The sequence below is a fragment of the Pseudactinotalea sp. Z1739 genome (assembly GCF_049725055.1).
Taxonomy (GTDB): domain Bacteria; phylum Actinomycetota; class Actinomycetes; order Actinomycetales; family Beutenbergiaceae; genus CALKWS01.
Genome location: NZ_JBMPQA010000011.1, coordinates 1 through 57,671 on the forward strand (window position 1 = coordinate 1; position 57,671 = coordinate 57,671).

General features: G+C 69.8%; 43 protein-coding genes (1 of these 43 running past the window's edge). 21 read left to right on the top strand and 22 right to left on the bottom strand.

The features are described from left to right. Nucleotides 1-19 precede the first annotated feature (19 nt). Together ACO0LV_RS14015 and ACO0LV_RS14020 are read right to left on the bottom strand one after the other, a co-directional pair. The gene (locus tag ACO0LV_RS14015; protein ID WP_424788534.1) at nucleotides 20-1,651 is read right to left on the bottom strand and encodes an IS1634 family transposase; all 1,632 of its coding nucleotides are present in this window, start codon (nucleotides 1,649-1,651) and stop codon (nucleotides 20-22) included. 355 nt (nucleotides 1,652-2,006) lie between these two features. After that, nucleotides 2,007-2,849, bottom strand: a complete 843-nt coding sequence (locus ACO0LV_RS14020) for a MerR family transcriptional regulator (protein WP_424788535.1) — start codon at nucleotides 2,847-2,849, stop codon at nucleotides 2,007-2,009. 161 nt (nucleotides 2,850-3,010) lie between these two features. Between ACO0LV_RS14020 and ACO0LV_RS14025 the strand changes: the two genes are divergently transcribed. Next, nucleotides 3,011-3,559, top strand: a complete 549-nt coding sequence (locus tag ACO0LV_RS14025; protein WP_424788536.1) for a DoxX family protein — start codon at nucleotides 3,011-3,013, stop codon at nucleotides 3,557-3,559. 74 nt (nucleotides 3,560-3,633) lie between these two features. Here ACO0LV_RS14025 and ACO0LV_RS14030 read toward each other — a convergent pair whose 3' ends face one another. Then, complete coding sequence (locus ACO0LV_RS14030; protein WP_424788537.1) at nucleotides 3,634-4,881, bottom strand: glycerate kinase; 1,248 nt, start codon at nucleotides 4,879-4,881, stop codon at nucleotides 3,634-3,636. Nucleotides 4,882-4,980: 99 nt separating this feature from the next. Between ACO0LV_RS14030 and ACO0LV_RS14035 the strand changes: the two genes are divergently transcribed. Next, complete coding sequence (locus ACO0LV_RS14035) at nucleotides 4,981-6,174, top strand: Gfo/Idh/MocA family protein (RefSeq protein ID WP_424788538.1); 1,194 nt, start codon at nucleotides 4,981-4,983, stop codon at nucleotides 6,172-6,174. 159 nt (nucleotides 6,175-6,333) lie between these two features. Next, nucleotides 6,334-6,984, top strand: a complete 651-nt coding sequence (locus tag ACO0LV_RS14040) for a response regulator (RefSeq protein WP_424788539.1) — start codon at nucleotides 6,334-6,336, stop codon at nucleotides 6,982-6,984. Between the two features lie 19 nt (nucleotides 6,985-7,003). On the opposite strand, the gene gatB is transcribed toward ACO0LV_RS14040, so the two are convergent. From gatB to gatC, 3 genes are read right to left on the bottom strand one after another with little or no spacing between them, the layout of a single operon-like run. Continuing rightward, on the bottom strand, nucleotides 7,004-8,518 hold the full coding sequence (gatB, locus tag ACO0LV_RS14045; protein ID WP_424788540.1) for an Asp-tRNA(Asn)/Glu-tRNA(Gln) amidotransferase subunit GatB: 1,515 nt from the start codon (nucleotides 8,516-8,518) through the stop codon (nucleotides 7,004-7,006). Further along, nucleotides 8,515-10,032 carry an Asp-tRNA(Asn)/Glu-tRNA(Gln) amidotransferase subunit GatA gene (gatA, locus tag ACO0LV_RS14050; RefSeq protein WP_424788541.1) on the bottom strand — a complete coding sequence of 506 codons (1,518 nt, stop codon included), beginning with the start codon at nucleotides 10,030-10,032 and terminating at the stop codon, nucleotides 8,515-8,517. Before gatA ends, gatB begins: the two co-directional genes overlap by 4 nt. Beyond that, nucleotides 10,029-10,328 (bottom strand): Asp-tRNA(Asn)/Glu-tRNA(Gln) amidotransferase subunit GatC, encoded by a 300-nt coding sequence (gene gatC / locus ACO0LV_RS14055; protein WP_424788542.1) that lies wholly within the window; start codon nucleotides 10,326-10,328, stop codon nucleotides 10,029-10,031. Before gatC ends, gatA begins: the two co-directional genes overlap by 4 nt. Before the next feature lie 56 nt (nucleotides 10,329-10,384). Here gatC and ACO0LV_RS14060 point away from each other — a divergent pair, with 56 nt between their 5' ends. The 5 genes from ACO0LV_RS14060 to ACO0LV_RS14080 all read left to right on the top strand — a co-directional run bounded on the left by ACO0LV_RS14060 (nucleotide 10,385) and on the right by ACO0LV_RS14080 (nucleotide 17,180). After that, on the top strand, nucleotides 10,385-10,921 hold the full coding sequence (locus ACO0LV_RS14060) for a hypothetical protein (RefSeq protein WP_424788543.1): 537 nt from the start codon (nucleotides 10,385-10,387) through the stop codon (nucleotides 10,919-10,921). 74 nt (nucleotides 10,922-10,995) lie between these two features. Beyond that, nucleotides 10,996-11,979: an RNA polymerase subunit sigma-70 gene (locus ACO0LV_RS14065; protein ID WP_424788544.1), complete on the top strand. Its 984-nt coding sequence runs from the start codon at nucleotides 10,996-10,998 to the stop codon at nucleotides 11,977-11,979. Nucleotides 11,980-12,194: 215 nt separating this feature from the next. Continuing rightward, nucleotides 12,195-12,917, top strand: a complete 723-nt coding sequence (locus ACO0LV_RS14070; protein WP_424788545.1) for a maleylpyruvate isomerase family mycothiol-dependent enzyme — start codon at nucleotides 12,195-12,197, stop codon at nucleotides 12,915-12,917. Next, nucleotides 12,914-13,333 carry a VOC family protein gene (locus ACO0LV_RS14075; RefSeq protein WP_424788546.1) on the top strand — a complete coding sequence of 140 codons (420 nt, stop codon included), beginning with the start codon at nucleotides 12,914-12,916 and terminating at the stop codon, nucleotides 13,331-13,333. The genes ACO0LV_RS14070 and ACO0LV_RS14075 overlap by 4 nt, the downstream gene beginning before the upstream one ends. 277 nt (nucleotides 13,334-13,610) lie before the next feature. Beyond that, complete coding sequence (locus tag ACO0LV_RS14080; protein WP_424788547.1) at nucleotides 13,611-17,180, top strand: hydantoinase B/oxoprolinase family protein; 3,570 nt, start codon at nucleotides 13,611-13,613, stop codon at nucleotides 17,178-17,180. Nucleotides 17,181-17,266: 86 nt separating this feature from the next. On the opposite strand, the gene ACO0LV_RS14085 is transcribed toward ACO0LV_RS14080, so the two are convergent. Further along, entirely contained in the window at nucleotides 17,267-17,704 is a 438-nt protein-coding gene (locus tag ACO0LV_RS14085) for a pilus assembly protein CpaE (RefSeq protein WP_424788548.1), read from the bottom strand. 53 nt (nucleotides 17,705-17,757) lie between these two features. Beyond that, the gene (ligA, locus tag ACO0LV_RS14090) at nucleotides 17,758-19,926 is read right to left on the bottom strand and encodes an NAD-dependent DNA ligase LigA (protein WP_424788549.1); all 2,169 of its coding nucleotides are present in this window, start codon (nucleotides 19,924-19,926) and stop codon (nucleotides 17,758-17,760) included. A gap of 55 nt (nucleotides 19,927-19,981) precedes the next feature. Between ligA and ACO0LV_RS14095 the strand changes: the two genes are divergently transcribed. Continuing rightward, nucleotides 19,982-20,416, top strand: coding sequence for a hypothetical protein (locus tag ACO0LV_RS14095; protein ID WP_424788550.1), 435 nt, complete (start codon nucleotides 19,982-19,984; stop codon nucleotides 20,414-20,416). Nucleotides 20,417-20,423: 7 nt separating this feature from the next. Further along, nucleotides 20,424-21,026, top strand: coding sequence for a hypothetical protein (locus tag ACO0LV_RS14100; protein WP_424788551.1), 603 nt, complete (start codon nucleotides 20,424-20,426; stop codon nucleotides 21,024-21,026). A gap of 15 nt (nucleotides 21,027-21,041) precedes the next feature. On the opposite strand, the gene mnmA is transcribed toward ACO0LV_RS14100, so the two are convergent. Then, nucleotides 21,042-22,172 carry a tRNA 2-thiouridine(34) synthase MnmA gene (gene mnmA / locus ACO0LV_RS14105; RefSeq protein WP_424788552.1) on the bottom strand — a complete coding sequence of 377 codons (1,131 nt, stop codon included), beginning with the start codon at nucleotides 22,170-22,172 and terminating at the stop codon, nucleotides 21,042-21,044. Further along, nucleotides 22,172-23,371: a cysteine desulfurase family protein gene (locus ACO0LV_RS14110; RefSeq protein WP_424788553.1), complete on the bottom strand. Its 1,200-nt coding sequence runs from the start codon at nucleotides 23,369-23,371 to the stop codon at nucleotides 22,172-22,174. The genes mnmA and ACO0LV_RS14110 overlap by 1 nt, the downstream gene beginning before the upstream one ends. A 121-nt stretch (nucleotides 23,372-23,492) precedes the next feature. Between ACO0LV_RS14110 and ACO0LV_RS14115 the strand changes: the two genes are divergently transcribed. The 4 genes from ACO0LV_RS14115 (at nucleotide 23,493) to trpS (ending at nucleotide 29,775) form a co-directional block, all read left to right on the top strand. After that, the gene (locus ACO0LV_RS14115; RefSeq protein WP_424788554.1) at nucleotides 23,493-25,325 is read left to right on the top strand and encodes a PQQ-binding-like beta-propeller repeat protein; all 1,833 of its coding nucleotides are present in this window, start codon (nucleotides 23,493-23,495) and stop codon (nucleotides 25,323-25,325) included. Between the two features lie 88 nt (nucleotides 25,326-25,413). Further along, the gene (locus ACO0LV_RS14120) at nucleotides 25,414-26,418 is read left to right on the top strand and encodes a DUF2804 domain-containing protein (protein ID WP_424788555.1); all 1,005 of its coding nucleotides are present in this window, start codon (nucleotides 25,414-25,416) and stop codon (nucleotides 26,416-26,418) included. An 8-nt stretch (nucleotides 26,419-26,426) separates the two neighbouring features. Further along, complete coding sequence (gene glgX / locus ACO0LV_RS14125; protein ID WP_424788556.1) at nucleotides 26,427-28,613, top strand: glycogen debranching protein GlgX; 2,187 nt, start codon at nucleotides 26,427-26,429, stop codon at nucleotides 28,611-28,613. 61 nt (nucleotides 28,614-28,674) lie between these two features. Further along, nucleotides 28,675-29,775, top strand: a complete 1,101-nt coding sequence (gene trpS / locus ACO0LV_RS14130) for a tryptophan--tRNA ligase (protein WP_424788670.1) — start codon at nucleotides 28,675-28,677, stop codon at nucleotides 29,773-29,775. Between the two features lie 32 nt (nucleotides 29,776-29,807). Here the strand turns inward: trpS and ACO0LV_RS14135 are convergent, their stop codons facing one another. Continuing rightward, nucleotides 29,808-32,339, bottom strand: a complete 2,532-nt coding sequence (locus tag ACO0LV_RS14135) for a polysaccharide lyase family 8 super-sandwich domain-containing protein (RefSeq protein ID WP_424788557.1) — start codon at nucleotides 32,337-32,339, stop codon at nucleotides 29,808-29,810. 135 nt (nucleotides 32,340-32,474) lie between these two features. After that, a complete protein-coding gene (glgP, locus tag ACO0LV_RS14140) occupies nucleotides 32,475-35,063 on the bottom strand; it encodes an alpha-glucan family phosphorylase (RefSeq protein ID WP_424788558.1) in 2,589 nt (862 codons plus the stop codon). Nucleotides 35,064-35,228: 165 nt separating this feature from the next. On the opposite strand from glgP, the gene ACO0LV_RS14145 reads away from it, so the two are divergent. The 4 genes from ACO0LV_RS14145 (at nucleotide 35,229) to ACO0LV_RS14160 (ending at nucleotide 45,919) form a co-directional block, all read left to right on the top strand. Continuing rightward, nucleotides 35,229-37,244 carry an alpha-1,4-glucan--maltose-1-phosphate maltosyltransferase gene (locus ACO0LV_RS14145; protein ID WP_424788559.1) on the top strand — a complete coding sequence of 672 codons (2,016 nt, stop codon included), beginning with the start codon at nucleotides 35,229-35,231 and terminating at the stop codon, nucleotides 37,242-37,244. Beyond that, nucleotides 37,241-39,313, top strand: coding sequence for a maltose alpha-D-glucosyltransferase (gene treS, locus ACO0LV_RS14150; protein WP_424788560.1), 2,073 nt, complete (start codon nucleotides 37,241-37,243; stop codon nucleotides 39,311-39,313). Before ACO0LV_RS14145 ends, treS begins: the two co-directional genes overlap by 4 nt. After that, entirely contained in the window at nucleotides 39,310-43,674 is a 4,365-nt protein-coding gene (gene glgB / locus ACO0LV_RS14155; RefSeq protein ID WP_424788561.1) for a 1,4-alpha-glucan branching protein GlgB, read from the top strand. Before treS ends, glgB begins: the two co-directional genes overlap by 4 nt. A 73-nt stretch (nucleotides 43,675-43,747) precedes the next feature. Then, entirely contained in the window at nucleotides 43,748-45,919 is a 2,172-nt protein-coding gene (locus ACO0LV_RS14160; RefSeq protein WP_424788562.1) for a DUF222 domain-containing protein, read from the top strand. Nucleotides 45,920-45,975: 56 nt separating this feature from the next. Here the strand turns inward: ACO0LV_RS14160 and ACO0LV_RS14165 are convergent, their stop codons facing one another. Genes ACO0LV_RS14165 through ACO0LV_RS14175 form a run of 3 tightly spaced genes read right to left on the bottom strand, consistent with a single transcriptional unit; the run spans nucleotide 45,976 to nucleotide 49,524 of the window. Then, on the bottom strand, nucleotides 45,976-46,905 hold the full coding sequence (locus ACO0LV_RS14165) for a tetratricopeptide repeat protein (RefSeq protein ID WP_424788563.1): 930 nt from the start codon (nucleotides 46,903-46,905) through the stop codon (nucleotides 45,976-45,978). A gap of 28 nt (nucleotides 46,906-46,933) precedes the next feature. After that, entirely contained in the window at nucleotides 46,934-47,941 is a 1,008-nt protein-coding gene (locus ACO0LV_RS14170) for a hypothetical protein (RefSeq protein ID WP_424788564.1), read from the bottom strand. Further along, entirely contained in the window at nucleotides 47,938-49,524 is a 1,587-nt protein-coding gene (locus ACO0LV_RS14175) for a hypothetical protein (protein ID WP_424788565.1), read from the bottom strand. Before ACO0LV_RS14175 ends, ACO0LV_RS14170 begins: the two co-directional genes overlap by 4 nt. A 248-nt stretch (nucleotides 49,525-49,772) precedes the next feature. On the opposite strand from ACO0LV_RS14175, the gene ACO0LV_RS14180 reads away from it, so the two are divergent. Continuing rightward, nucleotides 49,773-51,506 (top strand): DivIVA domain-containing protein, encoded by a 1,734-nt coding sequence (locus ACO0LV_RS14180; protein ID WP_424788566.1) that lies wholly within the window; start codon nucleotides 49,773-49,775, stop codon nucleotides 51,504-51,506. A 42-nt stretch (nucleotides 51,507-51,548) separates the two neighbouring features. On the opposite strand, the gene ACO0LV_RS14185 is transcribed toward ACO0LV_RS14180, so the two are convergent. Further along, on the bottom strand, nucleotides 51,549-52,040 hold the full coding sequence (locus tag ACO0LV_RS14185) for an N-acetyltransferase family protein (protein WP_424788567.1): 492 nt from the start codon (nucleotides 52,038-52,040) through the stop codon (nucleotides 51,549-51,551). Nucleotides 52,041-52,060: 20 nt separating this feature from the next. Here ACO0LV_RS14185 and ACO0LV_RS14190 point away from each other — a divergent pair, with 20 nt between their 5' ends. Next, nucleotides 52,061-52,486, top strand: a complete 426-nt coding sequence (locus tag ACO0LV_RS14190; protein WP_424788568.1) for a hypothetical protein — start codon at nucleotides 52,061-52,063, stop codon at nucleotides 52,484-52,486. A gap of 38 nt (nucleotides 52,487-52,524) precedes the next feature. Here the strand turns inward: ACO0LV_RS14190 and ACO0LV_RS14195 are convergent, their stop codons facing one another. Continuing rightward, nucleotides 52,525-53,340 (bottom strand): alpha/beta fold hydrolase, encoded by an 816-nt coding sequence (locus ACO0LV_RS14195; RefSeq protein ID WP_424788569.1) that lies wholly within the window; start codon nucleotides 53,338-53,340, stop codon nucleotides 52,525-52,527. Nucleotides 53,341-53,494: 154 nt separating this feature from the next. On the opposite strand from ACO0LV_RS14195, the gene ACO0LV_RS14200 reads away from it, so the two are divergent. Next, nucleotides 53,495-54,970, top strand: a complete 1,476-nt coding sequence (locus tag ACO0LV_RS14200; protein WP_424788570.1) for a glutamate-cysteine ligase family protein — start codon at nucleotides 53,495-53,497, stop codon at nucleotides 54,968-54,970. Between the two features lie 43 nt (nucleotides 54,971-55,013). Here ACO0LV_RS14200 and ACO0LV_RS14205 read toward each other — a convergent pair whose 3' ends face one another. The 5 genes from ACO0LV_RS14205 to atpD form a co-directional block, all read right to left on the bottom strand. Beyond that, nucleotides 55,014-55,310, bottom strand: a complete 297-nt coding sequence (locus ACO0LV_RS14205; protein WP_424788571.1) for a hypothetical protein — start codon at nucleotides 55,308-55,310, stop codon at nucleotides 55,014-55,016. Nucleotides 55,311-55,431: 121 nt separating this feature from the next. Further along, nucleotides 55,432-56,127, bottom strand: a complete 696-nt coding sequence (nucS, locus tag ACO0LV_RS14210) for an endonuclease NucS (RefSeq protein ID WP_424788572.1) — start codon at nucleotides 56,125-56,127, stop codon at nucleotides 55,432-55,434. Nucleotides 56,128-56,144: 17 nt separating this feature from the next. After that, nucleotides 56,145-56,555 (bottom strand): DUF2550 family protein, encoded by a 411-nt coding sequence (locus ACO0LV_RS14215; protein WP_424788573.1) that lies wholly within the window; start codon nucleotides 56,553-56,555, stop codon nucleotides 56,145-56,147. 21 nt (nucleotides 56,556-56,576) lie between these two features. Beyond that, complete coding sequence (locus ACO0LV_RS14220) at nucleotides 56,577-56,873, bottom strand: F0F1 ATP synthase subunit epsilon (protein ID WP_424788574.1); 297 nt, start codon at nucleotides 56,871-56,873, stop codon at nucleotides 56,577-56,579. Between the two features lie 37 nt (nucleotides 56,874-56,910). Further along, on the bottom strand, nucleotides 56,911-57,671 hold the 3' portion of the coding sequence (gene atpD / locus ACO0LV_RS14225; RefSeq protein ID WP_424788575.1) for a F0F1 ATP synthase subunit beta. Its footprint extends 709 nt past the window's final position; the window shows 761 of its 1,470 coding nt (coding positions 710-1,470); its start codon lies off the right edge, out of view; it ends in the stop codon at nucleotides 56,911-56,913.

Below are 57,671 nucleotides of genomic sequence, written 5' to 3' on the forward strand. Positions count from 1 at the left end.
CCCGAGTTGCACATTTGCCTTAGTGTCCCGGTTTTTCGGTGATCTGGTTGATGATTTCGGCGGTTTCCGGGGGGATGTAAGCGGGGAGTTTGTGGGTCTGTCCGCCGGCGCGGATGAGCGCGGCGCGGATTGGGCGCAGAGTGGTGATGATCTTCTTCAGCGATAGCCCGGTGGCGGCTTGCATGTAGCGGGCCAGGGCCAGGGCGGTGAAGACGATGGTCAGGTGGGCCTCGATCGAATCGCGGGTTCGGTGGAAGATCGGCCTGGCGCGCAGGTCGCTTTTGCTCATCCGGAAGGAGGCCTCGACCTGCCATAGGTCGTGGTAACTGGCGATGACCTCACCGGCAGGCATCATGGTGGCGGGGATGTTGGTCTGATAGCCCTTCAGCCCGACCAGACGCCTGGCGCGGTCCAAGGCGGCGACATCGAGTTCCCGGCCGGCTTTGGTGGTGGTAATGAATCGGGCGTTCTTCGGGCGGACTTCACCGTTGATGATCGCCAGCGCCCGGTTCTCTTGGGTGGTGATGGTCTTGGTATCCCGGGTGGCGCGTCTACGTGAGTACTGCCAGATCGCCCGCCAGGCCTTGGGATGTTTCACCGGGTCCCACACCGGTTCGGCCTTCTTGGCGGTGTCGTGTTTCCTGGGCCCGCCGCTGCGGGGAGTGATCGTATCGATCACCTGCCCGTCATCGAAGGCATCCCCGTGCCAGTGGAAGTGGCGGGCCAGGTCTCCGGGGGCCTTGGTGGTCCGGGAGCCGACGATGAACCGCATCTTCGCCTCATCCAACGCCTCCAGGTTGGCCTGGGACAGCATCCCGGCATCGGCCACGATGACCATGTCCTCGATGTTGTGCCGGTCCTGGAACTGCTCGATGATGGGCAACAGGGTGTGGGTCTCGGCGTGATTTCCTTCAAAGCAGCCGATCTCCAGCGGGAACCCGCCCCGGTCGACCAGCAATCCGACCACGATCTGGGGATCGATCCGACGTTCCTTCGAGTAGCCGACTTTGCGCAAGTCGTCCTCGTGCTCGGCCTCGAAATACAGCGTGGTGACGTCGTAGAGAATTAGGGAAATATCACCGTGGCTGGTCGCGTGGGCGAAGCACTTCTGGGCAATCTGGGACCGGTAGTCCTCGGCGTTGATCCGCTTCAAACACGCGCCGATCGTGTTGCGGTGCGGGGCATCAACGCCCAGTTCCTCCAGGATCCCGATGGTGGCCAACTTCGAAGCCGGCTCGATCAACCGGGCCAGCACCAACTGGGCGAAGACCTCATCATCGACCACATCGAAACCCAGGCACCCATAAGCGCTGCGCAGCGTTGTCCACAGCACATCGGAGACCGTCCCCACCGTCTGGGCTCCACCCGCCCCCGCGCCCTGGGCGCCCTGCCCCGGGGCGTCGAACAACTCCCCTTGGGCCTTGGGCTCACCCAGCAACTCAGCGGCAGGCGGCGGGTCGACGATCCCCAGGTCCAGCACCGGCTGATACTGCCGCAAGATGCCCTGCGCCTGTTCCAGCAGCACCGCCATCTCCGCTTGGGTGTGCGCCGAACCCACGTGCTTCAAGACCTCCAGCCGCCCGCGGCGCTTTTGCACCACCTGAACCGCCGTCGCCCCCGAACCGGTGCGAACCTTACGCACGAACGCCATCCGATTAGTATCCCGAAAACCATCCCCACCCGAGCAAAAGCCCAGATCACAGCACCGCAACACCCATTGCTAGCAACCTACTGTGCAACTCGGGGGACCGGGCGCAACCCGGGCCCGCTGCTGGATGCGCTGATCCTGCCTGTGATGTTCCTGATCCTGTTCGTCTACCTCTTCGGAGGTGCCGTCGCCGGCTCGACCCGGGAATACCTGCAGTACGTCCTGCCCGGAATCCTGTGTTCGGTACCGACATGACGGCACCGATGGAGACGATGCCACTGAGGATGGGCCTAGTCCCGGTCGCCGCTGCCGTGCTGCTGAGGATGCTGGGCCCCGGGGGCAGGCGTCGGGCGGCGGATCATTCGGCGCCGGGCGCTACGACTTCCTGGGCAAGTTCCAGTTGCACCTGCACCACCCAGTCGGACTGGTCGGTGCCGTCAGCCTCCAAGTACACCTCACGCCAGGTGCACGGGCCCAGCACACTCCGTTCGCCGGCCCATCGGCCCAGTTCGGCATACGTCGCCCCGATCTCGGACATCTCCCCCACGTGCAGCAGGGTGGCCACCGTGGCCGGCGGCACCTCGACGACCTCCAGTCCGGCCAGCACGGCCGCTCCGGCCGCCGCCTCGTCCGGCCCGATCTCGAACCCCGTTGCCAGGTGCACCCCGCCGGCCCGGTGCGGGTAGTACCCCACCGGCTTGATCCGGTCGATCCCTGCTTCGTCGCCGAGGTCCGAAGCGCGGGTGAACAGGGGCTCGATCAGCGCCCCAGCCGAGCGGCGATCGGGACCGGGGTGCTCATCGGTCACGGCGGCCAGGTGCATGGCGGCCGCCGTCGTGGTGGTGATCGTGGTGTTCATCGGTGGTTCCTCCTGGAGCAGGGCCAGCCTCGCCTCCACCCGCGCCAGCCGGTGCCGGTCGGCGCGGACCTGCCGATTCAGTTCGTCGCGACGCGCGGCCAACATGGTCCGCAAGCGCTGCAGGTCCATGCCGGCCTCCAACATCTCCCCCACCTGGGCCAGGGAGAACCCCAACGTCTTCAGGGCGAGCAGCCGGTGCAGCCGCGGTAGTTGCTCGGGCGCGTAGGTCCGGTGTCCGGTGCGGGCGTCGACGTGGGCAGGGGTGAGCAGCCCGATGTGGTCGTAGTGGCGCAGCATCCGAACCGATATCCGGCCGGCCCTGGCGAAGTCCGAAATGTTCATGGCAACTCCCACTCTGAACCCTCACACAGTGTCAGGTGCAAGTCCCGTGAGGTGTATCGAGGAATCCGGGACTTTCGGCCCGCGAGATCCGGCTGCCTATTCGGAATACTCGTTATCAGCGAGGTCCACCACACGGAACTCCCAACCAGAAGGAAAGTCCCATGACTACCACCGAAAAGGTACCGAACGTCCACCTCACCACCCAAGAGGACATCGTGACCCGGCCCGGCCTGCGCAAGGTGCTCGCCGTCAGCCGCATCGTCATTGGCTTCACATTCCTGTGGGCCTTCCTCGACAAACTCTTCGGGCTGAGTTATGCCACCCCGGCAGAACGCGCCTGGATCAATGGCGGCACACCGGCACAGGGATTCATCGGCGGAATCGAGAACTTCACCGGAGGATTCTTCTCCCTCTTCCAGAACCCCTTCGGTGACGTGCTGTTCATGCTCGGTCTGCTGGGCATCGGCGTGGCGATGATGGCCGGTGCCGGACTGCGTATCGCCGCCGTCACCGGAACGGCCCTGATGGTGTTCATGTGGCTGGCTACCTTCCCCGTTGCCGGGGCGGCGACCAACCCGATTCTGACTTCCCACTGGCACGAGGCGTTGCTGCTGATCATCGCAGCCCTCACCCTGTCCGGGGACACCTGGGGCCTGGGCAAGTGGTGGGCCAACAAGGGGTTCGTGCAAAAGAACTCCTGGCTCCGCTGACCCCGGTCACGGCCGGCCCGCACCAGCACCTGGTGCGGGCCGGTTCGTCTGTCTGCCCACCCGGTGCTCGGGGTTCACTGATCCAGGTCGGTCCACAGGTGGCGAGCCGCGATCCGGGCGGCGACCCGCTCCAGCAGTTCACCGGCCCGGGCCTTGCTGCGTTCCAGGTCCGGCTCGAGGTCACTGAGTGCGTAGACACCGCTGAACCCGGCCTGTTCGACCTCCTCCTCGGTCAACTCGTTCACTCCGGCGACGGCCACGCTGACCACCGCCGCGTCGGTAGCGGCCGCAGCCACACCCACGGGAGCCTTGCCGGCCAGCGACTGGCTGTCCAACTTGCCCTCACCGGTGACAACCAGGTCGGCCCCACGCACCTTGCGCTCGAACTCCACCAGTTCCAGTACCACCTCTACCCCGGGACGGCGCCGCGCCCCCAGCACCAGTGCGGCGAAGCCGGTGCCCCCGGCCGCGCCCGCCCCGGCAGCCTGCGCCGTTGCCCGGGCGTCCATACCCGCCTCTTCCAGCGCCTGCACCCAGCGGGTCAGGCCCGCCTGCAGCGCCGCCACCTGGTCCGGTCCGGCACCCTTCTGCGGGGCGTAGACCGCGGCCGCACCATTGGGTCCCAGCAACGGGTTGTCGACGTCGGCGGCCAGGGTGATCCCGACCTCGGCCAGGCGCGGGTGCAACCCGCTCAGGTCCACCCGGCGCAGATCCCGCAGCGCCGCACCGCCGGGCCCGGTGACCCCGTGCAGCCGGGCCCCCAGGGCCTGCAGCATCCCGGCGCCGCCATCGGTGGTGGCCGAGCCGCCCACCGCCAGCACCAACTCCTGCACCCCGGAGTCCAGGGCGTGGGCGATCAGCTCCCCCACCCCGATGGTGCTGCCCTGCTGGGCGGCGTCGGCATCGGCCGGGCTCAGGTGCAGCCCAGCGGCCTGCGCCAGTTCGATCACCGCCCGGCGTCCGTCGGTGGCGTACATCGCCTTGACCGGCTCGCCGAACGGTCCGCTCACCCGCACGCGCACAGGTTGCAGATTGGCTACCAGGACGGCACTCAGCGTGCCTTCCCCACCGTCGGCCATCGGCACCATCTGCACCTCCACGTCCTCCAGGGCCCGGTGCAGCCCGAGCGCGATGTGCTGGGCCACGTACTTGGCGTTCAGTGACCCCTTGAAGGTGTCCGGGGCCACCACGACCAGGGGCCCGGCCGGGTGGTCGGGTCCGATCGGAAGTTCGATGACACCCGCTCTTCGGTCGGGACTGTCCGGTGTCGGCGTACCGCCCGGCCGGGCCGAGTCCGCCGTGGTGAGGTCGAGGTGGGTCATCCGCCTATCCTGTCCTGTGGGACCCGCTGGGACCAGTGCATCGGCGGTGGCGACAGCCAGTCGGCGGTGATCGACCGGACAGAATCGACCGAGAGGGACGTGGCAGTGAAGATTGCGATCGTAGGTGCGGGACAGTTCGCCGGGAGTTTCGCTACCCTGTGGCAGCTCCACCCCGAGGTGAGCGAGGTGTACGTCACCGACGTGGTGGCCGAGCGCGCCGCCGAGTACCTGAGCAAATACGACCTGGCCGGCACTTTCGCCGACTTCGACGAGGTCCTGGCCTCCGATGTGGATGCAGTGGCGATCTTCACCCAGCGGTGGACGCACGGGCAGATGGCCCTGGCCGCCCTGCAGGCCGGCAAGCACGTGTACTCCTCGGTGCCGATGGCCATCGAGTCCTCCGAGATCGAGGCGATCGTCGCCGAGGTCGCCGGCGGCAACCGCATCTACATGATGGGTGAGACCAGCTACTACAACCCCGCGGTGTGGTGGGCCCGGGAGAAGATCGGCGCCGGTGAGATGGGGCGCGTCTTCTACTCCGAGGGCGACTATGTGCACGACATGGACAACGGCTTCTACGCCGCCTACCAGTTCAGCGGTGGTGAGAACTGGAAGCGCACCGCTTCCTTCCCCCCGATGCTCTACCCGACTCACGCCGTCGGGGGTGTGCTGGGCGCGCTGCCCACCTATGCCACCTCGGTCAGTTGCATCGGCGTGGTCGACGACCGTGACGACGGGGTGTTCGACAAGTCGGTGTCGATGTTCGACAACGACTTCTCCAACATGAGCGCACACTTCGAGTTGGCCGACGGCGGGGTGATGCGCACCAACGAGTTCCGCCGGGTGGGTCATCCCGCGCACGTGCACGAGTCCCGGTTCCGGTTCTATGGCACCGACGCGGTGATGGAGCAGACCTCCAACGGCGCTTCACTGTCGGACCGGAACATGATCGAGGACATCTCGCCGATGTTCCGCACCCACCAGGGCCAGGTCCCCGAGGGCGAACTGGAGGGTATCGATGAGGCACTGCGCCACTCCTTCTCCTCCGGTACCGCACCGGTACAGGACCGCAGCCGACTGCCCAAGGAGTTCGAGGGTGCCCCGAACGGCCACGAGGGCTCCCACCACTTCCTGGCCGACGACTTCGTCAAGGCCGTGCGCTCCGGCACCCACCCGCCGGTGAATGCCTGGACCGCCGCCCGGTTCACCCTGCCCGGGATCGCCGCGTGGGAGTCCGCTCGCAACGGTGGCGTACGGGTTCCGGTACTGGACCTGGGTGACGCCCCAGCCTGAGCGTGCCGGCCGGCCCGGTGCTCGCCGGCCGGCACATCCGGGCAGAGGATCGCCTGGACCACACCGGGCCCCGGACGACGGCTCCCTCACCGCCGGATGGCAGGAGACCGGCGATGGCCGTTGGCTGGTCCGGGCCGACCTTCCACTGACGGCGCCGTCATGACGATCCGGGTGCTTCTGGTCGATGACCACGCCGCGATCCGTTCTGGTCTGCGGTTGATGCTGTCCGCTGCCGAGGACATCGAGGTGGTGGGCGAGGCCGGGGACGGCGCGGCGGCGGTGGCCGATGCCCGCACGCTGCGCCCCCATGTGGTGCTGATGGATCTGCGGATGCCCGGAACCGACGGGGTCAGCACGACCGAGCAGATCACCTCCCAGGGTCTGGCCGAGGTGCTGGTGCTGACCACCTACGACCTGGACGAGTACGTCGACGGGGCGCTGCGGGCCGGTGCAGCCGGGTTCCTGCTGAAGTCGGTCGAGGCCCAGGCGCTGCTCGACGCGGTGCGACGGGTCGCCGCCGGGGAGGCGGTCCTGGCCCCGGAGGTCACCCGGCGCCTGCTCGAGGCATTCGTCGAGGCCCGCACCGCCCGGGATGCCGAGCCCGAACCTGCCTGGCTGGCCGAGTTGACGGAGCGGGAGCGGGACGTGCTGACGTGCCTGGGGCGAAGGATGTCGAACGCCGACATCTGCGCGACCCTGACGATCTCCACGGTGACCACCAAGACCCACGTGTCCCGGGTGCTGTCCAAGCTGGGCTGCACCTCCCGGACCCAGTCGGCGATCCTGGCCCGGGAGGCCGGGCTGGTGTAGGCCCGGGTGTGCGGGCTGGTCAGCCCCGCACGCGCTCCATCACCAGTTCGCGCACTCGCCCGGCGTCGGCCTGCCCCCGGGTGGCCTTCATCACCGCACCGATCACCGCACCGATCGGGCCCATGTTGCCCGACCGGATCTTCTCGGCGATGTCGGGCTGATCGGCCAGGGTGGCGTCGATGACCTCCAGCAGCGGGCCGTCCTCGGAGACCACCTCCAGACCGCGGTCGGTCAGCACCTGCTCCGGGTCACCCTCCCCGGCCAGGACTCCCTCGAGTACCTGGCGGGCGAGTTTGTCGTTGATCCGCCCGGCGTCGATCAACTGTTGCAGCTGGGCGATCTGCGCACTGGTGACATCCAGGTCGGCCAGTTCCACGCCGTCGTTCTTGGCCTTGCGCGCCAACTCGCCCATCCACCACTTCCGCGCCGCCGCCGGGGGCGCCCCGGCGGCCACGGTGCGCTCGATCAGGTCCACCGCGCCGGCGTTGATGGCATCGCGCATCTCCTCGTCGGCGAAACCCCACTCGAACTGCAACCGGCGACGACGCAGGGCTGGCAGTTCCGGCAGGCTCGCGGCGATCTCGGCGATCCACTCCCGCGACGGGGCCACCGGCACCAGGTCCGGCTCGGGGAAGTAGCGGTAATCCTCCGCATCGGACTTGATCCGCCCCGAGGAGGTGGTTCCGGAGTCCTCGTGAAAGTGGCGGGTCTCCTGCACCACCGTGCCGCCACCGGCCAGCACCGCACCCTGACGGGAGACCTCGTAGCGCACCGCCCGTTCGATGGAACGGAAGGAGTTGACGTTCTTGGTCTCGGTGCGGGTACCCAGGGGCGCATCGGCGTCGGCGCGCAACGAGAGGTTCACGTCGGCGCGCACGTTTCCCCGCTCCATCCGGGCCTCCGAGACGCCCAGCGCCACGAAGATGTCCCGCAGCATGCGCACGTAGGCGCTGGCCACCTCGGGTGCGCGGTCACCGACGCCGGTGATGGGCCGGGTGACGATCTCCACCAACGGGATGCCGGCCCGGTTGTAGTCCACCAGGGAGTGGGTCGCGCCATGGATCCGCCCGGTCGCCCCGCCCACATGGGTGTTCTTCCCGGCGTCCTCCTCCATGTGCGCCCGTTCGATCTCCACGCGCACCACGGTGCCGTCGGCCAGTTCCACATCCAGGTAGCCGTCATAGGCGATCGGCATGTCGGACTGGGACGTCTGGAAGTTCTTCGGGATGTCGGGATAGAAGTAGTTCTTCCGGTCGAACCAGCACACTTCGGCGATCGTGCAGTTCAGCGCCAGTCCGATCTTGATCGCATACTCCACCGCCTTGCGATTCAGTGCGGGCAACGCCCCGGGCAGGCCGGCCGAGACCGGCGTGATCGCGGTGTTCGGCTCCGCGCCGAAGTGGGCCGGGGCGCCGTCGAACATCTTCGAGGCGGTGCCCAGCTCCACGTGCACCTCGATGCCAAGCACCGGGTCGAAGCGGCCGGTGGCGTCGTCGTAGTCCAGCAGGTCCTGGGTGCTGATGTCGGAGCTCATGCGCCGGCCTCCACGGAACGGATTCGATCGATCAACGGGCCACCCCACGCGCTGAGCTGGTGGGCCTCCAGAGCCGCACCGACCCGGTACAGGCTGGCGTCGGCCCGGGCCGGGGCGAGAATCTGGAACCCGGCCGGCAGGTCGTCCTCGGCCAATCCGGAGGGCAGCGACATGGCCGGGATGCCGGCCAGGTTCGCCGGGATGGTCGCGACGTCGTTGAGGTACATCGCCATCGGATCGTCCACCTTCTCACCCAGCCGGAACGCCGTGGTCGGCGTGGTCGGGGAGACCAGCACGTCCACCTGCTCGAACGCGGCGGCGAAGTCTCGTTGAATCAGGGTGCGCACCTTCTGGGCGCTGCCGTAGTAGGCGTCGTAGTGCCCGGCGGAGAGCGCGTAGGTGCCCAGGATGATCCGTCGCTTGGCCTCCGCGCCGAACCCGGCACCCCGCGTGGCTGCCATCACCCGCTCGGCGGTGACGGGCCCCTCGGACGGTTCCACCCGCAGGCCGTAACGCATCCCGTCGAAGCGGGCCAGGTTGGAGGAGGCCTCCGAGGGCAGGATCAGGTAGTAGGCCGCCAGCGCCGCATCGAAGTGGGGGCAGGAGACCTCCACGACCTCCGCCCCGGCGGCCACCAGGAGGTCCAGGGACTCGGTGAACCGGTCCCGCACACCCTGGTGGTACCCCTCGCCGCCCAGTTCACGCACCACGCCGACGCGCAGGCCGGTCAGGTCCGCGTTCGCGGCGCCCGCACGGGCTGCGTCGGCGTAGGGCTGCGCGGGCTCGGGCAAGGAGGTGGCGTCGAGCGGGTCGTGCCCGGCGATCACATCGTGCAGCAGCGCCGCGTCCAGGACGGTTCGTGCGCACGGCCCGGCCTGGTCCAGGCTGGAGGCCAGCGCGACCAGTCCGTACCGGGACACCGAGCCGTAGGTGGGCTTGACCCCCACGGTGCCGGTGACGGCGGCGGGCTGGCGGATCGAACCACCGGTGTCGGTGCCGACGGCGAGTGGAGCCTGGAAGGCGGCGACCGCCGCGGCCGAACCGCCGCCGGACCCGCCGGGAATGCGGCTGGTGTCCCACGGGTTGCGGGTGGGCCCGAATGCGGAGTGCTCGGTGGAGGAGCCCATGGCGAACTCGTCCATGTTCGTCTTGCCCAGGATCGGCATCCCGGCGGCACGCAGTTTCTGCACGATCGTGGCGTCGTAGGGCGGCACCCAGCCCTGCAGCATTCGCGACCCCGCGGTGGTGACCTGTCCCCTGGTGACCACCAGGTCCTTGACGGCGACCGGCACCCCGGCCAGTTCCGGAAGGTCCTCACCGCGCCCGCGGCGGGCGTCCACATCGGCGGCGGCGGCGAGCGCCTCGTCGGTGTTGACGTTCAGGAACGCGTGGATCTCCTCCTCCACCGCCGCGATCCGGTCCAGGTGCGCCTGGGTGGCCTCGACGCTGGAAATCTCCCCAGCGCCCAGACGGTGGGCAAGGTCCGCCGCGGTCAGTCCGAACACCTCGCTCATGCGTCCTCTCCCAGGATCTGCGGGACGGCGAACATCTGGTTCTCCTGCGCCGGCGCCTGGGACAGCACCTCATCGGGGTCGAGGGTCTGGGTGATCTCGTCCTCACGGAACACGTTCGTCAGCGGGATCGGGTGGCTGGTGACCGGGACGTCGTCGCCGGCCACGGACGACACCTTGGCCACCGCCTGCACGATCACGTCGAGCTCACCAGCCAGGCGGTCGGTCTCGGCGTCGGTCAGGTCGATCCGGGCGAGCGCGGCAAGGCGCGCCACCTCGGCGGTATTGAGGGTGGACATGGTCGCGAGTCTACCGAGCATCGGGGGTGCTCCCGTGCGCGGCTACCCTGGTGCGGATGAGTCACCCCAACACCCCCGACGACGGCGAGCCGCGCCTCTCCCCCGATCCCACCGAGCCCGGTGGTCGTCCCGCGGAGCCCGGTGGTCGTCCCGCGGAGCCCGGTGGTCGCCCCGCGGAGCCCGGTGGGGCTGCTGGGTCCGGTGGGGCTGCTGGGTCCGGTGGGGCTGCTGGGTCCGGTGGGGCTGCTGGCAGTGCCGAGGATGCCGGTCTCACACCGGAGACCACAGGTACCGACTCGGAGACCACCGAGGCGCCGGTCACCTTCACCGAGCGCCACCGGGTGCCGGTGGGCGCGGCGGCGGTCCTGGCGTGCCTGGCCGTCGCGGCGTTCTTCGCCGTGTCCGGGCCGGCCGGCGCTGAGCGCCCGGGTGCGTTGGGCACCGCCCTGCGCTGGGGCACACCGGCGATCTGGGTGCTGCTGGCCGCGGTCGCCGTCGCCTGGACCATGCGGGTACGCCGCGAGATCGTCAACCGGATGGGATTCGTGGTCCTGGGGGCCTACCTGCTCTACCTGATCGTCCGGGCGCTCTGAGCCCACCCGCCGCTACCCGCCGCTACCCGCCGCTACTATCGGTGCCACCAGCCACAGCGGAGGACGACGCCACGATGACGAAGGTCGACACAGTCACGGTGGCCGACGTGGAAGCCCTGCGGGCACCGCTCACCGGCTATTGCTACCGCCTGCTGGGTGCGGCCGCGGACACCGACGACGCGGTCCAGGAGACGATCATCCGCGCCAGCACCCGGCTGGGGACGTTCGATCCGCGCCGGGCCCGGCTGACCACCTGGGTACACCGGATCGCCACCAATATCTGCCTGGACATGCTCCGGTCCGCTGCACGCCGCGCCCTGCCGGTGGACCTGAGCCCGGGGTCGGCCGGTGCGGCGGCCTTCGACGCCCCGTTGCCCGCGGAACGGTTCGTCGAGCCGATGCCCGATGCCCGGGTCGTGGAGGCGACCGACCCGGGCCAGGTGGTCGAGCGGCGCGAGACGGTCCGGCTGGCTTATATCGCTGCGCTGCAACACCTGACGCCCCGCCAACGTGCCGTCCTGGTGCTTCGCGACGTCCTGGGCTTCTCGGCCGCGGAGACCGCGGTGATCCTGCAGGTCACGACCGCTGCCGCGAACAGTGCCCTGCAGCGGGCCCGGGCCGGCCTCGCCGCCGCTGCGCCGCAGCCCGCCGAGATCACCGACCCTGCCGATCCGGCGCAGCAGCAACTGGTGCAGGCCTTCATCGCCGCCTTCGAGGGCCACGACGTCGAGTCGATGATCCAGGTGCTGCACGCCGACGCAGTCCAGACCATGCCCCCGTTGGCCTGGCAGGTGGCGGGCGGAGCGCAGATCGCCCACATGATCTGCACCAGTGACGCCTGCGCCCGGGACCGGATGCTGCCGATCGCGATCAACGGCTCGATCGGCGTCGGCCAGTACCGGCCCGATGAGACCGGGGTGCTGCGCCCGTTCGCGCTGGTGCTGCTGGAGAGCACCGGCGGGAAGGTCACCGAGATGGTGACCTTCCTGGGCACCGAGGGGCGGTTTGCCGAGTTCGGCCTGCCGCACGTCCTCGAGCCGTCCGCGGCGGGGCGGTAGAGCACAGCGCCCTTCCACCACGTACCGACTCTGCCGGGGGGCGAGGGGTCTGTGGTGGCTGGCTTGGGACTGGCGCTCGCGTCGGCCGGCGCGCGTGCCCGGCGGCGAAGGGCGGTAGGAACGACCGGAGCGTGGGGCCGGGCGCGATGAGTTCGCCGGGTCTGGTTCGTACAAGCAGTGACCGTACGCACCCGACTTAGCCGAGGAGACCAACCATGACCACCGAGGACCTGACCGCTCACACCCACGCCGAGCGGGAGCGTCTCGCAGACGTCCTGTCCTCGCTGTCCGAGGAGCAGTGGGCCGCACCCTCCCTGTGCGTGGGCTGGCGGATCCGGGAGGTGGTGGCGCACATCACGATGCCCTACCGGATCGGCGCCGCCACGTTCTTCCTCGGGCTGGCCCGATCGCGGTTCAACTTCGACCGCTACGCCGACCGGGCCGCACGGGCCGACACCGCCCGGCTCACGGACGCCGAACTGCTCGAGAGTCTGCGTGCCAACACCCACCATCCCTGGCGGCCGCCGCGCGGCGGGCAACTCGGCGCCCTGAGCCATGACGTGATCCACGGCCTGGACATCACCGAACCGCTCCGGCTGCCGTCCTGCCCGCCGGAGCGGATCGCGCTGGTGCTGCGCCAGACCGGTTCCCAGAACCTGGGCTACTTCGGCGTGGACCTGGCGGGCCGGCAGCTCATCGCCAGCGACGCCCGGGCCAGCCTCGGCGAGGGCACCCCCACCTATCTGCCGGCCAAGGAGATCCTGCTGATAGCCACCGGCCGGCATCCGCTGCCCGCCCCGGGTGCCTCCGACGCCGACCAGGACGGTCAGGCCGGCGCGCACCGAACAGACCAACCGGGTCACCGCGACGAGCGCCGTCCCGACCGCGCCGGTCCAGTTGAACCCCACGCAGCCACCGACCTTCAGGAGCCCTCATGACCACCACATCTGCGCCGTCAGCCGTCCTCATCGCCCTGCCCATCGCCGATCGGCCGGCGACCATGGCGTTCTACGCCCGGGCCTTCGGCTGGCAGCCACTGGGAGAACCGGACCAGGACGGTGTCCCCGAGCCGCTGCAGTACTCCCTGGATGAGCGCACGAGGCTGATGTTCATCCCGACCGGCGGCTTCGGGTGGGTACTCCCCGGCCGTGACATCGCCTCTGCAGGCGTGAGTGAGTGCCTGCTCGGCCTGACCCTGCCCGGGCGCCGGGACGTCATCGAGGTCATCGACGCGATGCGTGTCGCCGGCGGGGACGTGCTGGCAGAACCGGCCCAGCAGGCGTGGGGTTTCACCGGTGTGGCCACCGACCCCGACGGCCACGCCTGGCAGATCCTCAGCGACCCGGAAGGGTAGTGCGTCGCCTCTCATCGGATCGCTGGGGCGTAGGAAGCCTGACCGAGGTCGACGGCGATGAGGTCACCGGGTCGGTCACGGTCACGAACGGCCCGACCTCCCTGCTCGACAACGGCACCGGGCGGTTCGTCGAACGAGATGAGGCCGCGGGCCGGATTGTGATCACTGCCCGAAGAACGTCGCACCTGAGCGCACGTGCACACGCCGACACCCCGGGGGCCACCCCGCCCCGCCCGCGCTACGGTGAACCGGGAGATCGCACGACCCGGGAGGCGCGATGGGCTGGCAGTTCTGGATCGACCGCGGTGGGACGTTCACCGACGTGGTGGCCCGCGACAGCCACGGCGAGTTGCACACCCACAAACTGCTCTCGGAGGACCCCGAACGCTACGACGACGCCGCCGTGGAGGCGATCGGCCGCCTGCTGCCCACCGGCGAACGGATCGATGCGGTCAAGATGGGCACCACCATCGCCACCAACGCGTTGCTGGAACGCCGCGGCGAGCCCACCGTGCTGGTGATCACCGCCGGGTTCGCCGACGCGTTGCGCATCGGCTACCAGGACCGGCCCCGCATCTTCGACCGACAGATCGTGCTGGCCGAGCTCCTGCACACCCACACGATCGAGGCCGACGAACGCCTGGGCGCCGATGGCCAGGTGCTGCGGCCGCTCCGGGCCGAGGCGCTGCGAGACGAACTCGCAGCCGCGCGCGCTGAGGGTTACCGGGCGGTGGCGATCGCATTCCTGCACTCCTACCGCGAGCCCGTCCACGAGCAGCAGGCCGCACAGATCGCCCGCGAGGTGGGCTTCACCCAGGTCTCGACCTCGGCGGAGGTCAGCCCGCTGATGAAACTCATCTCCCGGGCCGACACATGCGTGGTGGACGCCTACCTGTCCCCGTTGATCGACCGGTACATCGCCGGGGTGCAGGACCAGTTGCCCGGCACCGAGTTGTCGTTCATGCAGTCCAGCGGCGGCCTGGCCCCCGCGGAGGCGTTCCGCGGCAAGGACGCCATCCTGTCCGGGCCGGCCGGCGGGATCGTGGGGATGGCCCGCACCTCCCAGGCGGCGGGGTTCGACAAGGTGATCGGCTTCGACATGGGCGGCACCTCCACGGATGTGTCGCACTTCGCCGGTCAGTACGAGCGCCAGTTCGAGACACAGGTGGCCGGGGTGCGGATGCGCGCACCGATGATGTCCATCCACACCGTGGCCGCCGGCGGCGGATCGATCCTGCACTTCGACGGCTCCCGCTACCGGGTGGGGCCGGACTCTGCCGGCGCCCGGCCCGGGCCGGCCAGTTACCGGGCCGGGGGCCCGCTGACCCTGACCGATGCGAACGTGATGCTCGGACGCATCCACGCCGAGTTCTTCCCCCGGGTGTTCGGGGACGGGACCCAGCCGCTGGACACCGAGATCGTGGCCACCACGTTCGCCGAGTTGGCCGCCCGGATCGACGACGGGCGCTCCCCCGAGCAGGTCGCGGCAGGTTTTCGCCAGATCGGGGTGGCGAACATGGCCAACGCCATCAAGAAGATCTCCATCCAGCGCGGCTACGACACGTCCGACTACACCCTGAGCACGTTCGGTGGCGCCGGTGGCCAGCATGCCTGCGCGGTGGCTGATGAACTGGGGATCACCCGTGTGCTCATCCATCCCCTGGCCGGGGTGCTGTCCGCCTACGGGATGGGCCTGGCCGACCTGACGGCGATGCGCGAGCGCAGCATCGAAGCGCCCCTGGCCGCGGACCTGAGCGAGCACCTGGAACAGCTCGCGGGCGAGTTGGCCACGGAGGCCGCCGCGGAACTGGGTGCCGGGGCCGACGAGGTGCACGCGCGCGCCCACCTGCGCTACGCCGGTACCGACACCTCCCTGCAGGTGCCGCTGGGGCAGGCCGATCAGATGCTCGCCGACTTCGAGGCCGCCTACCGCAGGCGTTTTTCGTTCCTGATGTCGGACAAGGAGGTGATCGTCGAGGCCGTCTCGGTGGAGGCCGTGGTCTCCTCCGGCATCGAACTCACCGAGGATGAGGACGTCGACGGCGACCCCGCGAACGGCGACAGCGCCACCACCGGTGCGCCGGTCGAGGCGCGCGCTCAGGTGCCCATGTTCATCACCGACGCCTGGCAGCAGGTGCCGCTGTACGAGCGCGCGGACCTGCCGACCGGCCAGGTGGTCAACGGCCCGGCCATCATCGCCGAGGACACCTCGACCACCGTCGTCGAGGCCGGTTGGTCGGCGCGGGCCACCTCCTCGGGCAACCTGCTGCTGCGCGCCGTACGCGACGCCGATGAGGTCCGGGTGAGCACCGAACGCGACCCGGTGCGCCTGGAGATCTTCAACAACCTGTTCATGTCGATCGCCGAGCAGATGGGAGTGCGCCTGCGCGGCACCGCCCAATCGGTGAACATCAAGGAACGGCTGGACTTCTCCTGTGCGATCTTCGATGCGCAGGGGAACCTGATCGCCAACGCCCCGCACATCCCGGTGCATCTGGGTTCGATGGGCGAGAGCATCCGGATGGTGATGCGCCGCAATGCCGGCACCATCGGTCCCGGGCAGGTGTTCGCGCTGAACGATCCGTACAACGGGGGCACCCACCTGCCCGATGTGACCGTGGTGACCCCGGTGTTCATCGGCCAGGACCTGCAGTTCTTCGTCGCCTCCCGGGGCCACCACGCCGAGATCGGCGGGATCACGCCCGGTTCGATGCCGGCATTCAGCCGCCATCTCGACGAGGAGGGGGTGGTGATCGACAACTGGCTACTGGTCTCCGACGGCCGGATGCGGGAGGCCGAGACCATCGATCTGCTCACCTCCGGTCCCCACCCCAGCCGCAACCCCCGGGCGAACCTGGCGGATCTGCGTGCGCAGGTCGCGGCCAACGAACGCGGTGTGGCCGAACTACGGGCCATGGTCGGCACGTTCGGCCCGGAGGTGGTGCAGGCCTACATGGGCCACGTCCGTGACAACGCCGCCGAGGCGGTGCGCCGGGTGATCGACGCCCTGGACGCGGGCAGCTACTCCTACGAGATGGACAGCGGCGCCGTCATCGACGTGCGGATCACGCCCGATCCTGCGCACCGCACCGCCACGATCGACTTCACCGGGACCAGCGAGCAACTGGAGTCCAACTTCAACGCCCCCTCAGCGGTGGCCAAGGCCGCGGTGCTGTACGTGTTCCGCACCCTGGTCGACGATGAGATACCGCTGAACGACGGCTGCCTGGAACCGTTGGAGATCATCATCCCCGAAGGGTCCATGCTCGCCCCCACCTACCCGGCGGCGGTGGTGGCGGGGAACGTGGAGACCTCCCAGGCCATTACCGGCGCGCTGTACGCCGCCCTGGGGGTTCAGGCCGAGGGAGCGGGGACGATGAACAACGTGACCTTCGGCAACGACGAGCACCAGTACTACGAGACGTTGTCCTCCGGCTCCGGTGCCGGAGACGGTTTCGACGGCACCGACGTGGTGCAGACCCATATGACCAACTCCTGGCTCACCGACCCCGAGGTGCTGGAATGGCGGCTGCCGGTGCGCGTCGATGCCTACCAGATCCGGCGCGGAAGCGGCGGGGCCGGCCGGTTCCGCGGCGGCGACGGCGGACGACGGCGGCTGCAGTTCACCCAGGACGTCACCGTCACGGTGCTCAGCGGACACCGTCGGATCCCCCCGTACGGGATGGCCGGCGGGCTGCCCGGGGCCCTGGGCCGGCACTGGGTGGAGCATCCCGACGGGTCCACCACCGAGATGGCCGGGTGTGATTCGGTGGACGCTTCCGCCGGGGACACCTTCGTCATCGAAACGCCCGGCGGCGGTGGCTATGGCTCGCCCGCCCGGGAGTGACCGGGCCGCCCGGGGATGAACGGGCCGCCCGGGAGTGACCGGGCCGCCCGGGGATGAACGGACCGGCCAGGGATGAGCGGGCCGGGTCAGGCCGGTTCGACGGCGTGGCGCACCAGGTCCAGTAGCCCCTGCCCGTAGGCCTCGGCGGGTGTGCGGCCGGTGTAGGTGGCCTCGGCGCCGTCATGGGAGCGGGTGGTCAATTCGTAGTCGTCGCCGACGCGTTCCAAGCGCACGAAGGCCCCGCCGAGCCGGTCGCGCAACTGGTCCTCTCGGGGCAACCACAGCGCATCCTCCTTGGCCACGCTGTCCAGTGCCCATTCCGTGGTGCCGTTGAACCGCAGCACGGTGCCGGTGTCGAACTCGCGGGCCTCGATCACCATGTGGGAGAGGATGAACACGTCCTCGGCCAGGGCCTGAGCGCGGATCCGGAAGTGGTCGCCGGCCTCGGGGTGCCAGACCAGCCCGGCATCCTGCAGTTGCTGCGCCAGGGAGTCACTGATCAGTTCCTGCTGGGGACGAGACATATCTCCTCCCTACCCCACTCCGGCGGGATCCGCTACCGCCCCGTCAACGCGCGTCACCCCCCGGGGTCCGGTTCGATGAGGTCGGCGACCGCCTCCGGCCCGCCGGCCAGCAACGCCTCGAATCCCGCCTCGTCCAGGATGGGCCGGCCCAGTTCGCGGGCCTTGGCTTCCTTGGACCCGGCACCGGGACCGACGACGACGAAGTCGGTCTTCTTCGACACCGACCCCGCTGCCCGGCCGCCCCGGCTCACGATGGCCTCCTTGGCCCCGTCCCGGGTGAAGTGCTCCATCGACCCGGTCACCACCACCGTGAGGCCCTCGAGGGTGCGTGTGACCGACTCGTCGCGCTCATCGGCCATCACCACCCCGGCAGCGGACCACCGGTCCACGATCGCCACATGCCAGTCGTGGCTGAACCACTCCACCAGTGCCTCGGCGATGGTCGGGCCCACTCCCTCCACCGCAGCCAGTTCCTCCACGCCCGCGGCCCGGATCGCGTCCAGGGAGCCGAAGTGGGCCGCCAGCGCCCGGGCCGCCGTGGGGCCCACGTGCCGGATCGACAGCGCCACCAGCACCCGCCACAGCGGTGCCGTCTTGGCCTGCTGCAGGTTGGCCAACAACTTCTCCCCCGAGGCCGACAGGACGCGCCCAGCCAGCACCGCCTCCTCGGGATCGGTCTTCTTCGCCGTGCGGGTGTACAGGGGCACCGTACGTAGTTTCTCCGGGGTCAGGTCGAACAGATCCGCTTCATCGTGGAGCACCTCGGAGGTCAGCAACGCACCGGCGCCCTCCCAGCCGAGCGCCTCGATGTCGAATGCGCCCCGCCCGGCTAGCGCGAACAGCCGCTCACGCAACTGCGCCGGGCAGGTCCGCGCGTTCGGGCACCGAATGTCCACGTCGCCTTCCTTGGCCGGTGCCAGTTCGGTGCCGCACGCCGGACAGTGGGAGGGCATCACGAACTCACGCTCGGTGCCGTCGCGCAGCGCCACCACCGGTCCGAGGATCTCCGGAATCACGTCCCCGGCCTTGCGCAGCACCACGGTGTCGCCGATCAGCACGCCTTTGCGGCGCACCTCACTGGCATTGTGCAGGGTGGCCATCTCCACCGTGGAACCGGCCACCAGGACCGGTTCCATCACGCCGTAGGGCGTGACCCGGCCGGTGCGACCCACGTTCACCCGGATGTCCAGCAACGTGGTGTTGACCTCCTCCGGTGGGTACTTGTAGGCGATCGCCCACCGTGGCGCCCGGGAGGTGGACCCGAGCCGGCGCTGGGCGTCGATCAGGTCCACCTTGATCACCACGCCGTCGATCTCGTGAGCGACCTCGTCGCGGTGCTGGCCGTAGTAGGCGATCATCTCGCGCAGTTCAGCCAGGTCCGGTGCGACCTGGTTGCGCTCGGAGGTGGGCACCCCCCAGGAGCGCAGCAGGTCGTAGACCTGGGACTGTCGCGTCAGGTCGGCCGGGCGCTGCCCGCCCCAGGTCAGCGCACCGATCCCGTGGGCGTACAGACCCAGCGGCCGGGATGCAGTGACCCTCGGGTCCTTCTGCCGCAATGACCCGGCTGCGGCGTTGCGGGGGTTGGCGAACGGGGCCTTGCCGGCCTCGACCTGAGCGGCGTTGAGTTCGGCGAACTTCTCCTGGGGCAGGAACACCTCGCCCCGAACCTCGATCAGGTCGGGCACCGGGCGCTCCTCCGTGGCGGTGAGCACGTGCGGCAGGCCCTCGATGGTGCGCACGTTCAGCGTGACATCCTCACCGGTGCGTCCATCGCCGCGGGTGACCGCTCGCACCAGCCGGCCCTCTTCGTACACCACCGAGACGGCCAGGCCGTCGATCTTGAGTTCCCCCAGCAGCGGGACGGCATCGGTCTCCAGTTCGCGCAGCACCCGCTCCCACCACGCCTGGAGTTCCTCGTCGGTGAAGGCGTTGTCCAGCGACATCATCTGCTCCAGATGGTCCACCGCGGTGAACTCGGTGGAGAACGTCCCGCCGACCTGTTGCGTGGGTGAGTCCGGGTTGCGCAACTCCGGGTGAGCCGCCTCCAGTTCCTGCAGGTCCCGCAGCAACTCATCGAAGCGGGCATCGGACATGATCGGGGCGTCACGCACGTAGTAGGCGAACTGGGCGTCGCGGATCTGTTCGGCGAGTTCGGTCCACCGTGCCCGGGAACCGGGGTCGCCCGAGGACAGATCGTCGGGAAGTGTCTGCTCGGCGTTCATCAACCCCCATTCTGTACCCAGTCGCCCACATCGGCCCATGTGGTGGGATAGGTCCGTGACGTACCCCGCACGCCGCGCACCCGAGCTGCGGACGCAGGCCCTGCCCGACCCTGCGCCGGCCGGGCCCACGGGTCCGGCTGTACCCCGGCCGCCGTCTCGTCGCCACCGCGGCCTCGGGATCCTTGCCGGCCTGGTCCAGTTCGCTCTGCTCGCCGGCCTCGTCTGGTCGGTATGGCGTTTCACCCCGGAGTTGGTGACGCGTGCCTCGGACGCGGTCGCGGCGTGTGAGGAGGCCGGCGGCGACCTGTCCTGCGTGACCAGCGAGCCGGTATGGCGACACATGTGGTGGCCGCTGGCGGCGGTGCTCGCCACGTTCAGCCTGTTCCGCGGCGCCCGGGTGGCCAATGCCCGCCGTGCCGGGGATGGCCTGGTGCTGAGCCTGCTCGCCATGGTCATCCTGGCCGGAACCCTGATCCGGGCGATGGGCTGAGGCCGCCATGACGATCTATGACCCCTACAGCGACCCGAACCGAGTCCCGACCACCGTGGACACCGGGCGACGCGGCCGTTCGGCCCGGGACCGGGCTGACCAGCACACACCCGCGACCCGCGTCATGACTCAGGTCGGTCCCGCAACCACCGAGCCCACGTCCGACCCCTACGCCTCGCACGTGGGCGGGCAGATCCTGGACCGGAACCGCCAGGACGAACCGGACTCACCGCGAGCGACCGACGAGCGCTACCCCTATGACGACCGCCCCCCGCACCGCTCGCCCGTGCTGACCGCTCTCGGCTCCTTCGTCTCCCTGAGCATCACTCCCCTCACCGTGATCCTGATGCTGCTGATCTGGCTGAACCAGCAGCTGTGTGCCGACGGACTGTCCACCATCGAATGCCCGGGCACCGAGGACACCGGGAGCGGACTGCTGGCCACCGCCATCACCGGGATGGCGGCGCTGGTGGTGAGCATGATCGGTGGCGGCCGCATCAAACGGACCCGGAACACCGCCGGGGTGGTGCTGGTGACACTGGCCGCGGGCGCGATGACGCTCCTGATCGCCTGGCTGCGGCAGAACCTCGGCGTGCCGTTCCCCTTCTGACAGGTCCGGGCGGGTTCAGCGGGCCGCCACCGGCGCCTGCTCGGAGAGTTGCTCGCGTGCGGCCCGGCCCGCGGCGCTGATGGTCGCCTGGCCCAGCACCCGGGTTCCGTCGTAGACCACCAACGACTGGCCCGGGGCGATCCCGCGCATCGGGTCGACCAAGGTCACGTGCACGTCGTCCTCGGTCCGCACCACGGACGCGTCGACCAGTTGGCCGTGCGCACGCAACTGCACCTGCGCCTCGAACGCCTCGGCCACCGGCGACTCGCCGGCGAACCAGACCACCTCACCGGCGGCGATGTGGTGCACGCTGAGCAATTCACTGGCGCCCACGACGACCTTGTTCGCCGCCGGGTCCACCTCCAGCACGTACCGGGGCCTGCCGTCGGGCGCCGGGCGGTTCAGACCCAGACCACGGCGTTGGCCCACGGTGTAGGCATAGGCACCGTCGTGCTCTCCGACCACCTGGCCGTCGGCGTCGACCACCTCACCGGGCCGCGAGCCCAGGCGATCGCGCAGGAAACCCTTGGTGTCGCCGTCGGCCACGAAACAGATGTCGTAGGAGTCCGGCTTCGCCGACACGCCCAGACCGCGGCGCTGCGCCTCCGCTCGCACCTCGTCCTTGGAGGCCACATCCCCCAGCGGGAACAGCGAACGGGCCAACCGCTCCGGGCCCATCACGGCCAGCACGTAGGACTGGTCCTTGGCCTCGTCCACCGCCCGATGCAACTCCAGATCGCCGCTGGTGCCCGTCACGATCCGGGCGTAGTGCCCGGTCGCCACGGCGTCGAACCCCAGCGCCATCCCGCGGTCGGCAAGCGCGGCGAACTTGATGTGCTCGTTGCAGCGCACGCACGGGTTCGGGGTGCGCCCCGCCTCGTACTCGGACAGGAAGTCGGCCACCACGGTGTCCTCGAACTCCTCCGACAGGTCCCAGACGTAGTACGGGATGCCGAGCACGTCGGCGGCGCGGCGGGCATCGGAGGCGTCCTCGATCGAACAACACCCGCGGGAGCCGGTGCGGTGCTGGGCCCGCGAGCGCGACAGCGCCATGTGCACCCCGACCACCTCGTGGCCGGCATCGACCGCACGGGCGGCCGCGACCGCCGAGTCCACCCCGCCGGACAGTGCTGCCAGAACTCTCATCAGGCCACCTCCATCTGGTCACCGCGTCTGGGGCTGTAGGCGGCCCGGGCTCGCCGGACCACCTCGGGCAGCGCCTCCAGCACGGCCTCGATATCTGCCGGGGTACTGGTGTGTCCCAGGGTCAGCCGAAGTCCGGAACGGGCGCCTGCCTCGTCCAGGCCCATCGCCTCCAGTACGTGCGAGGGCTGGTTCACCCCGGCCACGCACGCCGCCCCGGACGCGGCGGAGATCCCCGCCATGTCCAGACCGAACAGGACCGCCTCGGCATCGGTGTTCTCGATCGTCAGCAGCACGTGGGAGGCGAGCCGGTCCGGGCCGGGCTCCGGCCCCCGCAGCACTGCGCCCGGCACGGTGTCACGAACCCCGCCGATCAGTACGGTCGCCAGTGCCGAGAGCCGGGCATGCTCGATCTCACGCTCCTGCTCGGCCATCTCCATCGCACGCGCCAGGGCCACCGCCCCGGCCACCGGCACCGTGCCCGAGCGGACCGAACGTTCCTGTCCGCCACCGTGCAGCACCGGCGTCAACGGCACCTCGCGGCGCGCGAGCAGCGCCCCGATGCCGACCGGGGCCCCGAGCTTGTGTCCGGACAGGCTCAGCATGTCCAGGTCCGAAGCGGCGAAGTCCACGGGTACCCGGCCCACCGCCTGCACCGCATCGGAGTGCACCAGGATCCCGTGATCGCGCGCCAGGGCCGCGACCTCGCGGACCGGCTGGATCGTGCCGGTCTCGTTGTTCGCCCACATCAGCGAGACCAGCACCACCCGCTCACCGTGGCCGGCCAACAGATCGGTCAGTTCCTCGATGCGCACGCGCCCCTGCTCGTCCACCGGCGCCAGGTGCAGCGGCGCACCGTGGGTGTCGGCGAGCGCCTGGGCGGTCTCCAGCACCGCGTGATGCTCGACGGCGGAGGTCACCACCTCCCGGCGCTGCGGTTGGGCGGCACTGACCCCGAGCCAGGTGCCCGTCACGGCCAGGTTGTCGGCCTCGGTGCCGCCGGAGGTGAAGATCACCTCGGTGGGGTGGGCTCCCAGGAGGGCGGCTACCTGCTCGCGGGCCTCCTCCAGCATCCGCCGGGTGCGCCGCCCGTCGGCGTGCAGGGAGGAGGGGTTGCCGACCACGGCGCAGGCCTCGGCGTAGGTCTGCGCCACCTCCGGGCGCACCGGGGTGGTGGCCGCGTGGTCCAGATAGATCGTCACAACGTTCGAGTGTACGAAGCCGGTCGACCCGTTGCCCAGGGGCGGTGATCCAGCACACCCAGGAGCCGCACGGGGGCGGAGCGGTTAGTCTGTGCGGGGCAGGGCGTGGGAAGGGCGGAACGTGGGGCGTTGGTCGGACCGGCGCGCGGCCAAACGCGCGCGCAAGCAGTACCTGGCCGACTACTACGGTCAGGACGATGCCGGGCCCACCGGGCCTGCCAACCCCTACCGCAGCGCACTGCCACCGGAGTCCACCGCGGGCCGCACCAGCACGGCCGGCACCGGCCGTGGCTCCCGCCGCCGGGTCCGGCGCGCCCAGCGCAGGAAGCGCCCGCGCCATCAGGTCCCGGGGTGGGTGAACCAACCCGCCCGGCTCGATCCGGCCCTGGCCGGACGGCTGGCACGGGAGCAACGCCGGACCGAGGCCGGTTGGCCCACCGCCCGGCACACCCGGTTCGGCGCCTCGGCACGGGCCGGTGGCGCCGCCGCCCCGGCCTCTACCACGGCCGCCGCATCCACCTCCATCCCCTCCGGCCGCGACGGTGACCGATCCGGCCGCGGCCGCAACCGAGGTGGCCTTGCCCGGTCCGCAGCCACACCGCCTGGGTCCCGGCCCCGCCGGACGGGGCGATCCGGAGCGGTACCGAGGCGCCAGTGGATCCGCCCGGTCCTGGTTCTGGTCGCCGCGTGCGTGGTGATCCCTGTGGTGGCCGGGCTGCTCCTCGCTGCTCCCGGGGGCACTGACCTGTCCGAGCGCGTCGCGGCGGACTTCGAGGTGATCTGGGAGACGGAGGTGCCCGAGTTGGACCCGGACGGCGGCTACAGCTCGCTGGTGCCCGTGGACTCACCCGACCGGTATACCTCGGCCGGCACCGAGATCGTCACCACCGAGGACACGTGGGTCATGATGGTCGAGCAGGACACGTCCCGGGCGTTGCTGGGCCTGGATCCCCGGGACGGGTCGGTGCGGTGGCGCCAGGACCTCGACCGGTCCCACTGCAGCGCGCGCACCGGCCCGGACGGCACGGTGGTGTGCCTATCCCAGGAGGCCCCCGGCGGTTCGGCCTGGACCGGGCACGTGCTCGACGCCGCCAGCGGCGACGAACTGACCTCCTGGCAGGCACCGCTCACCGGGGCGTGGGGGGTGCACCTGACCGATGCCGGCCTGCTGGTGCTGGCCGAGTCGGACGCCCGGACCTACGACCGCCTCACCCTGCTCGACGTGACCGACGGCACCGAGGCCTGGGCGGTCGACCTGCTCGACATCGACGACGCGGAGTCGATGTTCTACGAGCGCGAGGTCGATGACGTCGAGCACACCATCATGAGCACCCGGCAGTGGCAGGACGAGGGCGAGCACGCGACACTGTCCGCCTCGACCACGGCGTTGTTCGTCGACACCGGCACCGGAGATGTCACACCCCGGCACTGCTATCCGATCCTCCTCACCGAGGACGCCCTGGGGTGCGACTCGTACCGGCACATGGTGATGTACCACCTCGACGGTACCGAGCGTTGGTCCTCGGCGCGGGTAGACCTGGCCCTACCGGCGTACCGGGGCGAGCACGTGCTGATCAACATCGCCGGTGAGTCGCTGCACCACACCGACTGGGACAGCGGCTACGTGGGAGCGTCGGTGCAGCGGGTGGAGCGTGGTTCGATCGCCACCGGCACACAGGCCGACCCCTTCCTGATGAGTGACCACGAGTTGCTCAGCCTGGCCCCCGACGGTTCCCAGGTGCGCTGGAGCGAGGAGATCCGCGGGATGAACTCGATCACCACGGTGCTGGTGACCGATGAGGTGGCCATCGTCAACGCCTTCAGCGCGATGGGCCTGGACCTGACCACCGGGGAGCAGTTGTGGACGCGCTACGGCCGCGGCAACCTGCACCTGGCAGGCGACGCGCTCATCGCCACCAACAGCAGTTCTGTGGCCCTGCTGGAGATCCCCTGACCTACGATCGGACCATGCCCGCCCGCCTCCACCTCGCCCCGGCTCGGCATCACGTCGGTGAGTCGGGGCGCGCTGTGAGGAGACATCCATGATCGAGCGCGAGATCACCGAACGCGTCGCGTTGTGCCGCCCCGATGGCCGGTTGAACCCCGAAGCCGTCGGTTGGACCCGTAAGCCCCTGCACGATACCTCCGGAATCGGGCGTGGCCGCTACGCCCGGGCCCGGAACAAGCGCTGGGAGTACTGGAACGTCACCACGCCCACGCACATCCTGGCGCTGACCATCTCCGACATCTCCTACGCCGGCGTCCACGAGGTGTGGCTGTTCGACCGCGCAACCGGCGAAGCGATCGGGGCCAATGCGATGGCCCCGTTCGCGGTGGACACGACGCTGCCGGGCACGCTCGGCCACGGCCCGGCGCGCGCCCACGCCGCAGACCTGGCCATCGCGATCGATGAGGTCGAGGGTGGCACCCGGCTGCGGGCGATCACCTCCCGGGTGCGCTTCGATGTGCTCGCCTCCCGGCCGCCCGGCCATGAGGCGATGGGCGTGGTGGTGCCCTGGAGCGAGCGGTTGTTCCAGTACACCGTCAAGGACGTGGCCTGTCCCGCCGCCGGGCGGCTTTGGGTCGACGGCGTGCGCCAGGAGGTACCGGAGGGCTCCTCCTGGGCGGTGCTCGACCACGGCCGGGGCCGATGGCCCTACCGGATGCGGTGGAACTGGGGCGCGGCCTCCGGCATCGTCGACGGCAGGCGGATCGGGGTGCAGATCGGCGCCAAGTGGACCGAGGGGACCGGTTCGACCGAGAACGCGCTGGTGGTCGAGGGCGTCGTGCACAAGATCAGCGAGGAACTCACCTGGACCTACCACCCGGGCAACTGGCTGGCGCCGTGGCGGATGCGGGGTGAGCGTGCCGACCTGACGTTCACGCCCTTCTACGACAAGAGTTCGCGCAACTGCCTGGGCGTGGTCGCCACCGAAGGTCATCAGTGCTTCGGTCACTACACCGGCTGGATGAGCGAGTCCACCGGAGCCCGGGTGAGCGTGGACGGCCTGACCGGCTGGGCCGAGGACGTGGCTCAGCGGTGGTGAGTGCGCGCATGACCGATGCCCGGATCACGGAGGTGGTCGACGCCGGCACCGTGACCTCCCTGGCCGCCCGGCGCGAACGCCTCGGCGCCCACCTGGTCCCGGGCGGGCTGGACGTGGTGGTGCACGCCCCGCACGCCACGCAGGTTCAGGTGTGCCTGCTCGACGTCGCTGCCGGGGGCCTGCGGGAGCGCCGCTACTGGCTGGTCCCGGGTACCCACGGGCGCTGGTCCGGGCACGTGCCCGGGGTGGTCGCCGGGCAACGGTACGGACTGCGGGTACACGGGCCCTGGGATATCGCCCACGGGTACCGGCACAACCCGAGCAAGTTGCTGCTGGATCCCTATGCCCGTGCGGTCACCGGCGGGGTGGACCTGGTTCCGCAGATCTACGGCGGCGTAGTCGATGAGCACCTGGAACCGGTGTCCGACGAGCCCGACGGGCGTGACTCGGCTCCCTACGTACCGCACGGGGTCGTGGTCGCAGAACCCGAGGTCGTGGAGCACCGGCCCCGCCTGTGGTGGTCCGAGACGGTCATCTACGAGGCTCACGTCAAGGGCCTGACGATGCAGCTGCCCGGGGTGCCGGAGGAACTTCGGGGCACCTACGCCGGGCTGGCGCATCCGGCCACCATCGCCCACCTGCAGGGACTGGGCATCACCGCGGTGGAGTTGCTGCCCATCTTCGCCAAGGCCACCGAACCGGCCCTGAGACGCCGCGGCGCGGTGAACTACTGGGGCTACAACACCCTGGCGTTCTTCGCCCCCGAGCCCTCCTACGCCACCGCCGCAGCCCGCGCCGCCGGCCCTGCGGCGGTGATCGAGGAGGTCCGCGCGATGGTCGAGTCCCTGCATGAGGCGGGACTGGAGGTACTCCTGGACGTGGTGTACAACCATACCGCCGAAGGTGGCGTGGACGGGCCGATGCTGTCCTGGCGGGGGCTGGACAACGCCGGATACTACCTGCACACCACCAGCACCCACGGCCGGTACCTGGACGTCACCGGAACCGGGAACTCGGTGGACTTCCGCTCCCAGCACGCGGTGGCCATGGCGATCGACTCGATGCGGTACTGGGTCGAGCGGATCGGGGTGGACGGGTTCCGGCTGGACCTGGCGGTCACGCTGGGTCGCAACGGCACCGAGTTCGACCCCCGGCACCCGCTGCTGGTGGCGATGGCGATCGATCCGGTGCTGGCCGGGGTGAAGCAGATCGCCGAGCCGTGGGACGTGGGGCCGCACGGGTGGCGCACCGGCCAGTTCGCGGCCCCGATGGCGGAGTGGAACGATCGGTTCCGCGATGTGACCCGATCCTTCTGGCTCTCCGATGTCGCCTCGATGCGCTCGGGCGGGCAGGGGCAGGACCTGCGTGACCTGGCCACCCGGCTGGCCGGGTCGGCCGACCTGTTCGCCCATACCGGCATCCCGGGCGGACGCGGGCCGACGTCGTCGGTGAACTACGTGACCGCCCACGACGGGTTCACCCTGGCGGACCTGACCTCCTACGACGTCAAGCACAACTGGCGCAACGGGGAGGACAACCGGGACGGCTCCGACAACAACCACTCCTACAACCACGGTGCGGAGGGACCCACCGAGGATGCGGAGATCCAGACCGCCCGGCGCCGGTCGATCCGGGCGCTGCTGGGCACGCTGTTGGTCTCGGCGGGCACCCCGATGCTCACCGCGGGTGATGAGATCGGCCGTACCCAGAACGGCAACAACAACGCCTACGCCCGCGACGACGCCTCGGTGTGGGTGGACTGGAACACCGAGCCCTGGCAGCAGGATCTGTTGGCCACCACCACGCACCTGCTCGCCCTGCGCCGCGAGCACCTGGCCCTGCGCACCGACCGGTACATGACCTTCACCTCCGGTGCCTATGACTGGAGCGCACTAGTGGCCTGGTTCGATGGCAACGGCTCGGCGATGGAACTGGACGTCTGGCACGACGCCGACCAGCGCATCCTGCAGATGCTGCGGCATCCGCCCGAACCGGGTGCTGCCCAGGCACTGGTGCTCTTCAACGGCACCCTGGCCGAGGCCGATGTCCCGCTGGCCGGCCCGCACGACGTCAGCCTGGTCTGGGATTCGGCGTGGGAGCGGCCCGGCCCGGCCGGACCGGTGCGACCCCCGGGCTCGGCGGTACGGATCGTGCCGCTGAGCATGCAGATCTACCTGAGCGGGCCGCTGCCCTGAGTAGCCGCCGATCGGTGCCCGCCCGGCGAGTAGGCTGGACGCCGTGAGTTCTGACACCAAGATCGACGGTACCGACGGCCCCCACCTGGACAGCGCCGAGGCGCTGGACCGGTCGCTGAGCGCCGCGCAGGCCCGCAGCGACCAGATCGAGCAGCAACTGGCCACCGACCCGAGCAACTTCCGCATGCTGACCGGGGACCGGCCCACCGGGCGGCTGCACCTGGGACACTACCTGGGCACCCTGGTCAACCGCGTGCGCCTGCAGGATCTCGGCCTGGAGACGATGGTGCTGGTGGCCGACTACCAGGTCATCACCGACCGGGACGAGACCGGCCGGCTGGCCGATGTGGTGCTGGAACTGCTCACCGACTACCTGGCCGTGGGCATCGACCCGGCCAGGTCCACGATCTTCGCCCACTCGGCGGTTCCGGCCCTGAACCAGCTGATGCTGCCGTTCCTGTCCCTGGTCACCGACGCCGAACTACGCCGCAACCCCACCGTCAAGGCGGAGTTCGAGGCCTCCGGAGGACGCCCGATGAGCGGTCTGCTGCTCACCTACCCGGTGCATCAGGCCGCCGACATCCTGTTCTGCAAGGCCAACCTGGTGCCGGTGGGCAAGGACCAGCTGCCGCACCTGGAGATGTCCCGGGTGATCGCCCGCCGGTTCAACGAGCGCTACGGCGGCGGACGGCAGGTCTTCGGCGCCCCGGAGGCGCTGCTCTCCCCGGTGGTGAACCTGCTGGGCACCGACGGGGTGCACAAGATGTCCAAGTCCAAGCACAACACCATCGACCTGGCGATGACCGAGGACGAGACGGCCCGGGCGCTCAAGCGCGCCGTCACCGACTCCGACCGGAACATCACCTATGACCCGCAGGACCGCCCGGCGGTGGCGAATCTGCTGTCCATGGCTGCGCTGTGCTCCGGGGCGGACCCCCGCGACCTGGCCGCCCAGATCGGCGACGGCGGGGGTGGTGCGCTCAAGGCGCTGGTCACCGAGGCGGTCAACGAGCGCCTGCGGCCGGTACGTGCCCGTCGCGCCGAACTGGCCGCCGACCCCGGGTACCTGCTGGGGGTGCTGCGCGAGGGCAATGCCAAGGCCAACGAGATCGCCGACGCCACCCTCTCCGAGGTGCGCGAGGCGATGGAGATGGTCTACTGACCGGGGCGCGGTTGCTGCGCCGGTGCCAGCGGTCAGCGCACCTTCAGCCGCGCGGTGAACGTGGCCCCGAAAGCCTGATCTGTTCGCGCGGTGATCCGGGTTCCGCCAGGGGCGGGTTCGACGTGCACGCCCTCATCGGCCTCGATCACCTCGGGAGCCCGCCCACCGCGCAACGTCAACGGGATCTGCGACCGGCCCATCGTCGGATCGGAGACGGCAATGTCGACCTCACCCCCGTGCTCACGCATCAGCACGCATGCCGGCCCCTCCACGCTGAGCAACCGGGCCCTGTGGGTGCCGGCGGAGAAACTGTTCATCGCGGTGATGCCCGAGGCGGGGTGGCGCACGGTCTGGGCGCGCTCGTCATTGGCCAGCACGTGCACGCCCCCATCGCGGTAGGCATCGACCACCGCTGCGTCGCCACCGGGAACGATGACATAGGCCAGCTGCGGACGCCCATGGCTGACCGAGACCGTGAAGACCTGCCGGCTCACCACGGTGTCGGGGTTGCCGGCACGCACCGAACGCAGGCTCTGCTCCACCTGCTCGTTACGGACCTCCACCGGGTCGCCGTCCAGGAGCGCATAGGCCACTGCGACCCCCGTGCTCTGGTTCGCCCACCGCAACCAGGCCAGATCGGCACGGTCCTGCCCCGTCCACGGACGGCCGCCAGGGTTCGCGCCAGTGATCTCGACCTGGTCCTGGGGGCCGGCCACCCGGGCATCCAGGGTGGTCGTCACCGGCCCACGCTCGAGCGGATCGGTGATACCGGCCGCCAGCACCACCACGGCGTCGTCGAATCCGAACCAGGACTTCACCCCGCGCACCCCCGCGTAGGCGACGAAGTCCTCCGGCAGCAGCCCGGCCTGCTTGTCGCGGTAGGCCACGTCGTCGGACAACACGAGCGCCGCACTTCCGAACCCGTCCAGGGTGACGCCCCCGGAGTGGTCGGTGGTGCCCACCGGGAAGTAGACGTAGGTGTTCTGGGACTCCGAGGAGGAGGTGAACTCCAGCGGGTGGGAGGGGTTCTCGTACCAGAACTGTCCGTACAGCTCAGGGATGGTGGCGCGCTCCTCGTCGGGTGCGCTGACGCCGGGCAACCGGTAGGGAGAGACGGTGGCCAGGAACCGGGCGCCGTAGGCTTCCTCCTGGTCCTGACCGGCCAGGTACAGGTGGAAGGCGCCGTCACCGGAGAACCAGGGCATCAGGTTCTCCCCGTTCATGTACTCGTACTTGCTGATCCGCTCCGAACTGCGCGAGACCGTGAACGCGAACCCCGGCCGGCGGTGGACCATCCGTTCCATCGCGTTGTAGGCCACGCTCGACGCCTCCGGGTTCAGATCGGACGCCCGGACGTCGTCGTCGGCCATGATCTGCGCGTGCCGGACCACCGAGACCGGGGAGACCCAGGAGGTGGTGTCCGGCGGATTGGCCGCCGCGGTGGCCAGGTGCTTGACGTAACCGGCCAGCCGTTCTGCGCGCTCGGGTGAGGTGCGGTCGATCAGGTCCACCACCGCCTCGGCGACCGACCCCACGTCGGCATAGCCGGAGTTCGTTCGCGAGACGGCCCGGCCCTTGACGGCCTCCATCATCCAGCCGTCGAAGATCAGCGGGGCGAACCCGTCGGCGACCCAGTCGAAGACCACATCGGCCAGATCGGTGGAATCCGAGCCGGCATCGGCCCCGTCCAAGATCTTGATGGTCTGCATCACCCGGGTCAGCAGGATGCGGCCGTAGGAGCCGGTGTAGGCCACTGTGTGGTGCTGGATGAAGGAGCCGTCGGCGTAGTAACCGTCGGTGACCCCGTGCTGCAGGTCGTAGGGATCGATGGTGGCATAGGCGGTGGCCTGGTCCGAGACGGCCTTGGAGATCCGCCCGGAATCGCCGGTGAGCGCGCCCTGCAGGATCCGGTTGGTGGTGATGTCGGCCAGGTTGGCACCGGTGTGGAAGCGCGAGTCCAGATCCACATCGCCGTCGGAGCCGTTGCGCAGGTAGTCATCCATGACCGCGACGTAGTCGTCCACCCGCTCCGGATCGGCCTCCTCGGCCAGCAGCACAAGCGTGCGGGTCAGGTGCGTCGGGATCCCGATCTCCCAGGCGTACCAGTTGCCGTAATAGCCGGAACCGGTGTCGGCGAGGAAGTCGGTGTGCACCCGGTGCACTTCGGTGAGCACGCGCTGACGTACCTCGACGTCCCCGACCAGATCCGACTCCACACCGGGCGTACAGGTAGCCAGGGCGATCTGGTACAACCGCTGCAACGTGGTGGACAGGTTGGCCTCGTTCTCACCGAGCGGCACGCCGGCGAAGACCTCATCCGGCCCGGCCGTGTCGAGTTGCCTCAGCCGGGTCCGGGCAGTGTCGTGGATGCGCTGCAACGACGCGGCGGCCGCCGGGTGGGCGTTCACCTCACCGGTGCCGGCGACCATCGCCACGGTGTTGGCCAGGATTCGCTCGTGATCGGTCACCGCGTCGGCCCGGGCCTGCAACCGGGGCCTCAGGGCAGCGACGGCCAGGCCCGCTGGAGCCAGGGCGAGCAGGTGACGGCGGGACATATGCACCATGGGTGAGCCTTTCGTGTTCGTCCTCGAACGCACCCGCCACCCAACCAGAAGGCACCGAAATTTGGCAATGCCTTACTGCTTGAATGCTGGAAGGGTAACCCGCCTACCGAACCGGCCGCCCGGGTCGCACACCCGCTACGATGCCGCGGCCACCAGTCCCAGTTCGGTGTCCCCCACCAGCAACTCGTGCGACGGCACGATCCGCACGGTGTAGCCGAACGATCCGGACTGATCCATGGTGAAGGTGCGGGAGAACCGGTGCCGGCCCTGCTCGTATGCCTCCGCGTGGTGCAGGTCCGCCGTCGAGAAGTCCACGAGCTCGTCGTTGTCGAAGACGCTGCCGTACACGACCTGCACGCGCACATCCGCCGGGTCCAGTTCGCCGAGCGAGACGAACGCGTTCGCGGTGATCCGCTGGCCCACCTGGGCGGACTCCCCCGCCCCCTCGGACTCCACATGGTCCACCCGCACGCCGTCCCAGGCCGCGCGCAGCCGCTGCTTCCACTGCGCGAAGGCGACCGCGCCGGAGTGCCCCGGGCCATCCATCGCCCGGGCCGCCGTCGCGGTGGGGGTGTACAACTCGGTCACGTACTCGCGCAGCATCCGGGTGGCCTGCACCTTCGGGCCCAGCGTGGCCAGGGTGTGGCGGACCATCTCCAGCCACCGCTCGGGCACCCCGTCGGTCCGGTCGTAGAACCGGGGCACCACGGTATTCTCCAGCAGGTCGTACAACGCCGCGGCCTCGAGATCATCGCGCCGGTCGGGGTCCTCGACGCCGTCCGCGGTCGGGATCGCCCAGCCATTGCGCCCGTCGTACATCTCGTCCCACCACCCGTCCAGGATGGACAGGTTCAAGGACCCGTTCAGGGCCGCCTTCATCCCCGAGGTCCCACACGCCTCCAGCGGGCGCAGCGGGTTGTTCAGCCACACGTCGGTGCCCGGGTAGAGGGTCTGGGCCATCTCGATGTCGTAGTTGGGCAGGAACACGATCCGGTGGCGGACCTCGGCGCTGTCGGCGAACTGCACCAGACGCTGGATCAGGCTGACGCCCTGCTCATCGGCCGGGTGGGACTTTCCGGCCACCACGATCTGCACCGGGCGTTCGGGGTCGGTCAGCAGCGCCTTGAGCCGGTCGGTGTCGCGCAACATCAGCGTGAGCCGCTTATACGTGGGCACCCGCCGCGCGAACCCGATGGTCAGCACGTCCGGGTCCAGCACGCCCTCTACCCATCCCAACTCGGCCGGAGATGCCCCGCGCCCCCGCCACGAGGCGTGCACCCGTTGGCGCGCATCGGCGACCAGGCGTTCACGCAGCCGGCGGCGCAACTGCCACAGGGTCGCGTTGTCCATCTGCTCGCTCAACCAGCCTGAGCCGTCGGCGATCTGCTCGGGTGTGAAGTACTCCGCCTGCGCCGCGGTGAACAGCGGATCGGTCCAGGTGGGGCCGTGCACCCCGTTGGTCACCGAGGTGATCGGCACCTCGCTGGTGTGGAAACCCGGCCACAACGCGGAGAACATCCTCCGCGAGACGCTGCCGTGCAACCGGGCTACGCCGTTGGCGTACTTCGCCATCCGCAGGCCCATCACCGCCATGTTGAACACGGTCGGGTCACCCTCGTGGTAGGTCTCCCGCCCCAGGGCCAGCACATCCTCGACGTCGACGCCCTCGATGGCGTTGCCGTCTCCGAAGTAGGTGGCGATCAGGTCGGCGCCGAACCGATCGATCCCGGCCGGAACCGGGGTGTGCGTGGTGAACAGGGTGCCGGCCCGCACCGCCTCTACCGCCGCGTCCCAGGGCAGGTTCTCACTGGCCACGAGTTCCCGCACGCGCTCCACGCCCAGGAACCCGGCGTGCCCCTCGTTGCAGTGGTACACCTCCGGAGTCGGGGCGCCGGAGAGCCGGGTGTGGGCACGTACCGCCTTCACCCCGCCCATGCCCAGCAGCAGTTCCTGCTGCAGCCGGTGCTCGCTGGTGCCTCCGTAGAGCCGGTCGGTGACGCCGCGGGCAGCCTCGTCGTTGTCGGGAACCTGGGAATCCAGCAGCAGCAACGGCACGCGGCCCACGTCGGCCCGCCACACCTGTGCGTGCAGCGTGCGCCCACCCGGCAGGGGAAGGCTGATGCGCACCGGGGCGCCGTCACCCTCGCGCAGCAGCGTCAGCGGCAGGTTGTCCGGATCCAGCAGCGGGTAGGTCTCGTGCTGCCAACCGTCTCGAGTCAGCGACTGGCGGAAGTAGCCGGAGTCGTACAGCAGCCCGACGCCGATGATCGGCACACCCAGGTCGGAGGCACTCTTGAGGTGGTCACCTGCGAGAATCCCCAGGCCGCCGGAGTACTGCGGCAGAGCCGCGGTGATGCCGAACTCGGCGGAGAAGTAGGCCACCGCCGCGGGCAGCGCGTCCTCACCGGTCTCCGCTCGGCGCGCAGCCTCGCTCTGGTACCAGCGAGGCTCGTCGAGGTAGCCGTGCAGTTCCTGGACCTGCTGCCGGACGCGGACCACGAAGGCCTCATCCGCAGCGAGGTCGGCCAGGCGTTCGGTGGGGGTACCCGCGAGCAGACGCACCGGTTCGCCCCGCACCTCCCGCCACCGCTGCGAGTCGATGCTCTCGAACAGCGCGCGGGTCGGCTCATGCCAGGACCAGCGCAGGTTGCGGGCCAGGTCGTCCAGACCCGCGATCGGCTCGGGCAACACGTTGCGGACGGTGAATCGGCGAATGGCTCTCACGCTCGCGAGCATAAGTCACGACCAGCACGTCGCACGAATACCGGCGCTGTGGGCTGCCCGAAGCACCACCCGCGTCCGCCCGCGCCACGGATCGACGGGTGCCGATCGGTGCCGATCTACCCCCTCGACCTGCCACACACCGGCCCTTCTGGGTAGGTTCGGACTGTGACGTACCCGCAGCCAGTGCCCCAGAGCCCGATCGGGCGGATCCCCGTCCTCGACGTGACCCCCAGCGCCCAGGGCGGACGCTGGCCCACGAAGGCGGTCGTGGGCGAAGCGGTGCCGATCCGGGCCACCGTGTTCCGGGAGGGTCATGACGCGGTCGCGGCCACCGCGGTGCTGATCGCGCCCGATGGCACCGAGCACACCCGCACCCCGATGGTCGACGTCTCTCCCGGCAACGACCTGTTCGAAGCCACCGTGGTGCCCACCAGCACCGGCATCTGGACCTTCCGGGTGGAAGGCTGGTCCGACCCCTACGGGACCTGGCACCACGACGCCACGATCAAGGTGCACGCCGGGGTCGACACCGAACTGATGCTCGAGGAGGGTGCCCGCCTCCTGGAGCGCGCACTGGCCGAGGTCCGCAGGACCGAGCCCCACCGCCACCTGCTCTCCGATGCCGTCACCGCGCTGCGCGACACCTCCCGTCCCGCCTCCGTGCGCCTGGCCGCGGGCACCGCGCCCGAAGTGGTGGACCTGCTCAGCGCCGCCCCGCTGCGGGACTATGTGTCGCCGTCGGCCACCTACACCCTGGTGGTGGACCGGCCGCTGGCGCTGGCCGGAGCCTGGTACGAGTTCTTCCCGCGCTCCGAGGGTGCCCGCCGGGACCCCGACACCGGGCACTGGGTCACGGGCACCCTGCGCACCGCGGCGGAACGGCTGAAGGCGATCGCGCAGATGGGTTTCGACGTGGTCTACCTGACCCCGATCCACCCGATCGGGACCACGAATCGCAAGGGTCGCAACAACACCCTGAACGCCCGGCCCGAGGACCCCGGCTCGCCGTACGCGATCGGGTCGCCCGACGGCGGCCATGACGCGATCCACCCCGACCTGGGTGATTTCGATGACTTCGACGCCTTCGTCGCCCGCGCCCGGGATCTGGGCATGGAGGTCGCCCTGGATGTCGCCCTGCAGGCCTCCCCGGACCATCCCTGGGTCACCGAGCATCCCGAGTGGTTCACCACCCGCGCCGACGGCTCGATCGCCTATGCGGAGAACCCGCCGAAGAAGTACCAGGACATCTTCCCGCTGAACTTCGACAACGACTACCCCGGGATCTACGCCGCGGTACGGGGCGTGCTGCAGACGTGGATCGATCACGGTGTCACGGCGTTCCGGGTGGACAACCCGCACACCAAACCGGTCCGGTTCTGGGAGGAGATCCTCGCCGACGTCCGCGCGGACCACCCCGAGGTCATCTTCCTCTCCGAGGCGTTCACCAAGCCGGCGATGATGCACGCCCTGGGCATGGTGGGGTTCCACCAGTCCTACACCTACTTCACCTGGCGCCACTCCAAGGCAGAACTCGCCGCGTACTTCACCGAGGTGGCGCACGAGTCCGCGCACCTGATGCGGCCCAGTTTCTGGCCCACCACCCATGACATCCTCACCCCCTACATGCAGCAGGGCGGGCAGGCGGCGTTCGCGATCCGGGCGGTGCTGGCCGCCACCGGCTCCCCCACCTGGGGCGTCTACTCCGGCTACGAACTGGTGGAGCACATCGCCCGTCCCGGCGCGCAGGAGCAGATCGACAACGAGAAGTACGAGTTCAAACCCAGGGACTGGGAGGCCGCGCGGACCGAGTACGGCATCACCGACCTGATCACCCGGCTGAACCAGATCCGTCGTCGTCATCCGGCGTTGCAACAACTACGCAACCTGACCGTGCACCCCACCACCGACGACGCCACGTTCTGCTTCTCCAAACGCCTGCGCGCCGAACACGCCCCGGACGGGCGCGAGGACGTGGTGATCGTGGTGGTCAACACCGACCCCTACACATCCCGCAGCGCCCACCTGGACCTGGACATGCAGGCTCTGGGCCTGGCCGCCGATGCCACCTTCACCGCCCACGACGAACTCACCGGCGAGAGCTACCCGTGGAACGCGCGCCCGTGGGTGCACCTGGACCCGCTCGGACGGTGCGCCCACGTCCTGGAGGTGCAGACCGGATGAAGCGCCCGGCCCGCACCTTCGCCCTGCCCGGACCGGACCCCGGGGGGTCGGGCCTGAGCGAGGACCCGCACTGGTACACCACCGCGGTGTTCTACGAGGTGCTGCTGCGCGCCTTCTCCGACTCCGACGGGTCCGGGGCCGGTGACTTGCGCGGGTTGATCGACAACCTGGACTACCTGGCCTGGTTGGGCATCGACTGCCTGTGGCTGCCACCGTTCTACCCCTCGCCGCTGCGCGACGGGGGTTACGACGTGGCCGACTACACCGCGGTGGCCTCCGAGTACGGCACCATCGATGACTTCACCGAGCTGATGCAGGCCGCCCACTCCCGTGGCATCCGGGTGATCATCGACCTGGTGATGAACCACACATCCGACGCCCACCCGTGGTTCCAGTCCTCCCGCTCCAACCCCGAGGGACCCTACGGGGACTTCTACGTCTGGCGTGACGATGACACCGAGTACTCCGATGCACGGATCATCTTCGTGGACACCGAGACCTCGAACTGGACCTTCGATCCGGTGCGCCGACAGTACTTCTGGCACCGGTTCTTCTCCCACCAGCCGGACCTGAACTTCGAGAATCCGCGGGTTCTCGAGGCCATGATGGACGTGGTCCGGTTCTGGTTGCGCAAGGGCGTGGACGGGTTCCGCCTGGACGCGGTGCCCTACCTGTTCGAGGAGGAGGGCACCAACAGCGAGAACCTGCCCGCCACCCACGAGTTCCTGGCCGACGTCCGGGCGATGGTCGATGCGGAGTTCCCCGGCCGGTTGATGCTGGCCGAGGCGAACCAGTGGCCCCGGGACGTGGTGGCCTACTTCGGCACCCCGGAGCGGCCGGAGTGCCACATGTGCTTCCACTTCCCGGTGATGCCGCGGATCTACTACGCACTGCGGGAGCAGAGCGCCGGAGCGATCGCGGAGATCCTGGCCGATACCCCGGACATTCCCGCCGGGGCCCAGTGGGGCACGTTCCTGCGCAACCACGACGAGTTGACCCTGGAGATGGTCTCCACCGAGGAACGTGCGGCGATGTACGGCTGGTACGCCGAGGACCCGCGGATGCGCGCGAACGTGGGGATCCGCCGCCGGCTGGCGCCGTTGCTGGAGAACTCCCGCGCCGAGATCGAACTCGCCCACGCTCTGCTGTTGTCCCTGCCCGGCTCGCCGTGCCTGTACTACGGCGATGAGATCGGGATGGGCGACAACATCTGGTTGCCGGACCGGGACTCGGTGCGCACCCCGATGCAGTGGAACCCGGACCGGAACGCCGGGTTCTCCACCGCCGACCCGGGTAAGCTCTACCTGCCCACGGTGCAGTCGCTGACCAACCACTTCTCCTCGGCGAACGTGGAAGCGCAACTGGCGATCCCGACCTCGCTGTTGCACTGGGTGCGAGGCATCCTGCAGGTGCGCCGGGCCCACCCGGTGTTCGGCAACGGGGACTACATCCCGCTCACCTGCGACAACGACGCAGTGCTGGCGTTCCTGCGGCGCAATGACAACGAGACCGTCCTGTGCGTGATGAACCTGGCCAACACACCGCGCTCGGCCACGGTGGAACTGCCCGGTCTGGGTGGGGCCGGCCTGCAGGACGTCTTCGGCGGGACCGCGTTCCCGCCGGTGGCCGTGGCCGGTTCGCCGCGCCAATCCGCCGACGACGGCGAGACCGCCGACCGCGACGAGGTCGCGATGGGTGGGGCTGCCGTGGGCGGACCTGCGGTGGGTCCCGGCAGTGCGGACGACGGCGACCGCGCCCCGAGCAGCGAACGCGCCGCTGCGGACGCGCGCAGCCAGGGCGCCACCGGCGTGGGCGGCGAGGACGTGCATGGTGAAGGCGTGCGTGGTGAGGGCGTGGCAAGTGGGGCCGCCGACGCAGCCGCGCACGCCGACGACACCGGCGTGCGGCACCACACCCCGGACTATGCCCGGCACGACGGGGATACTCAGCCGGCACCCCCGGTGACTCATACCCCCATCACCCCCACGCCGTCGGGCCCCGACGGCCGGGCCACATTCACGTTGGGTAGCCGGGACTTCTTCTGGCTGCAGGTTCGGGAGCGCCCGTGAGCACCGACCAGGACCCGCCGAAGGCACCTCCCGCCCTGAGCCCGGCCTTCGGGGACTTCCTGCCCGAGTGGTTGATGCGCCAGCGCTGGTACGCCGGCAAGGGACACACACCGGTGCTCTCCCGCGTGGGCGGCCTGCGGTGGCAGGACCCCGAGGGCGAGGTGGGGATCGACACCCATTTGATCCTGGACTCCGCCGGGGACGAACCGGTGCTGTACCACGTGCCGCTCACCTACCGCGGGGAACCACTGCCGGAGCGGGTGGCCGGTCGGCGGGCGCTGGTGGCCACCGTCGAGCACTCCGAACTGGGGAAGCGCTGGATCTACGACGCCTGTTATGACCCGGTGTACGTGCAGGTGCTGCTCGACTCCCTCACCGGTGCCGGCGCGTTACCGGATCTGCAGATCCGCACCGAGCCGGCACCGCCGGACTCGCAGCGCTCCGATCCGCCTCCGGTGCGGTCCGAGCCGGCGCCCGACGCCGGACGCGTCACGGTGCGCTCCTCCCGCGTGCTGCGCGGGGAGCAGTCCAATACCTCGATCGTGGTGAACGCCGAGGACGGGGCCGGTCCCGGCGGGGATCAGGTGCGCGCTGCCGGGGATCCGGTGCGCGCTCCGGTGCATGCGGCCGGTGCTGCCGAGCACGCTGACCCCCAGCACCCCGAACACCCCGAACACCCCGAGCACCCCGAGCACCCCGAGCAGGTGATCATCAAAGTGTTCCGCGTGCTGCGGCCCGGCGCCAACCCCGAGGTCCAGGTGCAGTCGGCGCTGGCGGCCGGCGGCAGCAGGCTGGTCCCGGCTCCGGTCGGGGCGCTCTGGGCCTCCTGGCTCCCGGAATCCGGTGGGCACCTGGCCTTCGCAAGTGAATTCCTTCCCGGCGGGAGCGATGGTTGGACGCTGGCGCTGCAGTCCGCCGCCGGAGAGCGCCTTTCCACCGGATCGACCGGCTCGGAAGGGCCGAACGGCTCCACCGGCGGCACTGGATCCACTGGCTCCGCCGCGGCGACGGACGGCACTGGCACCGGCGGCACCGGCACCGGCACTACTAGAACTGGCACTGGCACCGGCACCGGCACCGGCACTGGCACTACTAGCCCTAGCACTAGCACTAGTGACTTCACCGCTGAGGCCTTCGCACTGGGCGAGGTAACCGCCCACCTGCACCAGCAGTTGCGCTCGGTGTTCGGGTCCGCTGGGCCGGCGGAATGCGCCCAGGACGGCGATGGGGCCGATGCTGATCAGACCGAACTTGCTGATCAGATCGAACTTGCTGAGCAGGCCGAACAGGCCGAACAAGCCCGCGCCCATCTGATCGTCGACGTGCGATCCCGCTTCGCCACCGCCACGGCCGAAGTCCCCGACATCGCCGGGTACGCCGGCGCACTCGAGCAGATGATCGCCGACGCCCTAGCCGAACCCGACTGGCCACCGGTGCAGCGCGTGCACGGCGATTATCACCTGGGCCAACTGCTGCACACTCCCGACCGTGGCTGGGTGGTGCTGGACTTCGAGGGCGAACCGTTGCGCCCGATCGCCGAACGCACCGCTCCCTCCTTCGCACTGCGTGACGTAGCCGGGATGCTCCGCTCGTTCGACTACGCCGCCGGCTCGGTAGCCGCTGGCGCCCCGCCGCCCGGCGAGGCCCCGCCCCCGGCCGGACTCCCGCCGTCGGGCATCCCATCGCCGTCGACCCTCCGGTCGGACTGGGCGCGCGGCACCCGGGCGGCGTTCCTGGACGGCTATGCCCGCACCGCCGGCGCCGACGCGATGAACCATCCGGCGCTGCTGCGTCTGCTCGAGATCGACAAGGCCTGCTACGAGGCCACCTACGAAGCCCGCAACCGTCCCGACTGGGTGCACATCCCCGTGTCCGCCATCCGGTCTCTCTTCGAGGAGCACACCGTGACAACCCCGGATCCGCACACCCCGCCCGCCTCGTCCCCATCCACAGAACCTGAGCAAACGGCGTCCGATCCGGCAGCCCTCGCCCCCGCCGCCCCGGCTCCGGCCGAGTCCGACCAGACCGACCCCGCAGTCACGCCGATCCGCGTGGACGCCGCCACCCTGGCCGCCGTCGCCCGTGGTGAGCACCACTCCCCCCACGACGTGCTCGGCGCCCACGTCGCCGATGAGGTGGTCACCTTCCGCAGCCTGCGCCGGTTCGCCGAGCAGGTCCGGATCGTCACCGACACCCAGTACCTCGAGGCCCGCCACGAACAGGACGGCATCTGGGTGGCCACCATGCCCGGTGCCCACGTTCCCGACTACCGGGTGGAGGTCACCTACGACGGGAGGGCCTCCGTCGTCGATGATCCCTACCGGTTCTGGCCCACCCTCGGGGAGGTGGACCTGCACCTCATCGGTGAGGGACGCCACGAGCGGCTCTGGCAGGTGCTGGGTGCACACGTGCGCACCTTCCCCTCCGAGCTCGGGACGGTCCGTGGAACCTCGTTCGCGGTCTGGGCGCCGAACGCACAGACCGTGCGCGTGGCGGGCGACTTCAACAACTGGGACGGGACCGCCCACGCGATGCGCGTCCTGGGCGGCACCGGGGTCTGGGAGTTGTTCATCCCCGGCGTCGGGGTCAACAACACCTACAAGTTCGAGATCCGCGGGTCCGACGGCACCTGGAAGTCCAAGGCCGACCCGATGGCCCGGGCCACCGAGCACCCCCCGGCCACCGGGTCGGTGGTGACCGATTCCCACTACGTCTGGGGCGACGGGGACTGGATGTCCGAACGCGCGCAGCAGGACCCCCACACCGGTCCGTTCAGCGCCTACGAGGTGCACCTGGGTTCCTGGCGGCCCGGGCTGGGCTACCGGGAACTGGCCGAGGAACTGGTGGAGTACGTCGCCTGGATGGGCTTCACGCACGTGGAGTTGATGCCGGTGGCCGAACATCCCTTCGGGGGATCGTGGGGCTATCAGGTCACCTCCTACTACGCTCCATCCTCCCGGTTCGGCAGCCCGGATGAGTTCCGCTACCTGGTCGATGCGCTGCACCGGGCCGGCATCGGGGTGATCGTGGACTGGGTCCCGGCGCACTTCCCCAAGGATGACTTCGCCCTGGCCCGCTTCGACGGCACGGCGCTGTACGAGGACCCCGACCCGATGCGCGGGGAGCAGATGGACTGGGGCACCTACGTGTTCAACTTCGGGCGCAACGAGGTCCGCAACTTCCTGGTCGCCAACGTCCTGTACTGGCTGCGTGAGTTCCACATCGACGGGCTGCGGGTGGACGCGGTCGCCTCGATGCTGTACCTGGACTACTCGCGCAAGCCGGGCCAGTGGCGCCCGAACGTGCGCGGCGGACGGGAGAACCTGGAGGCGATCCAGTTCCTGCAGGAGGCCAACGCGACGGCGTACCGCACCTCCCCGGGGATCATGATGATCGCCGAGGAGTCCACCGCCTGGCCCGGGGTGACCTCCCCCACCGAGGCGGGCGGGCTCGGCTTCGGGCTGAAATGGAACATGGGCTGGATGAACGACACGCTGCGCTATCTCGCCGAGGAGCCCGTCAACCGGCGCTACCACCACGGGGAGTTGACGTTCTCCCTCGTCTACGCCTTCTCGGAGCAGTTCGTGCTGCCGCTCAGTCATGACGAGGTGGTGCATGGGAAGGGCTCGCTGCTGCGCAAGATGCCCGGTGACCGATGGCAGCAACTGGCCGGGGTGCGGGCGTTGCTGGCCTACCAGTGGTCGCACCCGGGCAAGAAGTTGCTGTTCATGGGCTCGGAGTTCGCCCAGGAGGCCGAGTGGTCGGAATCGGCGTCGCTGGACTGGGCCCAGGGTGACTCGCCGGAGCACTCCGGGGTGCGTTTGGCGATGAAGCGACTGAACGAGGTCTACCGTGAGCATCGCGCGTTGTGGGCCGAGGACTTCAGCCACGCCGGCTTCGAGTGGCTGGAGGCCAACGACGGCGACCACAACGTGCTGGCGTATCTGCGCAAGAGCAGTGCGGCGGAGCCCGGCAGGGTGCGGGACGCCTCCGATGGAGCGGGGAACACCTCCGACCGGGTGGGGACCGACCCCGATGCAGCAGGGCATGATTCCGACGGGGCGGGCAACGCCCCGGACAGGGCGAGGGCCGACTCCCACATGGCGGGCATCGACTCCGACGTGGTTGCGGTCGTGGTGAACTTCGCGGGCACCCCGCACGAGAACTACCGCGTCGGCCTGCCGCACGGCGGGGCCTGGGATGAGGTCTTCAACTCCGACGCCACCGAGTACGGCGGGTCCGGAGTGGGCAACCTCGGGCAGGTACGGGCTGAGGAGGTGCCCTGGCGAGGTCAGCGGTACTCGGTCGCCCTGCGGGTACCTCCGCTGGGGGCGGTGTTCCTGGCACCCGCGAGGGACTGACCCAGGCAGCTCACCGCCCCATTCCTCGAACGCGCGTGCGGAGAATGTCGGTGGTCGGCGATACCGTGGTTCCATGCCCAGCACCGCTGCTCAGCACCCGGGGGTACGCACTCCGGGCGATGCCCCCTGGAGCGAGCGGAGAAGGGCGGCCCGGGCGCTGGCGGGCACGCATCCGCACCGGCGGATCTTCAAGCGCCTGAAGTCTTACCTGAGCAGTGGGACCACCGATGCCGGCGTGCTGACCGAGATGGTGGCGTGCTGCCGTCGACTGCGCTCGAACCTGGATGGCATCGAGGCGGAGATCCTGCAGCGTCTCCAGGACGCCCATCCCGGCACCGGGACAGCCGAGGAACTCGCCGCCCGGCTACGGATCACCACCGCCGCGGCCGACCGGATGCTGAACCGGGCAGCAGCCCTGGATGACTACGCGGAAGTGCACTTCGCCCTCCTCGGCGGAGAGATTGACCTACCGAAGGCCGAGGTGTTCATCGACGCCACCAGGACGTTGCCCGATGCCCAGGCGCGCGCGATCCACCGCACCCTGTTGCCGGGGGCTCCGGACCTGACCTCCGGACAGTTGCGCCACCGTCTGCGCGCGGCCGTCCTAGCGGTCGATGCCGACCTTGCGCAGGAGCGGCATGAAGAAGCCGCCACGCAGCGCCATGTCAGCGTCACCGCGGCCGACGACGGCATGGCGTATCTGACCTTCTACCTGCCGGCAACCGAAGCCGTCGCGGCCATGACGACGCTGGACTGCCTCGCGGTCAAGGCCGATCCGGACGACGACCGTCCGGTCGGGGCGCGCCGCGTGGACGCCTTCACCGACTTGATCAACCAGACGATGACCAGCGGTCGGACCCCGGAGGGACGGCCGGTGCCGACCCAGCACCGCAAGCGCCCGCACCTGGTCCTCACCATCGCCCAGTCCACTCTCGACGGCGACGACGACTCGCCGGGTTACCTCGCCGGCTACGGCCCTCTCCCGGCTGAGGTGGTCCGGCACCTGGCCGCAGAGAGCGTGCCGTCCCCGACGGTCGCGGGCACCAACGCGGCGCATGCGGAAGTCGCAACCACCAACAGCCGGGGCAAGGGAACCGATGCCACCGCGGCCCAGACCGAGGCAGCGGAGAAGGCCGAGGAAGCGGCCCAGGGCGAGGGAACCAGCACCACAACCGTGCAGGCCGAGGACGCTGCCGGCACGGCGGGTGAGGTCGAGGCGACCACCCCCACGGCGGCCCAGGCCGAGGACGCTGCCGGCACGGCGGGTGAGGTCGAGGCGACCACCCCCACGGCGGCCCAGGCCGAGGACGCGGCCGATGGTGCGGAAGCGGCCCAGGCCGAGGATGCTGCCGATGGTGCGGAAGCGGCCCAGGCCGCGGAACCCGCCGTCGCAGCCGCCCAAGCCGAAAGAACTCACGCCGCAGGCACTCGCGTCCGGGGAACCGACATCACAACCGCCCGAGCAGGACGGGTCACGACCCGGGCGATCCGCACTGACGCCTTCACCGGCACGCTGCTCCCGCCGAACCCGGCACCGGTGACTTTTGTGAGCCCAACTCCGCAGGGCTGCTTGCTTGACCACGATCCGATCGCCTCGATCTTCGAACGACTCCAACGCCGTCAACCAACCCGGTCAGAGACGCCGAATGTCCGGACGGACGCGAACGGAACAAAGCCCGACGACGCAGCCGACCCCGTTGCCGTCATGGCGGCGCTGGGGATCCTCAGCAGTGACACCTATCAACCGGCAGCGGCCCTGCGCGAGTACATCCTCACCCGGGACGCGACCTGCCGGTTCCCCACCTGTCGCCAGCCGGCCCGGCGCTGCCAGTTTGACCACATCGTCGCTTTCGACCCCACCCGGCCGGCCTGGACCCAGACGCACCTGGGCAATCTGCACCTGCTGTGCGCCCGGCACCATCAACTCAAGACCGCCGGAGTCTGGTCGGTTCGCCGTGATCACCACACCGGAGACACGCACTGGACCTCACCACTGGGCTACCACCACATCAAGCCTGCCGAGGTCGTCGATCCTGCTCATCACACCGACGAACTGGTCCGCGCGCTGATAACCATCCGGGCCGAGCACGCCGAGGATCCCGGATGGCTCAACCGGGCCGCGCCGGTCAGTCCCGGAATCGCCAGCGACGCCGAACTCGACGAACTCACCGGTCGCGATCCCACGCCACTGGACCGACATCGTGTCCAGGATTTCCCGAGCACCACCGGACCTCCGCCGTTCTAACGGGCGGCGGGGTGCTGGAGCGCGCGGCGTGGTGTGGCGTAGCGACGCCGTCACGCTCAGTACAGCGCGACAGCCAGTTCGCGCCGGGCCTTGAGCAGTTCCGGCGAGCCCTCGGGCACGATGAGGAAGAGTTCGAGAAGTCGCTTGCGTGCGCGCTCCCGATCGTCGCCGGCCGTTACCCGCACCAGCGAGATCAGCCGGGAGAAGGCCTGCTCGATCTGACCACTGGCGGCCTCGACGTCGGCGGCGGCAAGGTGAGCCTCGACGTCGTCCGAGGCGGCTTGGGCCACCGTAGTGAGCACGCTCTGGATATCCAGACCGGAGAGCCGCCGGCCCAGGTCCACCTGGGCCAGGCCGGCCTTCGCTTCGGCATCGGCCGGGTTCTCCTTCAACCCTTGCTCGAATGCCTCGGCAGCGGCGTCCAGGTCGTCATTCTCGATCGCGTCGTAGGCGGCCTGGATGTGCGGCGGCAACGGCTCCTCGGCGGCCTCCTCACCGTCCTCATCCTCAGCCGGTTCCTCCACGCCCTCGACCTTGCCGGTCACCCCGTTCTCGGCCGCGACCCGGAGCACCTCATCGATCACCGCGCGGATCTGCTCGAGTGGCTGCGGTCCCTGGAACAGCGGTAAGGGCTGGCCCTTGATCACCGCGCAGACCGCCGGGGCGCCCTGCACCTGGAAGGCCTGCGCGATCTGTGGGTAGGCGTCCACGTCCGCGCGGGCCAGCAGGAACCGTCCGCCGTACTCCCCGGCCAGGGTCTGCAAGGTCGCGCTCAACTCTCCCGAGGCGGGCGAGCGGGGCGAGCGCAGATCGATGATCACCGGCACCTCGACCGAACGCTGCACGACCTCCTGGAAGGACTGCAGCGTCACGTCGACCACTGCGCCGCCGCCCGAGGACGGCGCCTCGCCACCGGGCGGCGACGGGGGTGCGGACAGGCTCGACAGGTCCACGGCGCCGCGCAGGTTAATGGACGGTTGACTCATCGCACTCTTCCTCGCTGGTTCACGAATCTCACTCCTCGGAGACATCCGCGAGAACACGCTCCACACCGAGCACGGTGATCTGGGCGTCCTCCTGCTCCGTCGGCACGTACAGCGCCACCATCACATGGTAGGTGCCGCGCAGGCTTTCGTTCACTTCGCCGTCGTCCTCCGACAGCGCCGCCAACTGCCCGCCCACCTCGACCTCGCCGTCGTCCTCGGTCTTGGTGAAGGTGTGTCGGGTGCGCATCGCCCCGATCACCACCACCCCGCCGTCGGCGGTCAGCATCGCGACCGTGTCGTCCTCACGCACCGCGGTGTCATGGGTGAACTCACCGGCCGCTTCCACGTTCTCCGACAGGGTCTGCGCCTCCTGCTCGACGAGTTCGCGGAAGGGCTCCTCGGCGAAGTCATCGGCGAACTCACTGTCCTCACCCTCGGTGAGCAGGTCGGCGTAGTTCTCCAGCGCCTGTTGGGGGCTGGTCAGGAAACTGTCATCTGCTGGATCAACGGGGGTACTCCCGATCTCGGCCACGTCGGTCTGCGGGGTCGTCACGCCGGGCAGCAGCCGCACCCACGAGAACATCCGGTACGGCTCCTGCGGAGTCTCCTGGCGCAGACCGATCAGCAGGGGGCTGTTGGCCTCATCGGGGATCTCGGTGATCACGAACACCGCTCTGGGCCACTCCTCGGTGGCGGCCACGATCGAGACCGCGCTGGAGGTGGTCAACGGCTGCAGGCCGGTCTCGTCGTCGGTGTCGGCGGTGGCGCTGCGCAACCGGTACTCGGCTGTGCGCACCGCCAGCGCCGGGTCCTCCATCCGCTCGGCGAGGATGTCGCCGTCGGACTCTTCATCGGCGGCGTTGATGTGTTCCTCGATATCGGCCAGCACGCGCTCCAACCGCGGCACATCCAGTACCGGCTGGGCCTCGGTCTCCTCGGGGTCGGGCGACACCTCGGGAATCTCCGGTGTGCAGGCGACCAGCAGTACCGCCAGTGCCGCACCGACAAGTGCCGCCACACGGTTCCGACGGATCATCGGTTGTCCTCCTGCTGAATACCCCAGGTCTTTCGCCACCGCGCCCCCGAACTGTGCGGGTCCTCGGTGTCCAACGGCTCCGGTTCGCCTTCAGGTAGGTCCTCGGGCGCCTCCGGCTCAGGGGCGTGGCGCTCCTTCCGGCCCCACAACTTCTGCCACCGCACCGGAGGCCGTTCCTCGTCGTAGTCCTCCCTGGCTCCAGGCTCGTCCCCGGCTTCGGGCTCGACCGCTGCGGCGTCGTACTCGGCCTGCTCCGGTGTGGCCGCGCTCGGGGACAGGCCACTCCCGGGGGCAGATTCAGTTCCGGCTGGTGTTGCACCGGGTGCGGCGGCCGGGTACGTGCGGATCGGGCCCGCCTGCGTGCCACTTCGGCCGCTGCTGACCCAATCCGACAGTTCCGTGGCGGAGTGCTCGGCGCCCGCCTCGGCGTCGGTTCCGTGCCGGTCATCCAGGCGGTCGGCCCCGTCCGCACCGGCAGCAGCCTCGCCGTCGGCCACATCCTGGCCCTCGACCGTGCCCTCGCCGTCGGCCTTCCGCTTCGCCGGACCGGACCCGAACCTCCACCACGCGCGCTTCGCGCTGGCACGCTCGGCCTCCTGTCGGGCACGCTCACGCTCGCGCAGTTCCCGCCGGGTCAGGGGCTCTCCGTCGGCGCCGAGCACGCTGGTGGGCAGCTCGCCGGTATCGGTCGGCGGTTCCTCGGCGTCATCCCGCTCCGCAGCACCCGCCTCGGCGCTGGGCCAGCCAAGCCGTTCGGCGTAACTGAGTTCGTCATCGGTGGTCGGCTCACGGTGGCGACCCTCGCGGCGCGCCGGGACCTGGGTGTCGACCACCTCGCTCTCGGTGCGGGCCCGGCGGGCTCGTGCGGTCTCCCGATCCATCAGCAGGAACAGGATCAGGGCGATCAACCCGGCCAGTACCAGCACGCCGCCGACGATCAGCCCTGGAACCAGCAGCGGAGTCTCCACCTCGCGGTCCCACGTCAGTTCCACCTGCGGAGCGGGTTCGGTTCCGTCGGAGGCGGCGAGCAGCACCCAGCGCCCGGGCACCACGGTCCACTCATACGTCAACTCGCCGGTACCGGTGACCTCTTCGATCCACAGGTCCGAACCGGCCGGGTCCGGCAGGATCGGCTCCTCGGCGGCCTCCTCGTCCTCGGCGGCCTCCTCGTCCTCGGTGGCCTCCTCGTCCTCAGTGGCCTCCTCGTCCTCGGTGGCCTCCTCGTCCTCGTCGGGTTCGGGCTCGACCGCCTCCACCTGGCGGACCGCCAGTTGCTCCCACGTGGTCAGGCCGGTGATCTCCACATAGGGCGCCCCGTCGATCCAGGCGTGCACGTCCGCCTCGCGGCCCATCGCCAGCACCACCGGGGTGGAGTCCGTGGCACCGACCACCCGCACCTCGACGGTGTCGTCCACCATGTCCAGCACGCCGGGAGCGGTCACGACCACCGGCTCCTGGGGCGCCGCCGGCATGGTTGCGGTGACGCGGTCGTCAGGACGCCAGAAGGTCGCCGAACCCACCGCCCCGACCAGGGCGGCGATTCCGATCACGATGATCGCGATCGCGATGATGCGTCGAAGCACGAGCTAGGAGTCCTCCAGGTTGCGCGCGACGCCGGACCGACTCCGGCGCCAGTCAACAATACGTGACCAAACCGTGATCTAGCACCATCCTGTGCCGCGCAACACAACCCGACACTTCACGCACACACGGCCTGCACACCACTCCGGGGCCCCGGTGCTCCACGTGCTCGGTTCCGCCGGCTCCCCTTGGGCGCCCCGATCCAGACGGACTACGCTGTGGTTTGCTCATCCCTAGCGAAGGAGGCCACGTGGCCGAGGCCGGTTCGAACTTCCCTGTCGTCATGCGTGGATACGACCGCGCCCAGGTCGATCACCACATCCAGTCGCTGCAACGCCAGTTGGACGATGTGCGCGAACAGGTGGAGGCGCTGGACACGGCGAACATGCAGATCTCCGGCGAACTCTCCGAGGCGCAGGCGCAGTTGCGTGAGGCCGAGAAGCCCTCCTACTCCGGCCTGGGCTCCCGGGTCGAGCAGTTGTTCCGCTCCGCCGAGGAGCAGTCTGCGGACCTGCTCACCCAATCGGACGCCCAAGCCAAGGACATCGTGGCCCGCGCGCACGCCAACGCCGAGCACCTGACCGAACAGGCAGAGAGCGAGGCTGCCGAACTACTCGCCAGCGCCCGCCGGGATGCGGCCACCGAGCGGCAGTCCGCCCAGGCCCAGGCCGAGGGCACCATCACTTCCGCCCGAAGCCGCGCCGAGGAACTGGTCTCCTCCGCCGAGCGGGAGGCGGCCCGGATCACCAGTGAGACCAACGCCGAGCTCAGCGAGAAGCGGGCCAGCCTGGACCGTGAGCTGGGCACGTTGCGCGCCACCACGGAGAACGAGACCACCCAGGTGCGGGTGAACAGTGAGCGCGCCGCCCGCGAACTCAAGGCCGCCAGCGAGGCCGAGGCCGAGGAGTTGCGCGCCCAGGCGCGCGCCGAGGCCGAGGCGCTGCGCGAGGACGCGATCCGGGAGGCCGATGCCGTCCGCGCCACCGCCCAGACCGAGGCCAGCGAGATCCTGCGTGCCGCCAACGCCGAGGCCGAGACCACCCGCCGTTCCGTCGCGGAGTTGCAGGAGGAGGCGGCCCTGGAGATCGCCGCCCGTCGCCAGGCCGCCGAAGAGGCAGACGCCGCGAACCATGAGCAGGCCCGTGCCGAGACCGAGAACATGATCACCCAGGCGCAGAAGCACGCCGAGGACGCCGAGGCCCGGGTCGCCGAGGCACTGGAGCAGGCCGAAAAGGTCCGCACATCGGCGGAGGAGCAGGCCGCCCAGATCATCGCCGATGCCCAGGCCAGTGCGGACCGGATCACCACCGAGGCGCGCGAGAACGCCGACCGGCTGCGTGCCGACACCCGTGCCGAGACCGACCGCGAGCGCCGAAGCGCCCAGCGCCACCTCGATGAACTCGAGGATCAGCGCCGGACCATCACCGGCTACCTCGATGAGTTGCGGGGGCTTTTGGGGTCGGGACAACTCAACCAGGCGGCGGAACTGGCCGACCAGGGCTCGGCGCCGGAGCAGATCTCGGGCTCCAGTGCCGGGACCGGTTCCGATCCGGATGAGGGTGCGGACGGGGACATGGGACCAGCCACGAGTACCGGCGGGGACGCCGAGGTCGACGCGGATGCCGAGGCGGAGGCGCGCGCAGACGCGGACACGAGCGCAGACGCAGACGCCGGAGCGTCCGGCGACACAGTCGACACCATCGACGCCGATGCCGAACCCGTGACCGATGATGCCCAGCCCACCGAGGTGATGGCCCCCGTGGGTGCCGAACCGGGCCCCGAGGATGATCCAGCCGGACCCGAGGCTCAGGCCGAGGCGATGGCCGATGCCGTCGCCGACGAGCAGGAAGTGGCCGAGGAGCAGGTTGAGGCCGACGAGCAGGGAGTGGCCGAGGTTGAGACCCGTGCAGGGGACGTCGACCCGGATGAGACCGTGGTCATCGAACCCATCGGCGTAGCCGAGGACGACGAGCCGCAGCGCTGAGCACCGGGCCGCCTGAGGCCTCCGACGCTCCCTTGGGCTGCCTCAGCGCACCATCCGCACCAGGGTGAGACCGCCGAACTCCTGCGCCCGCCGGACCTGCCCGTCGGTGACGAAGTCGTGGCGGGCGTAGAACGACCGGGCCCGGGCATTGTCATGAGCCACCCAGAGGAAGCACGGCGCCTCACCCACTGCGCAGGCGAGCAGGTCGTCGGCCACGCCGGTGCCGTAGTGCTCCTCCAGGACGTACAGACCGATGAGTTCCAGCGGCCGCACCTGGCCCGGTCCGGCGGCTTCGGCCCAGGAGAAGCCCACCATCTGCCCGGCCCGCTCGGCTACCCAGTAGGCGGCGTGGCCCGGGTCGGCCAGTCTGCGGGCCCACTGCTCGGCCGCGTTGTCGGCGTGGGCCTGCACCACCTCGGCCGCAAGCAGGTCCGCGAACGCCTGCCGCCACGTTCTGATGTGCACCTGCGCCAGGATCTCGGCGTCTCCCGGACCTGCCGATCGGATCGCCGCGCGCTGTCTGCCCTGTCTCACGATGAGGCAGACTACGCCATGTGCACGACTCCGACTGGGCCACCCGACGCACCGAAGCCGCCCGCATCCATGCCGAACGCCTTCAGGCGCGCAAAGACGCCGAGCACGAACGTGCTGAGGCGCTGCTACGGGAGTTCGTCACCGCCGCCACCCGTGCCGGCCTCGCGCCGCAGCCCTTGCGCGTGCGTGGGTACGGCGGCTCGGCGTCGGCACGCACCCCGCTGACCGGCTGGTACCTGCGAAGTGACGCCAGTGCGGGGGTGAGTACCGAGGCGGACTTCTACGTTCTGACCGGACCGTTGAGCCTGCTGGACCGACTCCGTGGGGTGCGGCCTGAGCCGGCCCGGCCACCGTTGGTGCTCGGCGCCGGCGGTAAGGACGGTGAGTCCATCGACCTGACCGAGGCGCTGGAGCGACTGCTGCCGGGCTGGCGCACACGGGACTGACCTCGTCGCTGCCGCTCAACCGCAGCGCTTGTACGCATTCAAATGCTGCGTTGGTACAACTGGGCGAGCGCCTCGGCCACGGCCGCCGGCTCCTCCACCGCGCTCAGGTGCCCGGCCCCCTGGACCACCACCGGTTCGGTTCCCAGGGCTCGCGCCATCGCTTCATGCGCCTCGGCGCCTGCCAGGGCGTCCTCCGAGCCGTACAGCACCAGGGCGGGCACCTGGAGGGTCTGCAACACCGCGAGCCGGTCCGGGCGCGTGGCCATTGCCCGCTGCGCGCCCGCGATGCCCTCCGGGGGCGCCTGGGCCAGCCAGTGCCGGACCTGCTCCACCACCTCTGACCTCTCGGCGCGCGAGGTCGGCCCGAGCAGGCCCTCGATCATCCCCGCGACCGCCTGCGCCCCGTCCGGGCCGAGGGCACGGTTCGCCACGGACAGTCGACCGGTGCGCGCCTCCACGGTGTCCTCCCCGGCCTTGGTGTCCAGCAGTCCCACGCCGGCGAGCAGGTCGGCGTGCCGCTGGGCCAACGCCATCAGGACGTATCCACCCATCGACAGACCCGCCACCACGGCCCGGGAGATCCCGGCATCCCGTAGCGCCCCGACGACGGCGTCGGCAAAGGATTCCAACGTCGCGCCGTCGGGCTCGGCCGCCTCCCGCGCCGCACCGAACCCGGGCAGGTCCACCGCCAGGACCGGGATCTGCGGGAGTTCGGCGATCACCTCGGCCCACATCTGCGAGTCCAACGGGAATCCGTGCAGCAACACCAGTGGTGGGCGGTCGGCACCGGGCGACGGACCGTGATGATGGACGACGGTGACCATGGTGTCCCCTTCGACTGACACTGACTCCACTGCGCACTCACCGTCCAGACTAGAGCATTGCCCATCACGGCGGCATCTGCCCAACCGTGCCCCTGCGCCCGGGTGACAGGTCCGTCGGAGCCTGGTTTGCTGTGACTCATCGCGAGTCCGCGAGGTCAGACCAGCACCGGAGGGGTAATCGACGATGGGTGATGACATCTCCACTTCGACCTTCAGCCGCGAGCAGCGCCTGCGCTATCGGGAGAAGGTTCGACGCTGCCTGGACGTCTTCGCCCGGATGCTGGCGGAGGACGCCTTCCACACCGAGGTCCGCCTGACCGGACTGGAGATCGAACTGAACCTCGTCGACTCCTCCCTACGGCCGGCGATGGCCAACGCCGAGGTACTCCGGTCGATTGCCGACCCAGCCTTCCAGACCGAACTCGCGCGCTACAACATCGAGTTGAACGTGCCGCCCCAACCTCTACCCGGTGATGCGGTGATCGACTTGGAGGAGCAGTTGCGCACCTCCATGAACGAGGCCGAGGCCAAGGCCGCCAAGCACGACGCCTCGATCGTGATGATCGGGGTGCTGCCCACCCTGCGCACCGAGGACCTGACCGGTGACTGGATGAGTGCGAACGAGCGGTACCGGGCCCTGGAGGAGGCGATCTTCTCCTCCCGACGCGAGGACATCGAACTCGACATCAGCGGGGTTGAGCACCTGCGCATGCTCACCCCGACGATCGCCCCGGAGTCGGCCTGCACCTCGGTGCAGTTGCACCTGCAGGTCACTCCCGACGCCTTCGCGCCCACCTGGAACGCCGCCCAACTCCTGGCCGGGCCGCAGCTCGCCCTGGGCGCCAACTCGCCGTTCCTGTTCGGCAAGCACCTGTGGGCCGAGACCCGCACCGAACTGTTCCTCCAGGCCACCGATACCCGCTCGCCCGAGTTGCGCAACCAGGGGGTCCGCCCGGTGGTCTACTTCGGGGACCGCTGGATCACCTCGATCTTCGACCTGTTCGAGGAGAACGTGCGTTACTACCCCGCCCTGCTGCCCGAGACCACCGAGGAGGACCCCGAGGCGGAACTCGCCGCGGGCCGGGCGCCGAGGTTGCAGGAACTGCGCCTGCACAACGGCACCGTGTACCGCTGGAACCGTCCGATCTATGACGTGGTCGAGGGGCGCCCGCACCTGCGGGTGGAGAACCGTGTCCTGCCGGCCGGGCCGACGGTGGTGGACGTGCTGGCCAATGCCGCGTTCTACTACGGCGCCGTGGAGATGCTGTCCGTCGACGACCGGCCGGCCTGGACCAAGATGTCCTTCGAGGCGGCCCGTTCGAACTTCGCTGAGGGCGCCCGTGCCGGCGTGGACGCCAGGTTCTATTGGCCAGGGTTCGGCGAGGTGCCGTGGGACGAACTGATGTTGCGCCACCTGCTGCCATTGGCTGCCGAGGGGCTGACCCGACGGCGGGTCTCGGCGCGGGTGGTGGACCGGTACCTGGGCATCGTGGAGGAGCGCTGTAAACTGCGCCGCAACGGGGCCTGGTGGCAGGCCGAAGCCGTTCGCCGACTGGAGTCTTCGGGGATGGACCGCGATGAGGCCCTGGTACGGATGCTCGGTCTCTACACCGAGGGGATGCACAGCAATGAGCCGGTGCACACCTGGGACCTGCCGTGACCGGGCTGCCTTGACCGGGACGCTCGAACGGACCTGCCCGCCGCTACCCGAACCGCCGCGCCCGCCAGCAACCGGTGTGCCAGTGCCGCCGTTCGGCCAGGCCTGCCTCAGCGCCGAACAAGTGCTCCTCGGTCCAGGCGACCACATGTTCGATTCCTGCCGGAATGGTGTGCATGCAGCCGGGGCAGATGTAATCCTTCTGCCCCCCTGCCAGGGTCCGCACCCGCCAGCGCAGCCCGTCCGGACCGGTCTCCGTGCGCGTCATCCCACGCAGCACCATGTCCGGGTCCAGTTCCCGGTGCGGATCGCGGTAGGGACGGCGGCGGGATCGGCGGGCCATCCACCTATTGTGGCCCACGTGTGGCAGGAGGCTCGGCCCAGTTCGATCATGCGTGAACTGGTCCGGCGCCACGGGCAGTGCACCCGAACCCCGCGGGCCCGCGCACCGGAACTCCAACTCCTCAGAACAGGCGTGAACTGGGGTCATCCACCCCGCGCAGGGCGTCGTAGTCCAGCACCATGCACCGGATTCCGCGGTCGGTGGCCAGCACTCGGGCCTGCGGCTTGATCTCCTGGGCGGCGAACACGCCCTGCACCGGGGCCAGCAGTGGGTCCCGGTTGAGCAGTTCCAGGTAGCGGGTCAGTTGCTCCACGCCGTCGATGTCGCCACGCCGCTTGATCTCCACCGCCACCGCCGCGCCCGCGTCGTCCCGCGCCAGGATGTCCACCGGTCCGATCGCGGTGGGGTACTCGCGACGCACCAGGGCGTGCCCGGGGCCGAGCAGGTCGATCTGCTCGGCCAGCAGAGCCTGCAGATGTGCCTCAACGCCGTCCTTGATCAACCCCGGGTCGACACCCAGGTCCACCGAGGTGTCGGAGATGATCCGATGCAGCACGACCCGCAACTGGTCATCGCTCTTGGTGGCCTGCACGGTCCACACCTGGCTGGCGCCGGCTTCGGCTTCGGCGCCCTCGGCCGGCGCGGTGGTGAGCGTGCACGGCGGGCTCATCCAGTTCAGCGGCTTGTAGGAACCGCCGTCGGAGTGCACCAGCACCGACCCGTCGGCCTTGACCATCAGCAACCGGGGCGCCAGCGGTAGGTGCGCACTGAGCCGACCGGAATAGTCCACGGCGCACTCGGCGACGACGATCCGCACGGTCCTGCCTCAACTCCTCAGATGGTCTCGTTCGCCGACCTGGGTGGGGCGGCCTCGAGCCAGGACACCAGGCCGTCCAGGGCGCTGCTCTGCGCGGCCAGGTAGAACTCACTGTTCTCGTGCCGGCAGTGCATCTCCACCACCCGGCTGGCCCTGCCATCGATCTGCCGGTTCCGGCGTGCTAGCAACACCAACTTCTCCCGGTCCCAGCGCCGACTCGGGCGCAACGACAGGGAGACCACCCGGTGCCAGTCCAGACCGAAGCGGGTGTAGGTGGCGATCCCGGCGTGCCAGTGCTCACCCTCCCGGACCGCGCACTCGAAGGAACCGACCCGGCGCCCCAGTGCGTGCAGGCGCCACAGCAACAACCCGGCGACGAGCAGACTGGCCGCCAGGAGCCCGCCGATCCAGATCAGTGCGGTGGCCATCGCCTCCCCGGTCCGTGTACGTCAGTCCTGCCCAGGTGCCTGGACCTGGGGCGCCCCGTCGATGTCTGCGGTGCTGGGGTCGATGACCACGGTGACCTGATCCTGGTCCACGGACAGGAAACCTCCGTCGACCTGCATCTCCATGTCCTGGTCCTCGATGGCATCGATCCGGATCTTCCCGGTGCGCAGCACCGCCAGCACCGGCTGGTGCCCGGTCAGGATACCGAGATCGCCGTCCGAAGCCGGGACAGAGACCGACCTCGCCTGGCCCTCCCACAAGAGGCGCTCGGCGGAGACCACTTCCACAGTCAGTGGCACGTCGCCCTCCTTCTTCTCGTCACTCGCTCTGGCTCAGTCAGCGCAGTTCGGACTGGATCCGGTCCCAGTTGCGTTCCAGGTCCTCCAGGCCACCAATGTTGTAGAAGGCCTGCTCGGCGACGTGGTCGTACTCACCGTCGGCGATCTTGCCGAACGCCTCGACCGTCTCGCTCAGCGGCACCGTCGAGCCGACCACACCGGTGAACTTCTCGGCCATGTAGGTGTTCTGGGACAGGAACTGCTCGATCCGCCGGGCCCGGTTCACCGTGATCTTGTCCTCCTCGGACAACTCATCGATACCCAGGATGGCGATGATGTCCTGCAGTTCCTTGTTCTTCTGCAGGATGGCCTTCACCCGGGTGGCCACGCGGTAGTGGTCCTCGCCCAGGTAGCGCGGGTCCATGATCCGGCTGGTCGAGGCCAACGGGTCCACCGCGGGGTAAAGCCCACGCGAGGCGATGTCACGGGACAGTTCCGTGGTGGCGTCCAGATGGGCGAACGTCGTGGCCGGCGCCGGGTCGGTGTAGTCGTCGGCGGGCACGTAGATCGCCTGCAGCGAGGTGATCGAGTGCCCCCGGGTGGAGGTGATCCGCTCCTGCAACTGGCCCATCTCGTCGGCCAGGTTCGGCTGGTAACCCACCGCCGAGGGCATCCGGCCCAGCAGCGTGGAGACCTCCTGGCCGGCCTGGGTGAAGCGGAAGATGTTGTCGATGAACAGCAGCACGTCCTGCTTCTGCACGTCCCGGAAGTACTCCGCCATGGTCAGCGCCGAGAGCGCCACCCGCAGCCGGGTGCCCG

Coding starts and splice junctions, on each gene's coding strand:
- ACO0LV_RS14040 (WP_424788539.1), top strand. CDS start 6,334: ATGACGATCCGGGTGCTTCTGGTCGATGACCACGCCGCGATCCGTTCT.
- ACO0LV_RS14085 (WP_424788548.1), bottom strand. CDS start 17,704: ATGTCTCGTCCCCAGCAGGAACTGATCAGTGACTCCCTGGCGCAGCAA.
- ACO0LV_RS14100 (WP_424788551.1), top strand. CDS start 20,424: ATGACGATCTATGACCCCTACAGCGACCCGAACCGAGTCCCGACCACC.
- ACO0LV_RS14025 (WP_424788536.1), top strand. CDS start 3,011: ATGACTACCACCGAAAAGGTACCGAACGTCCACCTCACCACCCAAGAG.
- ACO0LV_RS14020 (WP_424788535.1), bottom strand. CDS start 2,849: ATGAACATTTCGGACTTCGCCAGGGCCGGCCGGATATCGGTTCGGATG.
- ACO0LV_RS14205 (WP_424788571.1), bottom strand. CDS start 55,310: ATGGCCCGCCGATCCCGCCGCCGTCCCTACCGCGATCCGCACCGGGAA.
- treS (WP_424788560.1), top strand. CDS start 37,241: ATGAAGCGCCCGGCCCGCACCTTCGCCCTGCCCGGACCGGACCCCGGG.
- ACO0LV_RS14030 (WP_424788537.1), bottom strand. CDS start 4,881: ATGACCCACCTCGACCTCACCACGGCGGACTCGGCCCGGCCGGGCGGT.
- gatC (WP_424788542.1), bottom strand. CDS start 10,328: ATGTCCACCCTCAATACCGCCGAGGTGGCGCGCCTTGCCGCGCTCGCC.
- ACO0LV_RS14200 (WP_424788570.1), top strand. CDS start 53,495: ATGGGTGATGACATCTCCACTTCGACCTTCAGCCGCGAGCAGCGCCTG.
- ACO0LV_RS14080 (WP_424788547.1), top strand. CDS start 13,611: ATGGGCTGGCAGTTCTGGATCGACCGCGGTGGGACGTTCACCGACGTG.
- ACO0LV_RS14060 (WP_424788543.1), top strand. CDS start 10,385: ATGAGTCACCCCAACACCCCCGACGACGGCGAGCCGCGCCTCTCCCCC.
- gatB (WP_424788540.1), bottom strand. CDS start 8,518: ATGAGCTCCGACATCAGCACCCAGGACCTGCTGGACTACGACGACGCC.
- ACO0LV_RS14070 (WP_424788545.1), top strand. CDS start 12,195: ATGACCACCGAGGACCTGACCGCTCACACCCACGCCGAGCGGGAGCGT.
- ACO0LV_RS14075 (WP_424788546.1), top strand. CDS start 12,914: ATGACCACCACATCTGCGCCGTCAGCCGTCCTCATCGCCCTGCCCATC.
- ACO0LV_RS14160 (WP_424788562.1), top strand. CDS start 43,748: ATGCCCAGCACCGCTGCTCAGCACCCGGGGGTACGCACTCCGGGCGAT.
- glgX (WP_424788556.1), top strand. CDS start 26,427: ATGACCGATGCCCGGATCACGGAGGTGGTCGACGCCGGCACCGTGACC.
- ligA (WP_424788549.1), bottom strand. CDS start 19,926: ATGAACGCCGAGCAGACACTTCCCGACGATCTGTCCTCGGGCGACCCC.
- ACO0LV_RS14120 (WP_424788555.1), top strand. CDS start 25,414: ATGATCGAGCGCGAGATCACCGAACGCGTCGCGTTGTGCCGCCCCGAT.
- ACO0LV_RS14165 (WP_424788563.1), bottom strand. CDS start 46,905: ATGAGTCAACCGTCCATTAACCTGCGCGGCGCCGTGGACCTGTCGAGC.
- ACO0LV_RS14170 (WP_424788564.1), bottom strand. CDS start 47,941: ATGATCCGTCGGAACCGTGTGGCGGCACTTGTCGGTGCGGCACTGGCG.
- ACO0LV_RS14215 (WP_424788573.1), bottom strand. CDS start 56,555: ATGGCCACCGCACTGATCTGGATCGGCGGGCTCCTGGCGGCCAGTCTG.
- gatA (WP_424788541.1), bottom strand. CDS start 10,032: ATGAGCGAGGTGTTCGGACTGACCGCGGCGGACCTTGCCCACCGTCTG.
- ACO0LV_RS14135 (WP_424788557.1), bottom strand. CDS start 32,339: ATGGTGCATATGTCCCGCCGTCACCTGCTCGCCCTGGCTCCAGCGGGC.
- ACO0LV_RS14015 (WP_424788534.1), bottom strand. CDS start 1,651: ATGGCGTTCGTGCGTAAGGTTCGCACCGGTTCGGGGGCGACGGCGGTT.
- ACO0LV_RS14065 (WP_424788544.1), top strand. CDS start 10,996: ATGACGAAGGTCGACACAGTCACGGTGGCCGACGTGGAAGCCCTGCGG.
- mnmA (WP_424788552.1), bottom strand. CDS start 22,172: ATGAGAGTTCTGGCAGCACTGTCCGGCGGGGTGGACTCGGCGGTCGCG.